Raw genomic sequence first — 57,671 nt, forward strand, 5'->3', positions numbered from 1 at the left:
TGTGGCGGCCCGGTTGAAGGTGAGCAGGGTAGGGGACTCCGAGCTGGCCATTGCTCACGTTGGTGAGCGCAACCTCTAGTTGGGGGTTCTCCGTTGCTGGTCTTAACTAGCCTTGGATCTGTTCGCTTGTGGTGCCGTTGGCCTGCATTCTGTGACCTGCGATCCGGCTCAGCCTGCGTTGCTCACAGAGAGCGGATGCTGCGCAGCTTTTCCGAGCCGTCGGTGCGAGTGGTCGAACCTGCCGCTTGGAGGTGTCGCTCTTAAGGGCCCCGGCTTGCGGCATCGACAAGGGCTGAATTCGGGGACTTTTGGTTGGTTCTGTCCGCCCTGGGGGCTGTGTGTCGGTGTCGCACCGTAGCGTTACAGCATGGCTATACGATCCCTGACGGACGCTGAAGCGCGGTGGGTGTTAGAGGTGGTGCAGTCCGGCCAGATGACTCAAACCGAGGCCGCAGCGGCGCTTGGGGCCACGTTGTCTCGAATCAATCAGTTGGTCAACGGGAGAACCTATAAGCACCTCTACGGCGCAGCCGGAGTACGTGTAACTGATGGTGGCGAGCGGTACGGGATCACCGAGACGTCTGAGCGCCGTAAGTGTCGAGAAGCGAGTTTCTGGGCCCGTGTCGACTGCTCAGCTGGCGTGAACGCGTGCTGGCCCTTCAAGGGCGTCAAGGGAAACAGGTACGGACACACCGCTGCCGGCCAAGCCATGACCGGCTCGGCGAGCGCACATGTCGTGGCCTTCACCCTTGCCAGCGGGCTACAACAAGCCCTGCCAGGCAGCACGTTGCTCAGACACCTGTGCGACTTTAAGCCCTGTTGTAATCCCGCCCACCTGCTCCCCGGGACAAGGAGCGAGAACAACCGAGACACTTGGGCCGCCCGCAAAGAAGGCCGCATGGGGGCGAAGAAGGTGACCGAGCCGGTCATGCCTCCACAGGGAGGGTGGAGGATCTCGACCGGAGACCTCGTCGAACTGGACCGCGCGGCCCGAGTATCGGAATTCTGGGCTCGGATCGATCGGAGGGGCGGGGACGACGCTTGTTGGCCCTGGACAGCGAAGACGCGCAACTACTTCGGATACGGACAGCTCAGGTGGGAGGGTGTCCAGGCAGCCCTGACACATCGCATCGCGTACGCGCTCTCCCAAGGGGTCACGTACAACAAACTCGGGTCCGCAGTCATCCGCCACACGTGCCCTGAGAGTACTTACAGGAACAACTGCAACAACCCTCGGCATCTCAGAGCCGGCACACAGGCCGAGAACATTGCCGACAAGGCCCTCCACGGCACCAATCCCAGAGGCGAGCGCCACCCGATGGGGCGTAGGTTCCCAGACACCCTCATTCGCGAGATGCGCATCCGCTTCTGGAGTGTCCCCACAGAGCAGAGGCCGACGATCACTGCACTGGCGAAGGAAGCCGGAACGTCGGTCACCGTTATGAGTCGATGGCTCCGCGGCGAGCAGCGAGCCGATGCCGGCGGGCCGATCGCCGCCACGCCTGGCGGCTTTCCGCAAGGTTGAGATCCGCTGGCCCAAACAGTGTGCAGGGCGTGCGTCGTCCTGGTGGCGGCCAGTCAGAGCCACGATGCTGGCGATGGCCGCGGCGTTAGACCACCGGACCTCCGCGTTGCAGCTCACCAACGCGCCAGCCCGCTCGCTCCTGTCCGTTCAGCGGCCGCTGATTACGGTGCCGCTCCTTGCACTGCTCCCGCTGGTGCTGGCGATACTTCGCCACGTGGGCAGCTGAGTGCGTGAACTTCTCCAGGGCGGGGGCATCCTCACCCGTTCAGCTCGCTCGCCGCCGTCCACGAAAGCGCCGGGCCCTTCAAGCCCAGATCAGTACCCTGCTGGAGGCTCACCCTCTTCCCCAGGTCCTGACCTCGATGCCAGGAGTCGGCGTCAGGACCGCCGCCGTGCTGCTGACCACCGTCGGCGACGGCAGCCGCTTCCCCGCCGTCCACCTCGCCTCCTACGCCGGCCAGGCCCCCACGACGAGGTCGTCGGGAACCTCGATCCACGGCGAACAAGCATTCCGCGGTGGAAACCGGCAGCTCAAGCGCGGCATGTTCCTGTCCGCCTCCGCCTGCATGAGCGCCGACCCCTGCCTCCCGCACCTACTACGACAAACAGCGCGCCCGCGTAAACCGCCACGCCCGCCAGCGCATCAGCGTCCGGTTCGCCATGCTCGGCGACGGAACCTTCTACGAGTCTCGAAGCCACGCCATCTCCCTCGCCACCTGAACGGAACCGACACGACCCAAAAACTGACAGCGTGGGATTGACGAACCGCATAAAGGCACCTCTCGGCCTGGCCGTGGTGCAGGAAGCTCCCGCACGCGGTGAGCGATCGGGTACCGTGCAGGATCCGGGGGAGGGGGCAGCACCATGGGTGATCCTGTGCACAGCGCCGCGCCCAGCGCGCTGGGCTACCAGCACCAGACATGGTGGGCACTGCTGGAACTGCTGAGGGCCGATCATGCTCGTCCCGACGCGGCGATCTGCCTGGAACTCCATGACGACATCGCCTGGGAGCAAGCCGGTTCGGCGACGGAACTCCTGCAGATCAAGCACCATCAGAGAAGCGACCGGCAGCTCACGGATGCCTCTCCCGACGTGTGGCTGACCCTGAAGAACTGGATGGACACGGCGGTGGCCTGCGATGTCGAAGGGCCGGCGCTGGTGCTTGTCTCCACCCAGCAGGCCAGTCCCGGCAGCGCGATGGCCGCGCTCCGTCCCCATGCACGCGACGAACGGGTGGCTCTGAGTGGGCTGGAGCGTGCCGCATTACACCAGGCGTCCGGGCGTATCCAGCAGGCCCGTGAGCAGTTCCTCGCGCTGGGGCCGGCGGACCGGGCCGCGTTCGTCGCGCGGATCACCGTCATGGACTCCTCACCGCGCATCGAGGACGTTCCCGCCCTTGTCCGCGCGGAGCTGCGCTGGTGCCTGCCGGTCGGGCATGAGGGTCTCTTCCTGGCCATGGTGTGGCAGTGGTGGGATGAACGGGCACTGGAGCTGCTGCAGAGGCGCCGACATGCCGTGGACGTCGGAATGGCCCGAGCGGCCATCGCCGACCTGCGCGACCAGTTCACCCGCGGCCGGCTCCCCACCGTCGCCGCCCGCGAAGAGACGGGCGACGATGCTCTCACCACGGCCTACGGCGACAGCCCTTTCGTGCAACAGATGAGATGGGTGGCCTACCCTCCTGTGAACCTGCGGCTCTCGGTCATCGACTACCACCGCGCACAGACCCAGGCCATCCGCTGGATCGCCGAAGACCTTGTCGCGGCGGACGAACTCACCGTTCTCAACCGTGACCTCGTCGACGAGTGGGAGACCGAGTTCGAGTGGATGCAAGTCGAACTCGCCGCCACGACGGACGAAGCGGATAGACAGCAAGCAGGGGCCAGACTCCTCAAAGACCTCTCCCAGCGCAACGGCCCCTGCCTGCAGGACAGATACCACGAGGCGTTCTTCGTCCGGGGCCAGCGCCATGGGCTCGCGGACACGGGATGTGTGGGATGGCACCCCGACTTCCGTGACCGCATGCGCACGCTGCAGGCGCGATCATGACCACCCCACCGACCGGGCAGATCCGTGCCCCCGCAGCAGAAACCGCCTGGAACGAACCGGCAGCTCTCGTCGCCGCCATGCTCAACCCGGCGCTGATTGCCAATCTCCTGTTTGTCGCCGCCGACGCCTACACCCGACGGCAGACACCAGGCATGCCGTGGGCGCTGTCCTTCATCATCGCCCCCATGGCACTGCACCAGGCCACACGAGAAGCACTGCCCGCCGGTACCCGTACCCACCTGTCCGCCTGGATAGGCCACCACCCCGTGCTGCGGGCCGGCTTCCCCCGCCGCGCCAAGGTCCTGGTGGCACCGGTGCGGGCAGGACTGCGATTCGCGCTCGGCCACGACATGCTCGAACTGCATCGCGACTGCCTCAGGGCATCCACCCGGCCGTACACCCCGCCACCCCAGGACACCGAGATGCACGACATCCTGCGCAGCGCACGCCTGATCGGCCGCTGGTTGGCCGAGAACGAGACAGCCGCTGTCTTCGCCGGCCTCGGCGTGGGACCCTGACCGCGTGCAACTGCTCGCCCTCATCCTCTATAACGCCGACGGCGGCCGCCGCGTCGTCCCCTTCAGACCGGGCGCACTCAACATCGTCACCGGCCAGTCCGCAACGGGGAAAAGCACCTTGCTCGACATCTTCGAGTACTGCACCGGCCGCAACACGGTCACCTTCCCCATCGGCCCCATGACCGACACCGTCTCCTGGTACGCGGCCCTGTTCCAGCTGGACACCACGCGCGCCTTCGTCGCCCGTCCCGCCCCTGGCCCCGGCAAGAAGACCACCGAGCGAGTCATGCTGAGGTTCGGTCCCGACCTCGAGCCGCCGCCTCACACCGCCCTTGCAGCGAATACCGACCGCCGCGCACTGCGCCAGCGGCTTGGCCGGTTCATCGGCATCAAGGAGAACCACAGCACCACCCCCGGCGGCCGCGGCTCCACTTTCACCGACGCCCACCTCGGCCACGCAACGCTGCTGTGCCTGCAGGGTCAGAGCGAGATCGCCGACAAGAACCACCTATTCCACCGGCAAAGCGACCGGTACGTTGCCGCCGCCCTCAAACAGACACTGCCCTACTTCATCGGCGCATCCCCCCATGACCAGGCACGCAAGCATGCACAGCTCAACGCCGCACGCAGCCGGCTCAAGCAAGCGGAGACCGACTTCCATCGGGCTCAGGACCCAAACGACACCAACCACATCACCCTCGCCACCCTCTGGCATGAAGCCCATGCCCTGAACCTGGTACAAGAGCCGGCTCCGCCCGACGACCACGTTCAGGCCATACAGGTCTTGCAGGACGCCGTCCTGTCACCCACCATCGGGCTACCCCGCGCGCACGAGGAGGACCAGCGCAGACTTGACCTCGAACGCACCTGTGCCGTCCTGCGCGAGCAGCTCAGGGCCCTTGCAGCGGACCGCCGCCTGCTCCTGGCCGAAACCGCAGCAGCAGACGACTATGCCGAATCCGCGCACATTCCGCGAGGCAGGCTGGCGAGCCTCGACCTCATTCCCGCACCCCAGGATCACGACGCGGGGACCTGTGTCCTGTGCGGTTCTGTCCTATCCGAGCCCGACCCGACGATCACCACGCTCAGGAACAGCCTCGAGGGCCTCCAGCAGCAGCTGAACGGCATCGACGCAATACGCCCGGCACGACGTGCCGCTCTCGAAGCCCTCCACCAACAGACCACCCGGCTACGCAGTCAGCTCCACGCGACGCAACACGCCCTGCAGGCTCTCGCGCAGACGGACCAAAGCAGCGGTCACCTTCCGCTCGCGGACCGCATCAGCTTCGCACGCGGCCGCATCCACGGGACACTCACCACTCTCCAGCGCACCATGGGCGCTGGCCTGGAACGGCTCAGCCAGGCACGCGACACGGCGCGGTCCGCTGTAGAGGCCCTCGAAGCCGAACTCGATCCCGACACAGCAGGCGAGCAACTCCTCGACCGGCTGGTTCCCGTCAACCAGGACATCACCCTGTGGGCCCATCAGCTACGGCTGGAGCACGCTCACCAGGGCGTGCACCTCAACCCGAACCGACTGACGATCGAGTTCGCTACCCACACCGGCAGCCTCCCGCTTTCGAGACTGGGCAGCGGAAGGAACTGGGTCGGCTACCACATCCTGGCCCACCTGGCCCTGCACCGTTACTTCGTACGCCAACGCAGACCGGTTCCGCGCATCCTCTTCCTGGACCAGCCCTCACAGGTCTGGTTTCCCCCCACCGCCCACGACGGCGACGACCACATCGAGGAAGACAGCCTCGCGGCAGAGCGGCTATTCAAACTGATCCATGAGGTGGTTGAGGAACTGGCACCCGACCTGCAGGTTGTCATCTGCGACCACGTGGACTTCCCCGCACCGTGGTTCCAGGAAGCCGTCGTACACCGATGGCGCCACAGTGAGAAGCTCGTCCCCGCGCGCTGGGTCTCGCGGCTCGGTTGAAGTGAGCAGTGCGAAGTTCTCTGAGCTGGGCATTGCTCACGTCGGGTGAGCTCATCCCATTGCCGGGCTTGACGAAGACAGGCTTTTGCTGACCATGGAATGGCTCGCTTGTGGAGCAACTGGCCGTGATTCCGCACCCATCAGTAGGAGAGAGCTGTGCTGCTCACATGGAGCGTATGCTGAGCAGTTTTGCCGAGCCGCCGGTGTGAGCGGTCGAGTCCCTGTGCTCCGGGGCAGCTGTTCCTTGAGGTAGGTTCGCGAGCGTTCGGGGGACGCGGTGACGAAGTCCGGTCCGAGTTCCTCCTGTCTCGGCGCCTATGGCGCCAGGTTCTCCCGCCTTGAGGCTCGCTCCTTGGGTCGGCACATGGAATCGATGCGTTGCTTGGAGTGGGTTGCGAAGGCGGACGTCGGGGCGACGTGACCAGCGGCCGTCGACTCTGCAGGGCCGTCGCACAAGTTCCGGCCCAGCGTTCGCCGTGCCCGCGCGGGAGTACTGCGGTCGTCTCCCGCGCGTGGCCCTGGGCTATGCCTTGAAGTCGTAGCCGAGTACGCCACGGCCGCCGACGAACAGGACTCGGCTGTCGGGATGCCAGACCACGGATTCGAGGTCACTGTCGGCCCGCATGCTGGTGAGGTGCTCGGCTGTCGTGGAGTCCCATACGGAAATGGTGTCGCTGGCCGTGGTGGCGAAGTACTTGCTGTCGGGGCTGAAGGCCGCTGCTCTGACCCTGATGCCGCGGAATCGGTGCGTGACTGCCTCTGTCGCAATGTCCACGACCCGAAAGTCGACAGCACGGTCAGTGAGGGCCAACTGGCTGTTGTCCGGGCTGAACGCCAGCGCGCGCGCTGAGCGGCGCGCCAGATGTGCGACCTGCACGCCAGATGCAGTGTCCCAAACGCGGGTTCCATCGCTGCGATCGTATGTGGCGAGGCGGGATCCATCTGAGCTGAACACGAGTCTGTGAGCTCCATGATGAGGCAGCTCATGCGTCAGCGTGCCGCTGGCGGTCTCCCAGATGCTGACGGTATCCCGATGGCCAACGGTGGCGAGAAGATCTCCAGTTGGGCTGAGTTCCAGCTCCTGCAGTCTTCCGTTGGAAGGAAATTGTGCAAGTAGATTCCCACTGGCGTCCCACACGCCGGCCGTCTGCGGATCGGTGGCTGCGGCGAAGCAGACACCGGTTGCCGTGAAGGCCGCCGAGAGCAGGTCGCCATGGGGCCCTGGGGCGCGATTGAAGAATCGAAGTTCCTGCCCAGTGGCTCCGCCGCCTCTCGTGAAGTGCTGGATCTGTGCTCCGCTCGCAGCATCCCAAACGGAGACTCCTTCGCGGCTCACGGTGGCGACGAGAGATCCATCAGCGGAGACCGCTGCGGCAGTGACAGGAACACCCTGTTGCTGCGGAGAGGTGGGGGCGAGGTCCCAGATTCGGACTGTCTTATCCATACTGCCGCTTGTGAGTCTCGAACTGTCCGGGCTGAAGCGCAGCGAGGAGCACAGCGATCCATGATGGAAGCGGTGGACCTGTGTCTTCGTCCTGAGGTCCCAGACCTCCACGACCCCCTCACGGTTTCCAACAGCAAGACTCGTGCCCTCGGCATTGAATGCCGCCACGGTAATGCTGGGACAACCGCGAAGTACGTACAGTCGCATGCCGGTCGACGTACTCCAGACCTCAACACCTCGTCCGTGCGTTGTGGCAACGTAAGTACCGTCCGCTGTCACGGCCACAGGGCGGCCCTGCAAAGACTGCAAGCCGCTGCCCGTTCCGGCGTCGCTGACGTGACAGCGCAAGCTCCCACGTTCGGAGAGGACCAGCGTCGTGCCGTCCTGGCTCACCAAAAGCCGCACCGAGTTAAGCCTGTGAGCCTGAAACGCATTGATCTTGGACCCGGTGGACGTGTCCCAGGTTGCGACCGTGCCGTCCCCCAGCACGGTGAAGAGGCGCGAACCATCGGCACTGAAGGCTACGGCATGCCCGCCGCCTGCGAAGAACCGATGCAGCTCCGATCCGGTGGCGAGATCCCACCCGTAGACGATGCCGTCTCGATCGATGGTGAATAGATGTCCCCCGCCGTTACTGAAAGTCACTTCCTCCATTCGGCTGGAACCTGGCAGGTCCCATATCTGCACCCCGCTTGAGGCGTCCCAGACCCGGACTCGGCCGCTGATCTCAATGGTGGCGAGGCGGGCCCCGTCGGGGCTGAGGACCATCTCGCCCACCGGCGCCTGATGTGTAAGGGTCCGCAGGAGCGCAGAGCTAGGCAGGTCGGGCGGGGTCCACCGGTCTACCAGCGTCGGCCCAGACAAGACCGTGTCGGCGGCTGCCCGCCATGCCGCGCCTCCCGGAACACGGCTGCGGAGCACGGCATCAAGGGCCTGGGCCGGTTCGGTGGGGGTGAGAAGGTGCGCGGCACGCTCCAGATGGGCCGCTAGAGCGGCTGCCTCGACATGAGGGACCAGGGAGAGGTCTCGAAGAGGAGCCGTGGGGCCGTGCTGGTGCAGACGCATGCGTATCCAGCGGAAGTCCGTGGCCACGGCAGCCGCATCCGTGGCGCGCTCCGCGTCCACCAAGTGCGCGATGAGAAAGTCCCGCAGGTATTCGTGAGGCGTGGTCCACCACTCGGGCCCGCCTTCGGCGGCAGCTGTGACGGTGTCGAGGAACGTGGCGTTCACCACGGGCAGGTGAGCTGACAGTTCGGCCCGGAGATGGTCGCGGATCACGTCGTGCAGGACCACGGTCCCGCCAGGGACGGTCGAGTCGAGACTGAGCAGGGACAGATCTGCCATGTGCCTGCAAAGGCTGCGCGTGATGGTCTCGTCAAGACCAGCGGCTCCCTCCCACAGGCGGGCCACTAGGGCAATGGCGACGGCCTCGTCCTCAGCGAAGACTCCCAGTTCAGTGAACCGCTGCTCCCCATTGGGAGGAAGGAGCTCGGTGGCTGCTGCGAGACTGGCTCGCACAGCCCTGTTCCGCTCGTCCGTGTCGTCGAGATCAATATTCGTCTGAGGATCGCCCGCCGCCGGTCCGCGCACACGAAGCCGCTCCAGCAGACGCTCACCGACAGCGTTAGCATCCGCCCCAGTCGACAGCTGCTCCCTCATGACACGGTTGACGATCCGCAGCAAGAGCACCCATCGCCCAGTCGCCTCGACAAGGGCGTCGACCATCGCTTGCGCCGGCCGTTGCGGCAACCCCCTGGTCAGGACCAGGCACGCCTGCCCGTAGGTCATACGGTCGACAGTGATCCGTGCAGCGTAAGCGGGAAGTACTTTGGGACTACGAGTGGTGATTAGGCGCACGCACCGCCGCTCTGCGCCGATGAGGAACGGTCGCAACTGTTCCTCCTCCCACACGTCGTCGATCACCAGCAGAGTTCGCGGCATCGAGGCAAGAAGCTTGCCCAGTTGAACGCCGGCCTGCTCCGGATCGTCGCCAGCCGTGGACTCGACCCCTGTGATGCGTACCATCTCCGTGGCGACCTTGGCCGCGACCGAGGCCCTGCCTCTCACATCACGGCCGATCGTGATGAACCAGATCCCGCCGGGGAATCTCTTGCGGACCTTCGGCTGGCCGACGGCAAACCGGGCAAGCGTCGTCTTGCCGAAACCGCCTGCCCCATGCAGACCGGCAGTGATGGCCACCGTGTCACCCCCGCGCCAGCGCTGGCGGGTGCGTGCAAGGACGGCGTCGACCACCTGGCCAGCCTCCGCCCGGTCCACCCACCCGTCCGGGACGACCATCGGGCCAGGCGCGGCAGGCAAAGCCGCCGCTGCCGCTGGGCTGAGCTTGGGCCACATCATCGAGATCAGAAGGATCACGACCCCCACGACACTGGCGACCGGGTCCGCCTCGCCCCATCCCTTACCCAGGACTGTCCATACGAGGAGGGCCAGCGCACCTAGAAGGAGCGGACCGCGCACAATCCACTTCGATATAAAACGCCTCAAACCTCACCCCTTGTGATCAGCGCGAAGCTGCACCCCCTACATCCTCGCGACCCGGCCGGGATCTCAGCCAGACGTGCTCGCTGGCTTCAACCGAGCGACCGAGGGAGGGCGCGCTACGCCAAGTCTCCCGCAAACCGGGAGGCGAGGGCCGTCACACAGCGGACCGACAGAATCTGACCGCCCTGGGCTACACCCAGGACCGCGTGGTCGTGGTGATCGCCGGCCGCGCGGTCCTGCGGTCGTCGTGGAGCCCGTGTGCGGCGAGGGTGACGGCCGAGACAACTGGTGGAGGTGAATCTCTCGCGGGGGAGCGGGTGACCTTTAGAGGCGGAACCTGCGGCCTTGTCCATCAGTGCCCGTAGGCGACGGGGTGGGCGGTGAGGCAGGCGTGCCTGTATCGCAGTCGCCATCCGCTGGAGTCCTTTTCGCCGATGGCGCCGACAAGTCCGATCACCGGGTCAGTGAGGGAGGCGAAGAGGTCGTCGGGATGGGGGTCGGAGTCCCAGTGAAGGGTGCACTGGTCTGCTGCGGCAGCCAGCCGACGCTGGTGGTGGTGTGCGCGGCTGGGCCGGCCGGCGAGGCTGCTGAACCAGGTGCCGACGTCCCAGCTTTCGTCCGGGGCGTGAGCGCACAACCGCACGGTCAGCGCGGCGAGGAGAGTTTCGGTGTCGGCACGCAGAGGCGGTAGCGCGTTCAGGGCCGCGTGTTCCTCGGCGGTGAGGGGAACGCCGGTGGTCCACAGTTGGGCGTAGTTGCTGCCTGCTGTCGCAGGTCCCCGCAAGCGGCCATTCCGGTCGCTGGTCACGGTCAGGGCAGCGCCGGTGGGCAGATGCCGCAGGCGCCATCCTTCCTCGTACGAGGTCTCTACCCGCAGTCCCGGTAGCCCGATCTGCGGGAGCCTGTTACGGCCGACCAGCCAGCAGGCCACGTTGTAGGGGGCTCGGGTGGTGAGCACCAGATTGTCGTGGCGGGCAGATACGACAAGGGTGTAGCGAGTGACGTCGGCCAGGCTGACGTTCCGCGGCCACGTACTGGTCGGGCCATGGTTGAGCAGACCCAGAGCGAGGAGGGCGCGCAGCCGACGCTGCGACGTCGTGCATGCATCGAGGCCGAGGCCGCTGCCGGCTGAGGACGCACGGGCATCGTGCCGATCGATGCCGGCGGACGCGAGGGCATGTGTCTCGCGCGTATAGGCGGCACGGAGGTGGGCGGTACGACGGCGCAGTGAGGAGGGCACGGTGAGTCCTTCGGAGCTGCCCGGTCAGCTGGATCACCACATGATGTGTGTCAAGACGAATCAGAAGGCGCGAAGTGGGTGCCCTACACCCTCTATCGGCGCCAGGGGAGGATCCGGGATGCCGCCGGCGCGCGGTCCAGTCCGTCGCAGACCGGTGCGTTGAAGCTACCGCCGCGCGGTGCGCACCCATGCCTGCGACACGCATCATCTGCTATTCCCAGGTTCGGAGAAGGGTTTCACGACAGGCTCGTGGCCCCTTGCAGCGCAGGAGCGGGGGTGTCCTGACGCGGCCGGTGTATTACCAGCCGCATCTCGTCCGGCTACCATGCGGCTCTCGCCGCCGGACCATGCCGCACTGCTGCCTCAGGGCGCGCGGGTGAAGGCTATGAACTCACTGCGATGCGATGTTGTCGATGAGGTAGAAGTCGAAGTAGAACAGGGTGGCACTCATGTCGCCCTGGTGTCCGAGGATGTCGTTGTAGAACTGCACCTCAGAGATATTCGGGCTGGCGAACTTGCGGTAGGCGACGGCGGCGTACGCCTCGCGCAGTTCTCGCGGAGTAATTGGCTGTCCCTCGGTATCGGTGAAGGTGCGCTTGGAGACTGTGCCGACCTCTTTGCCGAAGCGCTGGGAGTAGGTTGTGTTGTCCAGGGCGGGATCGACGTTTTCGCGGATGCGAGCGACAGTCTCAAGGACGAGGTCCCGCTCTGCTAACACGGGGATGGAGTAGGGGGTGTCGACGCGCTCGGTCTCACGGGTCTTGGTCTGCCCTCTGAACATGACCCGCACTACGTCAGCGGAGTCAGGTTCGAAACCGCCCACGCAGCCGACCTCGTAAGGGCGGCGGCCGGTCAGAGCCACGACGCCAGCGATGGCCGTGGCGTTGGACCACCGGACCTTCGCGTTGTAGCTCAGCAACGCCACAGCCCGCTCAATGTGCTCCTGTCCGTTCAACGGCCGCTGATTGCGGTGCCGCTCCTCGCGCCGCTTTTGCTGGTGCTGGCGGTACTCCACCACGTGGTCAGCTGAGTGCTTGAACTTTTCCAGGACGGGCGCATCCTCGCCCAGTTCGGATTTGAGCACGTTTCGGTAGCTGGTGATCAGGCTGCGGTTCGTGGTCATGGCATAGGGCTTGCCGGTCTTCGGATTGACCCGCTGGTGGATGTCCGACAGTTCGGCGAGCACGGCCGTATGCACCCTTTGGCCGTCTGAGCCGGAGTCACGGATCTTTGCCACGAAGCGGTCGATCCGCTCCCTGTCAGCCGGAGTGAGCATGTAAGGTCCCTCAGATTGTGGTCTCTTGGGGACAACCCTGAACGGTGTGCCTCGAACTGACACCAGGCAAGGCGCCCTCGCGTTGGAAGACATCCTTGCTGGTACAAGCGTGGGGAACCCACCGGACCGCAGCGGCGCAGCCACTGACCGTCGACGCGGCCATTCGCGGCACCGCTGCGGATGCGGGCGCGGCTCTGGCCGGCGGACATGGGTTCGACGTGCTATGCGGATCGGAGTCTGTGTGAGCGACAGCCATACGAGGGAACGGCTTCTGTGCCAGCGGCGATGCCGACTACGGCGTGTCCGACTCCGTGCAAGGAGACCGCGGTTCGAGCGGGCATGACCTCGCCACCCGCAGGGGGCAGCAGATCACCCGGGGACTCCTGGACTGGGCGGACAGCATCCTGACGGTGGACCGCCATTCTCGGCATCCTCGGTGCGGTGTGCGGCGAGAAGCATGCGCACAAGCTGCCGCTCTACCTCGGTGACCGTGACGTGCACGACCTGATCGGGCAGGACGAAGGGTTGTTGAACGACGTGGCTGTCCTCATCGAGGCCATGGCCACTGAGTACATGGGGCCGCGCCGCCAGTCTCTGCCTGGCCGGGTCAGGCAGCTGCGGTGGACAGGAGCACGCGAGTTACGTCGTCTGTCCCAGGCGAAGCACCCCATCCGGGGGGCTCACGGAACCCGGGCGCCGGCCGCGGGGACCCGTCAGAACGTCGCCGGCAGAACAGCAGGACAGCAATGATGGCCATCCAGATCACCGCGGTACGCCTGACAGCCGGCGGCACCACGCACGAACACATCACTCACCTGTGGTGGACCAACCAGGCCTCCGGCAACAGCGGTAACAACACCCGGGCTCAGCTTGTCGACTGGATCGACAACCAGTCCGGCGAGGCCTACACCGACGCAGCCGGACACCGCACGAAGGTCGCCGTCGTGACGCCCACTCGGGGCGAGAAATACCTGCGGACCCACGCCGACGGCGTGTGGACCAACAACCTCCTCGCCCTCCCCAGGCGCTGACCCGACACGCTCACCCGGCCGTCGAACGCGCCGCCCCTCCGGCGGCGCGCCAGGCCTCCAGTCCGAACCCATGATCCCCCACTACCGACCGAGGTGTTGCGTGTGGGTAAGCCGGTGTCGCACCAGTGGGATGGGAAGGAAGAAACGGACGGAGGAGGCGGTGTCAGTGCCGCTTCCTACGATCTGGGCATGGCCTACGAATCTGCTCGTGATCTTCCTTCCTATCTGGAGCTCGAACGGCAACTGAAGGTGGTGAGGTTCCTCGGGAGAAGCAATCGGAAGCTGGCCGGGGCGATCCGGCTTCAGCTGCGAGAGTTCGGCGATACGGTCGACGCCTTCTATGACTTGTTCGGGGGAAAGCACTGGATCTTCCACGACCAGTTGCCCCTAGAACCGGTGCGGACCATAGTCGCCAACGCAGGAGAGGACGTGGACGGGGCGGAGCGGAAGCTCATCGAGCTCTACCACGACGCCGAGAGTCTGCCGTTCATGATCCTTCCGCTGCGGAAACTGCCGGCCATGCGCCGCAGGCTCACCCTGGTGGAGCGGGCCCGGCAGGACTACTTCGCAGGCCGCTACTACGCCACTGTCCAGGTGCTGCTGAGCGTCATGGACGGCTTCGTCAACGAGTTCGAGAGCGTGCGCCGTGGGTTGCACGCACGCGCTCCCGAGGAACTGCAAGCCTGGGACAGCGTCGTCGGCCACCATCGCGGCCTCCAGCATGCCCACAAGACGTTCACCAAAGGGCGCACGGCCACACTGGAAGAACCCGTCTACGAGCTCTACCGCAACGGCATCGTGCACGGCAGCATTCTCAACTACGACAACCTCACCGTCGCGACCAAAGCCTGGAACCGGCTGTTCGCCGTTGCTGACTGGGCCGCCGCGCGCCTGAAGGAACAGGAACACCAGTCCAAAGAACCAGCCACACTCTCCAGCGTCGGACGCCAGCTCAAAGAACTCACCAGCACAGGCCTGCGACAGGCCGAGATCAACCGCGTCAACGAGAAGTGGAAGCCCTGCAGGCATCTCCCCGGAAGCGACACCTTCAACGTTCACCCCGCCCACACTCAGACCCGCGAACTGCTGAATTGCTGGATGCGCCGCAACTACGGCTCCCTGAGCGACCTGCTTACCCACGACCTGCACATCCGGCACGGCAAGTCGGCACGCAGCGAGGTCCGGCGGGCCTACGACCCCTTCAGGCTCTCCGCATTCGAGATCCTCTCCATCCATCACGACATGGCAGCAGCCTGCACGGTCACCGCAACGCTTGATCATGGAAGTAGCGCCACGACTGAGGTTGAGCTGCGATGGGTCAGAGAGGACGACCAGTCCTATCCCACGCCTGAACCCTGGCCAGGGAAGTGGCGGCTGGTGACCTGGGATCCGCGCTGCTACCTGGGCCGGATCACCCCTCCTCGTCCCGGCAAAGCCCCTCACTAGCGGTTTTCCGCTCACGACTTCCCAGGCCGACCCGCTCTCCGCTTCGCTCTCACTTGCACCCCTGGAACCGACCCCGTACCGAGGCGGCTGGCGGCGCAGATACCCGCACCTTCTGCGGGCCGTCACCGTGAGGGCCGATTCCTCCTGGCCCTGCCCAGTCGTTTCACGCCTGACTGGTCCAAGGAATCACCCATCCCGGTGCGGGCTGTGTTGCCCCGGGCCGAGGTGGAGTCTCGTGCCTGGCAGGTTGCCATGCCCGCAATGCCATCCAATAGTTCTGTTCCGGTGTGCCGGTGCTGTTCTGTCTGGTTTCTTGGTCATCCCAGTACTCCAAGGGTGTGGAGGCCGCATTGGGCAGTACCCGTAAACACCGACCCGCCACCCGTAAGTCCACTCTGCACCGGCTGAAGGTCCCCGACGACAGTGCCCTGGAACTGTCCGGGTTCGTGCGGGACAGATACCTCGACAGCGACGACTACCAGGCCAGAGAGTTCACCCGCCGCGGGATCACGGGTCTGCTGATCACAGGCGGTGTTCCTCGCGACCGTGCCGATTGGTGCGACGTGGTCGAATCCATCACCGGCCTTGAGGTCAACGAACGCAGCCGGGCGGCAGCCGGCCTCGTCCTCATGAAGACCGGACGTGGCACCTACGCACTGAGCTACGGCGTGGGACAGCACATGCTGGACCCCTACTACCGTGACGACGAGTTCGGGCTGGAGTTCGCGACCCGCTGCCTCGATGATGAGGGAGTCATCAAGATCCGCAACCAGATCATGGACGGCCGAGGCAGGGTCGACGAGTACTCGGTCTCCAGAGGCGAACGCATCGACGACTTCGGGCTGGAACGGTTCGCCGCGGTCGTGCGCCGCATCTGCGGCACCGTCAGCGGACTGCCACTGACCTCCCTGCAGTCCGGCAAAGTGCGCCAGGTCCGTGTGGAGTGCTCACAGGCAGCCATCAAGCTCCCGCTGGCAACCAGCCTGGAACAGTTCCTGAGCGACCTCGACACCATTGAGGACGTATGCGCGCGGCCTGACCCTCTGCCGCAGCTGCGGTTCGTCAGCCGAGTCCATACCCTCGACAACCGCAGTCGCAAAGCAGTCGAGGCCCAGAAGGCACTGGAAGCCCAGCTTACGGATCCGGACAGCCCTCGCCTGACCATTGGGGTTCCGGACTCGTGCCAGGAAGGCTACAGCTCGGCCCAGGCGTTTCGCGTGAGACGAGGCGCCCAGACGATCGAGGTGGGCGAGCTCGAACTTCGGCACTTGCTGCAGTTTGTCAAGGACAAGCCGCCAGGGGAACGACTCCAAGGCCTGGGGGACTTGCGGGTCACCATGTTCAGCGATGACGACTTCCAGACCCCGGCCGGTGTTACCACCAGCGGCAAGGAATGGCTCATCGCCGATGTCCCACTCGGCACCGACCGGCTGTTCTACGGCAACGGCAAATGGTTCGAGGTGGGTGCCGGTTTTATCGAGACGCTGGAGGAGGAGCTCACCAACCTCTTTGCCCAGCCCCAGACGGTGACCTTGCCCCGCTGGACCAAAGGACCGCAGAACTCCGACGGACAGGACACCCACGACGAGGACTGGTTCAACAGGAAGGCAGCCGAGCAGGACGGGTACCTGCTGTTCGACAAGGACACCGTCCGTACGGTCAAGTTCAGGGGGGGAGGCCTGGAAATCTGCGACGTCCTGGGGCCGGACAACCAGCTGATCTGCGTCAAGAAGGCACCGGCCACCACGGCGCCTCTCAACCATCTCTTCGCGCAGGGTGTAGTCGCCGTCGAAACGCTCCGCAGCGATACCGTGGTACGCGGCAAGTTCCTTACGCAAGTGGCTGCGCACACGCCCGACCACCGTATGCTCAAGGACTTCGGGTCTCTCCGGGTGGTGTTCGGAATTCTACTGAAAGACGGCAGGGACATTGCGGTCAACTCCCTCTTCGCTTTTGCACAGGTTTCCCTGCTCCAAGCTGTCCGGCGGCTGCGAGCGATGAACGCTGAGGTCGAGGTCATCGCCATCCGAAGGTGAATCAAAAGGGGAAGCCGACGGCTCACTGCCGGGCGCCGTCGTCACAGGGGCGGCCCTGTTCGTCCTCAGTGAGAGTGCTTATGCGCGGTGGTCGCCGGTTAACACCGGCCGAGAGGCCGGTGCGCGCCTCACGTCCCGGCGGTGGAACTCCTGCCGCCGAGAGGTGGATGTCACCCTGACGCGGACGCAGGCCAGCTGCTGGGCTTCCCCTTCCCTGTTGTCCTGCTGGTCCAGGCAAGAAGCATGGCGTCGCCGGTCCAGTGAGGCTGGCTGGGCTGCCGCCGTCCGGTCGAGTGTCAGTGCCGGGTGGTAGAGCTGATAGCGAGAGAAGAGCCAGCAGTTCACTGGGCGGGGCGTCCGCGCGGTCCGCAGTGGCGAAGCGGTCCGCACTCGGGTCCGGCCCCAGCGCACCACACCCCGACCGACTCCGCCCGGACCCCAACGGCACTATCGCCCGCATGACAGGAAGATCCGATGGACCCTACACCTGACCTGGTCAGGGAGATAGCAGCGATAAGAAGGATGCTCGCTGACAGCGAGCCGGCCCCCGTGCGCTCAAACTACCTTGCCGACCCCTCACAAGGCCGCCCTGTCCATCAAGGCTCAACAGCACCAGCTCTCGTTCCGGAATGGCACCAACACCCCAGCGGTTTGCTGGTTCCCGCATCGTCGGCGCAGGGCCCCGCCCCCATCGACCTGATGGCCGTCTACCTCACCGCAGAAGAGATCTTCGGGTTCGTACCGCCCAGCGACTACACAGAGCGACAGCTGGAACGAATCCCTCTGGAGGACGTGCTCCGGTTCTGCGCCTGGACACTCACCGCTCTCGCGATGCCCGATGCCTCAGCGCGAGACGTAGAGAAATCATTCGTGAACACGCTGATGCAGGGGCCATTGCGCGATCGTGTGCTGAACCTCCTCAGAGACGACCGCCGCAGGCTCCTCGTCCCCCAAGCCGTCATGCTTCTGGCCCGCACGGCAGTGCACGTATCGCCAGACACCGTGCCGCAGGGCGCCCCGAGGGGCGACTTGACCGTCGCCCTGTTGTGCAACAGCCAGAGCATGGGGCACCACTCCGAATCAGGCCCGACCGTCATCGCGGACCAGCCCGGCCCTCTGGGCCGGGAAATCATTGCCAACCAGCACTTCAACCACACCTGGTCTGTCTCCGGCGTCCTGGCCCGCTATGCACGCCGGTGGCTCGAGCTACCCATGGAGCACCTCTCAGAGCCTGGAGCCATCGACCTCAGCCAGGCCTATGAGGACTGCACCGGTGTTCGGCTCGACGACCTGGCCGCCGTCGCCGGCTACCTGTGGGCCCGTACCACACAAGGACACTTCGTCCTGGAGCATGCCGAATACTCGGCACTGACCCTGCCCGCCGAGCGACTCCACCGCGTGCTCTCGCTGATCAGCAACGATCTGCCTGGCATGAGAGAAGCAGTCCGGCAGGAACGGCCGGAACACCGCACCGAATGGTCCTTCGACCCCTTCCAGCGCTGGCCCGTCATCCGCCTGCCCGAACGCCGACTGCTGGTCCTGGACCCCCGTCATCTCGTGAGCCGTGCCTTCGGGTGGCTGCCGATCATGGACATCCGGTTCCCACCGCCCCACCACCCCAGGCCGTCCGGCCACAAGACCCTCGCCACCCGCGCCGAACAGACCCTGCGCCGCATCACCGAGGTGTACGTCAGCGAGGTTCTCCACCGGATCACCGAGGACGCATCCACCGCCCGGCGCGTCTATGACGACGCGCAGCTCAAAGCCGCCTACACGGCCAAAGGCCAGCGCATCGCCGACGCCGCGGTCGACTATCCGGGAACCTGGATTGTCATCGAGGTCACCACGACCCAGCTACGCCGTGAAGCGGCCACTGCCGTGCCCGACGAGTCACAGATCAAGGACATCGACAAGCTCATCGAGGAAGTCGACCAGATCAACGCCACCATCGATGCCCTGCGCCAGGACGAGACAGCCCTCACCGGCATATCACCCACACACCCGCGACGTTTCCTGCCCTTGCTCGTCCTGCCCGAAGGCTTTCCCGTCAACCCTGTGACTCTGACCGTGATCCGCGAGCGCGCACGATCCCGAGGCCTCCTCCAAGCGCCGGACACCGACCCCCTCGAAATCGCTGACATCGAAGAACTGGAGATGATCGAAGGCATGCAGGAAGACGGCGGACCCAGCCTCCTGGAGATCCTGCAGAGCAAGAACGCCGGCACGCTGCGCAACACTGGCCTGCGCGAGCACATCTTCTACGGCCTGAACCTCAGTCCTTCCAAGCCCGCCCGGCACGCCGAACTCTTCGCTACCGCCCTGCAACCCCTCTTCGAAGCCATGCCCAGACCGGAGCCTGGGCCGCCTGCGTGAGACAGGTCGGCCCAGGCAAACGTAGATCAACGAACCCTGTGAGCTGGCCTGAGGAACCAGATCTTTGCCGGCCTTGACAAGCCTTCCGGCCGACGAGCGGCCGCCGCCCCGCCCGAAAAAGGGATCACCTTCTGCTGGGCCCTGACCCGTCCACCTTTCCGATCTCGCTCTGCTGACCGACCTCGCGACCCAGCCCGGGCATCCTCCTCCGCCTGCCGCGCGCTGCATGGCGGGGGCGCCAGATGACCCCGTTCCCACGCGCTAGGCCCGTGAGGGCCAGCAGTCAGCCTGGCGGCCTCACGCTTCGGCCGCCACGAGTTGACTCAGCCTGCGGGCACATCCATGGCGCAGCCGTGGGACTACGGGCAGGAAGCCCGCAGTGATTTGCGAGCCAAGCCGGCCTCAACGAGAGGCGACAGAACGGGTCAAGGCCAGCCGGCGGACCAGCACTGCCAGCCGCCACGCCAACTGGTCACACAGATCACGGACGGCGATTCTCTTGGGGCTGACGGTGATGGCTGGGTGGGTGCTACGTTGTGGCCCAGGGGAGTGGCACGGCGCATCGCACCAGACCGAGCAGCCTAGAGCTGCATTCCTGGTGCGGCCGGTCGCAGGGGTGGGACTTGCGCCGCTCAGGCAAGCACGATCAGTAGTGGGGAACGTGGCGCGAGCAGGGTCGCATTCGGCGGCAGGGCAGATGACCGGATATCTCTATCAGGGCGAGCTCGCCCTGCTCGAGCTCGCCCGCCGCAGCTGGCAGGACCCCACCGTCGAGGTGCGCATGGAACTTCTCGACGACATCGAGTTCCTCGACCCGGACAAGACGCCACGCGAACTGCTGCAGGCCAAGCACCGTGAAGCGGCCGGCCCGCTGAGCGAGACCGGCAAGGACTTCTGGCGCTCCGTCGCGTCCTGGATCGATGCCCTGAAGAAACTCTCCGACCCCGCAGATGCCGCCATGCCCATCCTGCGCCTGGTCTCGACCCAGACCGCACCGCCGGGCACTTTCTTCCAGTACCTCAGCGACGGCCCGAACCGGGACGAGACCAAGGCGCTGGAGCGTATGGAGCAGACCGCCGACGACGCGGACGGACCGGTCACCACCGCCGAAGACCGAGAGCTGTTCATGCAGCTCGCTCCGGCCCGGCGCCAGCAGCTCGTCCGCGCCATCACCGTCAATGACGCGGCCCCCCTGATGTCAGACCTGGACTCTAGTCTCGCCAAGGAACTGGGGATCACGCCGAGCGACCACGCTCAGGCCGCCCTCGACGAGATCAAGGGGTGGTGGTACGGCATGGCGGTCAAACTGCTGGAACGTAAGAACCCCCAACGCATGCGAGCCTCCGTCAGCGCCCAGGAACTTATGTGCCGACGGGACGAAGTCACCGGCCGCTACATCGGCAAGAGCTTGCCGATCACCGAGGCACTGCGCCACCTCACCCAGGCAGAGATCGCCGGCTACAACGACCGCTTGGTCGTCACCCAGATGCGGTGGATCGGCCTGCCCGACGACGAAGTGGCGATGCACCTGCGTGACTACCACTACGCACGGGCACAGCGATCCGAATGGCTGCGCACCTTCAAGATCACCCCCGAACGGCTCGACGAATACGAAGGTGAACTCCACTACGAGTGGGAGACAGCCTTCCGCCGCCGTACGCGCCGCATCCGAGACGACATGAGTGAAGAGCAACGCCAGGACATCGGTCAGGAAATTCTGGACGCCACCATGGACCGGGTTGCTGACACCCAACTGCGACCCGGCAGCGTCACCGCCCCCTGGATCGGCACCGGAAGCGCCCACTGCCTGTCCGACCAGGCCGACACGGCGGAGCCCGACCGGCAACTCGGCTGGCACCCCGACTACAAAGACCGCTGTCAGAGCCCCGACGAATCGCAGGAACAGTGACGACCGACTCCCACCGCAACGTGTCGGAGGTACAGGCGCTGTTCAACCCCGCCTTCGGCGCCTACCTCCTGGCCAGCGCCGTCAACACCGCCACGAAGAAAGCGGACCGGCCACTGCCCTGGCCCAGCGCGTTCCTGATCCTTCCTCTCGTGCTGCCCGCAGATACCCGCCTCTCTCTCCCCGGCAAGTCCACCGTCACGCTCACAGCCTGGGCACACGAACACCCGCGCCTGCAGGCCGCATTCGCCGAACGCGCCGCAGCACTGACCGACTACACCCGCACCAGCCTGCGCACCGCCATGCGCCACCAGGCCATAGACGTCACCCCCGGCGGACTCGTATGCCCCCGCACTCCCAAGCCAGCCTCCGCCGCCCCCGGCGAAGAAGTCGCCGCCTGTGCCCGCGCAGCCGCACTGGTCGGCCGCTGGCTCGCCGTTACCGACCCCACTCGCGCCTTCACCACCCTCGGCGTCCGGCCCTGATCCGCCCCCATCAAGGAGTTCCAGAACCGTCATGCAACTGCTCGCCCTGGCCCTCTACCACCGAGACGGCAGGAAGCCCCCAAGGATCCTGCGGTTTCGCCCCGGGGCGCTCAACATCCTCACCGGCGAGTCAGAGACCGGCAAGTCCGAGGTCCTCACCATCGTCGACTACTGCCTCGGGCGCCGCGCACCCAACCTGCCTGACGACCTGATCGACCAGACCGTCGGCTGGTACGCCCTCCTGGTCACCTTCGCCGACAACTCACGCATGGTCCTGGCCCGGCCCCGGCCGGCAGGAGCCTCCACCCAGCACGCATACACCCGCACCGGCGGCGCCGGCCTGGACATCCCACGACCCGACGAACTCGTCAGCAACTCCAACGTCGCAGCGCTGCGCAGCGAGCTCAGCGCCCGCCTCGGCATCGAGGACTTCCACTTCCAGCCACCCACCGGCGCTGCCCGCAACGCCTTCGATGTCTCCATCGGCCAGGCCGCTCTGCTCTGCTTCCAGAGCCAGAACGAGATCGCCGACCAGACAGCCCTGTTCCACCGACAAACCGAATCCGGCATGGCCCAGGCGCTCAAGGACACCCTGCCGTACTTTCTCGGCGCGGCCGGGCCCGAGCAGGCGCTGCGCCGGCACCGGCTCGGCGAATCTCAGCGCGCCCAGCGCGCGGCACAACGCAAGCTCGACGACGCCCTGCGCCATCAGCAGGCCATGGATGCCAACGGTCTCGCCCTCGTTCGCCTGGCGGAAGCCGAAGGCCTCCTGACCGAGGTGCCCGCAGCACCCGACACCACCCAGGTCCTCGACCTACTCCACCAGGCACTGGCCGCAGCCCCGGAAACCGCCGCACCACTCGAACTGCGTGACAGGCGCCAGGAACTCAGCGACGAACGCCGCGCCCTGCGCGAACAACTGCAGGAATTCGACGACGCCCTGGCCGCGGTCGACCGCTGGCAGCAGCAGGGACGAGCCTTCACCGGCGAACTCCACCTCCAGCTCGACCGCCTCAAAACCCTCGACCTCCTCGGCCCTGAGCGCCGGCACGACACCAGCGTGTGCCCCATGTGCACCCAGCCCCTGGAACACCCGGACCCCAGCGCACACGACATCACCGAACTGACCGGTCACCTCTCACGTGAACTCGCTAAGGCACAGACACTTCAGCCCGTCCGCGAGGAACACCGACGAGCCCTGCAGACCGGACGCACCGACGTTACCGAGCGCCTCAGGCTCAATGGCGCCCAGCTCAAAGAACTCCTGGCAAGCGACGAGCGCCTGCGCAACCTGCAGGAACAGAACCTACGAGTCGCCCACATCCAGGGCCGGATCTCCGAAGCGCTCACCCGCACAGGCACAGACAGCGACATCGCCCGGCTGCGCCAGAACCTCGTCCTTGCCCAGGACCAAGCAGCCACACTGGAACAACTCGTCGACGAAGACGACGTCGCGGCCGAGACGGAGCGCCGTCTCGCCGACATCGCCATCGGTATGACGGCCTGGGCCAAGCGACTCAACCTCGGAGGAGCAGCCGATGCCACCGAAGTAGCCATCAGCCTCAAGCTCCTCAACGTCGTCCTCAGGCGACCCTCCGGACGACTGCCCCTGACCCGCATCGGCAGTGCCAAGAACCACATCGGCTACCACTTGGTCGCCCACCTCGCCCTGCACACCTACCTGCGACGAAACAACCGGCCCGTCCCAGGCTTCTTGATGCTTGACCAGCCCACTCAGGCCTTCTTCCCAGAAAGGCCCCGCGACGCATCCACCATCCAAGACGCCGACTGGGCCACCGTCACCGCCTACTTCCAACTCCTCAACGACGTGGTACAGCTCAACCAGGGAGCTTTCCAGATCATCGTCTGCGACCACGCGAACTTGCCCGAGGGCTGGTTCCAGGACGCCGTGATCGGCAACTGGCGTCCCGATGCTGACGGCAGGCGCAACGCTCTGATTCCTCTGGACTGGCTCGGCTAACGACACCGCAGTGGCCAGCGCGCCGGGGCCAACCAGGCACTGCCGACTCCGTGAGAGCGTCCAACCGTGTAACACAGGCGGGGTCGACGAGTGCCCGCCCCAGCACTCTGCCGGCAGAAGAGAGAGGCGCTGGACCCTGTGTCTGGCACAGCGCCAGCCCTTGCGGCCGGAGTGTTGGCGGCCGGCAGGGGCTGGCGACGATGCCGCCCCCGGACCCTCGGTGCAGTGGGTCGCGCAGTCTCCGCAGGCTCTCGCGGCCTCAGCGGTCACGGCGATCCGCGCCTTCGGCCGATGGATCGAGGCCTGATGCTCGCGGTGGAGCCGAGGGCCTTCCGGAACGTGGCTTCCCACTCCTGCTCCTTCACTCCGTTGCGATCGTCCGTGATCAGCAGGAGTCCGTTGGGGCCGCCTGCGTCGCCGGGCAGGATGCCTTGCGCGGCGTACCAGGCCTTCTTCCTCTCCCAGGTCTCTCGGTACCGGGGGTTGTCGAGCATGCCGAGGTGCTCCCAGTAGATGGGCTTATCGGGATCGTCGGTCGTGATGGTGAAGTCGGGGAACTTCGTCTTTCCGTCCCTGCCGGTCAGCGGCTGCTCGTACTCGAATCGTCCGCGCGCCAGGCGGTGCAACAGGTCGGCGATGATGACTTCGTTTTTGCTGCTCACCGGGAGACCGAAGTGGGTGATGTGGATCAGGTTGGCATCGAAGCAGCCGATGCGGCGTCCCTGGCGGTCGTGCACTACAACGGGCTCAGGCGGCCTGGTGAGGTCGGTCAGCCGACGTGCGGTGTCGGATGCGGTGGGCTGGGCCAGCTCACACAAGTCTTCCAAGGGCCCTTCGTGGCAGATGATCACCTTCCGGGTCTGGCGGGTCAGAGCGGTGTAGAGCAGTTCACGGGAGATGCCCGACACGTGGGCGGGAAGCATGAGGACGACGGTGCCGAACTCGCTGCCCTGGCTCTTGTGCACGGTCAACGCCCAGGCGAGCTCGAGGCCCGGGTCGTCGTCCAGACCCTGCTGGGCAGTGAAACGCCGATCGGGCTGGGAGGAGAACTCCACCTGGGTTTTCCACGGGGCGCCGGTCATCTTCTGAGACTTCAGCTGACCTGTGACCACACCCAGTTCACCATTGGCGACGTAACTTCTGTCCTCGGGTTTCCCGGTGGACGGCCGGAAGGAACGCAAGTACTGGTTGCGGGTGTTGACGACTTTGTCGCCCACGACGATCTGCTCGGGGCCCAGGGGCTGGGGGACGCGTCGCCGGGACTTGAAGAGCTGAGCGTTGGCAAGGGCCCTACGCCGGTAGGTCTGCTTGAGATATCGATTGAGTTCGACGGTGCCATGCGTCTGGCTACGGGTGGGGGACAGTGCCTGCCAGCGGTCGCAGGAGCCAGGCGCCTGAGTGTAGTTCGGGTACTCGTTGCCCTTGGAATCTGTCCTGGTGGCGGCTCCGTAGGAGTGGGCGAAAGACAGTTCGTCCGTGACGTTGAACTCTTCCCGAAGGACGTCGTCCAGGACACGGGCAGCAGGGCGACCTCTCCAGTGAACGGCCTTCAGGGTTGACATAGGGACCTGGGCGCGCATCTTTTCCCACACCTCCTCGGCGTCCTCTGAGCGTTTGTCTCCGCTGTACCAGTGGGCGAGGGCGAGGTCATCCCGCGTATGGCCTTGCTGCCGGTGCAGCACGGTCAGTTCGGCCCAGCCCGGCGCCACTCTGGGCCAGTTGCTGTTGTCGGGGCGCCGACGGCGTTCGAGATCGACGAATGGCCGCCCGGCGCCGATCGGGGGCAGCTGTCGCGGATCACCGACCAGGATGAGCCGTTCGGTGATCTCCACAGCGTCGAGGAGTGCGGCGAGCATGTCCTCGGTGAGCATGGATGCCTCGTCGACGACCACAGTGCCCGCAGAAATGCGGCCCCCGTCCGGGAGAGTGAGGTAGCGGCCGTACACGTCGTCGTATCGATGGGAGTGACGCAGGAACTGAGCGAGCGTGAAGGCCTGGTAGCCGACCTTCTGTTCCAGTTGCACCCGCGCCTTGCCCGTGGGGGCGAGCAGGAGCAGCCCTCGGCGTGTGACTTCGGAACGCTTGGCCAAAGCCTGGATCAGCGTCGTTTTCCCCGTACCGGCCGGCCCGTTGACGATGGTCACGCGCCGGTGAAACATCTCCCTGAACGCCGCGGCCTTCTCCGCGCGGGCCCGGGTCTCGCTGTCCGAGTCCGCCGCAGCGGCCAGTCCTGAAAGAGCCGCGTCTAGGGTTTTGGCCAGGTCCGCTGGGACGCGGTGAGGCTTGCCGTCCCGTAGCTGGTTGAGACGCTCCCGGATGAAATCACGGCGCAAGGCAGCGGAAGCAAGCTTGTAGGCGGCCTCGCCGCTGGCAAGGTCCACGCGCCGCAGCTGGCTCCATACCTCGGGTTCATCGTGGCTGTCGGAGTCAAGCAGGGCTTCGGGGGCCAGCCCCAGAGGCCTGAGGATCGTCTCATCGGTGGCCAGCGGAACGGCGACGGTCAGTTGATCCAGCCGCTCTGTCATCTGCTCGACGGGGAGAAGAGTGTGTCCCTCTTCCTGGGCACGAAGCAGCACGGTCGTCATCGCCGCATCGATACGGCGCCGGTCATTGGCGTCGTCGAAGGGCTGCGTCAGCGGCAGGGGGTGATGCTCGGTGAGCTGAAGATCGGGGAAGCACCCACGATCCACGGTCTCGAAGGCGATCGGCTCACCGTCGTCGACGGTGCAGGTCACCAGATCGTAGGGGTTGGCCAGCAGCTCATCGTGTCCGACAGGGACACTTGTAGCGCCGCTCAGCACACGCGAAACCGCCTCGGGCGTCAGATCGAACCGGCTCAATACGCGCAAGGCCTGCCGCTCCTGCGGGCCCGTCCCGGCCCAGATCCGGCGGCGCGTCTGGGTGGCGAGCGCAGAGAGCTCGGCGGAAGCGGTCTCGCCCTCGAGAATGTTTTCCAGCACTGGCCAGGGGTCGGCTCTCTCTCCCGCAGCAGAGATGATCTCGTGCGCGGCGAAGGTGGGGTGGCGGAAGCCGAGCCGGGCCAGGACGGCCGGGAGGCCGGGGCAAGGGCCCCGGCGCTTCCACGCCCGGTGCAGTTGGTCGTCCAACCACTGCAGCGACGCCTCCGGGATCCCGATCGCAGGGTCGCCCAGGGCCGTGGCTGCTTGCGCGGCACGGCGCAGCTCCATGAGGGAGGCCACCGCACTGTCGGATGAGACATGCTCGGTGGTGTAGGAAAAGTTCCGGCCGACCTCGGGGGCCCGGGCCAGCGCCGACGTCACGTCCGTGCCACGGGCCGCGGCCACCGCCAGCGCCTGCATCGGAAGAAGAATGCCGCCCGCGCCATTGGGCCGCAGACTATGCCGCAGCGTGGTCTCCCACATGTGACTGGGGAAGGTGCTATCGGCCGACCCGGGCCACGGCGGTGGCGGTTCCTGTCCCGAGACGCAAGCGGCCCCCACCAGCATGCGCCGCGGCTGGTTCTCGAAAGGGGAGTGCTTGAGATAGAAGAAGACCAGCGACTGCTCCGGCACGACGTTACGGAAGAACGTCTTCATGATCGCTTGCTGGTTGTCGCCATGCATCACCCACGGCAGCCTGCCGTCGAGCATCGCCGCGATCCGGTCCTCGGCCTCGGGGCTGTACCCGGAGACCGGCCGTTCCTGGAGAACTACTTCCTCAGCGTTGCTCCGATTCATCCAGAAGTAGGGGATGGCGTGGACTGAGAACGCCGGAACCGCAAGCTGCGCTGGCCGCAGGCCCCTGAGGAACCAACCATAAGGATGCGTTCTTCGAACCGTGTGATCCGAGCTGCTCATGAACCCGCCGCGTTCAACAACGCACGGCGGCAGCACCTGACCGAGCTTGCTCCACGGCGCACCCGCGTGAGCGGCTTCCTGCCGCACATCACGATCCTTGGCGATGTTGCCCAACATCACGCATGCGTGATTGGCCCCTGGGTCGGCGCAGACGGTCCCGGTCCACCCCGTGTCGTGCCATGGGATCCGCACCGACAGGTGCTGTACATAAACCATCGCTCGTCTCCCCGATAACGCGCGTTCATCTGTGAGGATGCTCAGCCTAGACATCAGCACAGACAAGTCACCGCACAGGAGCGAGAGGCGGCATACGTTCACGCCTGACTGTGTGCCCGAAGCAGACGCGCACGAACTGACGTATGGCGATCCGAAAAGGGGCACTCGATGGATCGAGAACGTGACCTGTACTGCCCGCTCGGGCGCTCGGAACGAGCGCCTCTGCCTCCGAGGACAGAAGATCCGCCTTATCACGCTGTGTCTGCGGGACCGGGGAAGGGCGCACACCCTTGCCCGCTCCCTTATGCCGCGGTGGTCGGCTTGTCCGCGGAGTCCTCCGCTGAAGAGCGAGGGCTGTTGTGTCCGGCCGCTCGGTACCCGGCCTCGTCCGGATGGAGCTGGGGCCCGGACTGAGCGCCAAGCGGCATCGAACGACACGGTGCCGTCGCTGGTCCGGGCGAGGCGCCAGGCCTGCCAGCTGGTCCGCGTTGCCAGCACGGCTCGTAAGACGGTTAGCTTCACAAGCTCTGTCTCCGTATGTCTCAAGAGTCGGCGTTCTGCGAGGGCGGTGTCGCCGGAGCAGGGACCTGGGCAGCCAGATCCGGTTCTCCGAAGTCGGGGTGCCGGTAGGAATGCTGTCACCAGCCGCAAACGGCGCTGATCAGTCCTCGGACCTGGTGGGTTGGGGCAGTTCCGGTGTGCTCGTCGCTTCAGCGAGTGCGAGGCGACCGCCCTTCAGCTCGGGCACGTAGTTGTAGATCGTGTTCCTGGAGACGCCGAGGAGCTTCGCGATCGAGGTGACGGTGTTCCCCGGCCGGGCGAGCAGGTCGCGGGCGTGACGTACCTGCTCCTCCGTCATCGCCGGCGGGCGGCCGAGCCGGGCGCCGCGGGCACGAGCGGCGTCCAGGCCTTCGTTGGTGCCCTGCACGATGAGTTCGCGGATGAACTCCGCCAGCGCCGCGAACACGTGGAAGACCAGGCGCCCGCCGGGCGTGGTCGTGTCGAGCGCCTCGTGCAGCGAGGTGAAGCCGACGCCACGCTTGCGCAGGCCGGACACGATCGCGATGAGGTCCTGGATGGAACGGCCGAGCCGGTCCAGCGACGGGACGACGAGGGTGTCGCCCTCGCGCAGGTAGGCGAGGGCCTTCCACAGTTCCTCGCGTTCGGCATTCTTGCCGGACTTCTTGTCGGAGAAGATCCGGATGCAGCCCGCTGTGTTGAGTGCGTGGATCTACCTGTCGAGCAACTGCCCCTTGGTGGACACGCGTGCGTATCCCACGAGGCTGCCGGTCCGTACGGCCGGAACGGGCGCGAGGAGATCGGCGGTGTCGTCGTCTTGGAGTGGTTGCACCCGCCAGATCGTACAGAAAACGGTGCTCCTCAAGTTCTCGAGCACATCGACTTTCTGACACCGTTTTATGGGCATGATCCGGCGCCGATCCGGCTGGGCGCCGCCGCTCATTGATCTTGCTCATCAATCGGTCGATAGATGAGCAGTGCCACCTTGCAGGTGGTTGAACCGCAAAGACTTCTTCGCGAACACCTCTTTGCGAAGGACTCTTTGCGGTCTACGGTGTGCGCATGGCTGATGCAGTGGAGAGGCCGGACGGCCTGAACGTTGATGAGGACTCGGTTGTCCTGGATGCCAAGGGGCTGCGTGCCCTGGCGCATCCGGTGCGCGTGCAGTTGGTCGGGCTACTGCGGAAGTACGGCCCGTCGACGGCCACCCGCCTCGCGGAGCGGCTGGGTGTGAATTCCGGTACGGCCAGCTACCACCTCCGGCAGCTCGGCGCGGCCGGTTTCGTCGAGGAGGACACCGAACGCGGCAACGCGCGAGAGCGCTGGTGGCGTTCGGTGCACCGGACGACCTGGTTCAACGATCCGGAGCTGGCCGAGCGAGAGCCCGAGGCCGCGCTGGCCTACCAGCAGTCCGTCGCCGCCATCTACACCCTGCGCACGCAGCAGACCCTGAACGAGCTTCAGACGATGCCCCGCGCATGGCGGAACACCTTTGACATGAGCGACTGGGCCTTGCGGCTCACACCCGAGGAAGCCGCCGCCCTGTACCGGGAGCTGGCGGAAGTCGTCGCGCGCTACCGGCGGGACGCGCCGGAGACGGCGGCAAGTGCCCCCGAGGGAGCCGAACGGGTCGCCGTGATCACGCAGATCCTGCCCGAACTGGACGCGCCTGCCGCGTCGTCGCCGCCTTCCGGCCCTCAGGACAAGGAAGGAAACCCGACGTCATGACCGACGACGCCTCGGAGGCCCTCGGCATACCCAGCAAGAGGTCCTTACGGCCGCTGGGCGGGGTGCTGGCGGCCATGGCCGTGTCGCTGACCGGCACGCGCATCTCCGTTGTGGCACTGCCCTGGTTCGTCCTCGTCACGACCGGCAGCGCCACCCAGACCGGACTCGTGGCCTTCTGCGAGATGACTCCCTACGTGGTGGTCAAGGCGTTCACCGGACCGCTGGTGGACCGGATCGGCCCCCGAGCCGTTTCCTGGACCACCGATCTGGCCAGCGCGACCGCCGCCGCTGCGGTGCCCCTGCTCCACGCCCTGGACCTGCTCTCCTTTCCCCTTCTTCTGGTTCTGGTTGCACTGATCGGCGCGGCCCGAGGCCCCGGCGACCTGGCCAAGGAGGTGATGGTCCCGGAGGCGGCTGAGCGCGGCCGAGTACCGCTGGAGCGCGCCACCGGTCTGTCCGGCGTGATCGAGCGGCTCGCCTCTACCGTCGGCCTGGCGATCGGTGGATCCCTGGTGGCGCTGCTCGGCCCCCTGACCGCACTCGCCGTCAACGCGGGCTGCTTCGCCCTCGGATCGGTGATCATCAAACTCGCGCTGCCGCGCGGCATGGGGCACACGGCCGAGGAAGCCCCCTCGGCGGCCGGGAAGACGGAACCGGGCTACTGGCGGCGGTTCGGCGAGGGCTTCACCTTCCTGCGCGGCGAGCCGCTGCTGCTCACCGTCATCGTCATGGTCGGCATCACCAACCTGCTGGACGCGGCGATCACCTCGGTGCTCGTACCCGTCTGGGCCAGGGAGTCCGGCTACGGGCCAGCCGCGATCGGCCTGATGGGCAGCGTGATGGGGGCCGCGGGAGTCGGCGGGAGCCTGATCGCAGCGATGGTTGCGCACCGGCTGAGGCGGCGGATGGTGGTTCTCACCGGGTTCCTGCTGGCCGGGGCACCGAGGTTCCTGATCCTCGCCTTCGATGCCCCGCTGGGGGTGGTACTCGCCGTTTTCGCGGTCAGCGGGTTCGGCGCCGGCTTCGTCAACCCAGTGCTGGGGGCCGTCCTCGTCGAGCGGGTGCCACGCCGGATGCTGGGCCGGGTCAACGCGCTCGGTGACTCGCTGGCCTGGGCAGGTATCCCTCTCGGCGGGCTGATCGCCGGGGCGGCGGTGACCGCTGTCGGACTCGTGCCGGTGCTGCTCACCTGCGGCGCCGTGTACTTCCTCACCACCCATCTGGCTGGACTGCGGCCGGAGTGGCGCGAGATTGACCGAACGCGGCGGCGAGGCGTCCTGAAGCCGCATTCCAAGGAAGACGCCTCACAAGACAGTGCGAATGCAGCCATATAACCGTTACGGGAGGAGGCGGACCATCTGGTTTTCTTCTCCCTCCCATCGCTCCTTCCGACCTCGCCCACGCTTCACGCGCGCTCAGATGACTGCTGGTCCGGGGCGCCCGTCGGAACTCGCGGGCCCGGAAGTTTGACCGCAGCAAGGTCGAGGCGAGTGTCCATGTCGAGGTTGACCTCCCCGTACGGACGCACGTGCGACCAGAACAGCGGGGTCAGGCCGCGCCGATCGGCAGGCGTGAGAAGCTCGGCCCACTCCGGTTCGCTGAGGATGTCCTGAAGCATCGGGGTGTTCACGTACACCAGCGCGGATTGCAGAATCCGCAGGCACAGCACGAACATCTCCTGCTCGTCGCGCCGGTTCGAGGCGATCTCCCCGCCCTTCCCGTAGGCGATCACGGAGTTCGCGCCGTTGGAGGACTCCATCACGTTCAGGCCCTCCTCGACCTCCCGCTGAAGGTCCCGAAGCCGCAGGTAGCGGGCCACGAAGATGGTCTTCTGCGCGCGGCCGACCTCCAGCATCGCCGCGTAGGTGGGGTGGGAGGCGTTGCGGGTGAAGCGCCGCAGGATCGCCTCGGTCGACGCGGTGCGGGTACGGATCGCGGTGGCGTACTTGATCATCTGGTCGTACTGCTGGGCGATCAGTTCCCAGCGGATCGGGCGGGTCAGCGCCCGGGTCAGCTGCGGGTAGGCGTCCGGCTCGCCGGCCACCGGCCGGTACAGCTTCACCTTGTTGATCCGCTTGATCCTCGGCAGCAGGTCGAAGTTCAGCAGCCTCGTGATGCCGAACCCGGATTCCGACTGGCCATGCGAGTCCGTGTAGTTGGCCTCGACGTCCATGGTGGTGCCGTGCCGCATGGCGCCCTCGATCATCGCGGCGACCTCGGAGGCCGTGCAGTTGATCAGCTGGGAGTGGATGGCCAGGGACTTCTTCTCCACGTGCCAGTAGATGAGCACCCCACGGCCGGAAGCGCGCGGGTTCGCGGATTCTGTGAGCAGATCAGAGCTGAACCCACCTCGCTTCTGACCATCATGGCAGAACTGACGGGTGGGTTCGGGGCGTCATCTTGGAGCTGGCCGTCCGGCCGCGTCGCAGGTCAAGGCCCGGGCGGCTTACGACGCAGGCAGCGCGGTCAGATAGGCGGTGAGTTCTGTGAGCTTCGCGAAGACGGTTGTACCGAGGCGTCGGTCCAGACGTGTGCGGTTCCGCAGCAGGTCGGCATAGTGTTTGTCGGCCACTACCACGTCCGCGTAGGGCATGGCGACTGCCAGCGTGTTGATGTCGAAGATGTCGTTCGACGTCCAGGGGCGCTTCATCTGGTGGTTGAGCACCTTGAGGTCGACTGTCGCGTTCATGCTGGGCATGGAGCGGATCACCTGTAGACATACGACCGGATCATTGGCGAGCGCGTCGATGTCCATCCCCCGGTCGCGCATCTGTTCATCGAAGAAGGTCATGCCGTGGATGAATTCGCGGACCGGGACCAGGACCTCAATCCGCCGCCGCAGCGACGGCAAGAGATCGAGCGAGTCCATGAGATCGCGCTCGCTCTGGGCTTGCTCCTCTGCGATCTTCTCCGCGAGTTTCCGGTCCCACCCCTTCGCCTCCAGGCTCGCTGATAGCTCAGGTGTGAGGCCCTCCAATGCGAGCCGCTCGAATGACACCCGCGCCCCCTCCAGCAGGGCGTCGAACTTCTCTTCATTCTCATGGCCGATCCGCTGAAGCAGCTCTTCGCGGTTCGGACCATCAGGGCCGAAGGGAGTGAGCTCAATGTGCTGACCGATGGCCCAGCCGACTCCCGGGCCGACCAAGTCGACCGTTGGGAACGGGTGCGGAGGCGGTCCATAAAGGCTGGTCACCGCGGCGTCGAACTCCAGCTTCAGGACGGTGAACCGCGATGGCAGGGTGGAAAACCCGGTGAGTTCTTCCATGACGGCCGCAACATCAGCCCGCTTGGTGTAGGTGTCCTTCTTCTGCAGTTCGAACCGATTGGAGTCGGTGAGAACGAAGGTGGCCGTGCCACGTTGTCGGGCGTCGCGGCACGCCTTCAGCGCGGCCTGATGCTTTACGCCCTGCTCATGTCCTGTGTGGGCCTGTGCCAGCCCAATCCAGTGGTTCAGGTCAAGGAAGACGATCTTTGCCGTGGCCCGCGGCCGCTGCAAGGTCTCCGGCCAGATCAGCACATCGCGATCACCCATAAGCGGATTGTAGTGACCGAATGGATGGGGATGTCGGTGGTAGCCGGAGTGCCCTCGGCTATCGCCAGAGGGTGGACCGGCGTTCGGGGTGGGCGGGGTAGATGTACTTCATCGCGATCTCGGCGGCGATGCCGAAGACGCGCATGAGGTGGACCGGGTCTTCGGTCTGGCGGGCTTCGTCGAGGATGCGGTCCTGGCGGAGCTTGGACAGGCTCAGGCCGAGCGGCCGGAAGATGTCGTTCATGACCATGGTGGAGACGGGCGGCAGCCGGTCGTCGGCCACACTCTGCTGGCTGACCAGCAGGTGGGGGTTGGTCGTCAGCGGCCAGCGCCGGTAGCGGTCGCTGAGCCAGTCTGTGGCAAGGGCGTGAGTGACTTCGTCGAGGTAGACGGTGTGCTTGAGGTCCCGTCGGACTGTCAGGCGCCCGTGGTCGAGGTCGAGGTCGGTGAGGAGGAGGTGGCGGGTCTCGCGCCGGCCGAGGCCGTGGACGGCGGCGATCGCGACGACGAGCTTCGCCATCGGAGTGGCAGCGCGGTCGATCAGACCGCGGAGCCGGTCGGTGGGGATGGGACGGGCAGGCGCTCGACGGTCGACAGCGAGACGGTGCGGGTGGGATCACGGAAGATGAGTCGTTCCTGCTTGAGAGCCCTGGAAGAGACTCCGTAGTGCGCTGCGGAGGTCCCGGCCGGTCGATCCGGGCCGTTGGGCAAGGGCGTCCTGGATGTCGTCTTTGGTGATTTCGCGCAGGCTGGTGACGCGGGCGGCCCAGTCGGTCAGGACCGGGTAGAAGTAGCCGAGGTACTTGCGGATCGTCTCGAACGGCATCGCCGGGTGTTCCCTCCGTCCTTCGCCGCGCACGACCAGGACCCAGCGGCGGAGCTCGTCCGCGATCTGTCCGGGGAACGTCTGGATGCGCTGGTCGACGGCTCGCTGATGGATGTCGACCTGCCGGGCGGGGGCGAGGATGACCATGCCGCGGCGGGTGAGGAACTGCTGGATCCTCCGTGCGCTGGTGCCGGGCCGGTCGGCGGGCAGGGACCGGATGTCGGCTTCGTGGATGGGGGCTTCGGCGCCGAGCCGGGCGAGGAGGATGCGCAGGCTGCGGGCGGCGAGTCGCTGTACCTGTTCGTCCCATCCCTGCTGCCTCGCGTGCTGCCGGAAGTCGTCGAGCAGGGACTGGGCGGCAGGAGTGAAGGAGGGCAGGCGGTCCAGCTCTCCGACCGTGATGCAGGTCCAGTCGCGCCGGGCATCGAACAGCGTGGTCTGTGCCGGGTTGATCATGTGCGGGGAGACCGGCGGTGCAGGCGTGCGTGCGAGGGCCGTCCGGTGTCGGACCTTGTTCGCGGGCGCGGGGTAGGCGAGCGTCCCGGGCCGGATCGCAAGCCGCGGCGCCAGGTCGCCGCCGAACCACAGCTGCGTCCACGTCTGTTCTCGGGTTTCGGGGCCGTGGTGGTCGATGTGCAGGCAGCAGGCCCGGCAGATTCCGTCCGACAGCGGGACGCCTCGGCGTCCCCAGCGGCGGCAGTCGCCGACCGGATGTCGACCTGGCCAGGTGCTCCAGCTGTTGCGGCCAGAGCAGACGGAGCGGAAGCCCCAGCAGTCGCAGTGGCGGCAACTGCGGCACGGTTTGGGCGGGATGACTGGGCGGCGACGCTGGCGCGGACGGAGGAGGCCGGCCTCACGCAGGACGTCGGCGGCGGCACTCTGGCTGCGAGGCAGGTCGTCGAGGATCTCCTCGGCGACCAGGTCCTCGCCGTCGGTGTCCCGGACGGCCAGGGCCAGCCGGAGCATCCAGCAGGCGGCCCGCCACCATGCCTTGCTGACCCCTGCTCGGTGGCCTTGGCGTTAGCGAGCGACTGGAGTCGGTCGTAGTCGGCGAGGTGCCGGTCGCGGATGCGCCGGACATGCTCCTGCGCCAGGTGCCGGCGCGGGCGGAACAGCAGGAGCTGACCGCGTACGGCCGGCGGACACACGCGCGGGTCATCGCTCGGCTCGGCCGCCGCGATGCGCTGGCGGTCCAGCCAGGACCGCGGGCGGCGTGCATCACGCGGCCGTCCCTTGACCGGGCGGTCGATCGGCTGTGACCTAGGCAGAGGGACGCCAAGCAGGATCAAGGCAAGCTGGCACGGCCGTTCGCCGACGGGATCGGCGATCCAGCCGGGATCGAAGGTCCGGATGACCTGCAGACACAGCCGACACAGACCGTCGGTGTTGAGATAACTCTCATACCCGCACCGACGGCACGGACCCGTATCCGGGTGGAGCCGGTTGCGCCAGGAAGCGCATCCGATGCAGTCGGCGTACTGGGGCTTCCCGCCCCAGCTCAGACAGACCCGACACTGCCCGACGGGACCCGCTTTGCGTCGCGCCACGGCGTCAGTTCGGCGGCAGCGACCGGTGTGAACGGCCGCTCTGGCGCGGCATCGGCCGCGCGGGACGGTCCGCCGTGTCCTCGGCCCCGACCGCCTGGTGGCCGGTCTCCCGCTCGCCGCCGTCTGCGGCGGCCAGAGGCTCGGCCTCCAGCACATCGGCGACCGTGCCGCCCAGGGCAGCGCCGACTGCGAGCTGGTCACCTGGTCCTCGAACCGCTCCGGCTGCTGGTCGCGAAGCCCCCATCTGAGCCAGCTCATGGCGTCGGTCCACCACGGTCCACGCGCACGGGCCGGTACAGGGCCACTGATCGGCTGCGGTCGTGATCCAGGAGGTCGACCAGTTCGTGACGCAGCCGAACCCGCTCTAGATCGGCATCGACAGCGGGGACGGGCTGCCACAGGTACAGAAGGTCACGCAGCCGGTGGCGGGGATGACTGCCGCCAGCCCGCCCCGCGGTGTCCACCACGCCGCGCAGCACCTTGAACACGACCGGCCGCTGATCCGGATACTCCACCGCTGCGTCCATCCACAGACCGACCGCCCGCGCGCTGTCGCCGGCCACCGAGCCATAGTCCAGCAAGGTGCGCCACCCGGAGATCAAATCCGTCGTCGGGAAGTCCGGCTGGTCCTCTCCGGAGCTCAACAGCACCGGCAGGCCAGGGTCCTCCTGCGAGAGCAGAGTCGCCAGAGCCAGAAATGAACGACGGCCGGCCTCGGCCCGTGACGGGTCCGCCGAGCATGTGGACGTCGTGGTCCGGGAAATCGCCTAACAGCAGTTCTTCCTACACGAGTTGCCGCCAGACCTGTACGGCTGGCCTGTATGCCCGGCAGAAGGCCGCGTCTGCGCTGCGCTCTGCCGGGCGCCCGGCCCATGGGCGGTCTCGGGGAAAAGGTTCAGAAACAGAAGCGGTGAGGCGACGGGACCTCAGGCGGATTCCTGGCCGGGGCCGTCGGCATCCGTCTCCAGGGCCTTGTCGACGAACTCCCGTACCAGCTGCCTGACCTGTGCGGCTGGCACGACCTGTTCCCACTCGAGGGCAGATGTGCGCTGCCAGCAGCGCACACGGAAACGGATCGATCCGTCTTCCTGAGTCGCACCCCACGCGGAGTGCGACTGCTTCGCACACGGGCCGTGAGGGTCGGGCACGAACGTATGCAGCACGATGTCGGGCTGGTGGCGCGGAGGCACGGCCCTGTCGCGGCGGCAGCCGTCGCACAGTAGGAGGTGGCGGACCGCACCCGGCCGGTGGATGAACCTGTAGCCGCCACCTTCGTAGGTGTTGCAGCTGGCACACACAGGCCCTCGCACGAATCCGTGCGCGTGGCAGTGGTCCCAGTACATGGCCTGCCGAGGACTGGGGCACAACCGGCACAAGAACGCCTCCGGCTGCGAGTTCTTCAGCAGCGACGCATACAGCCGACCGCGCAGGTGGTCCTTGTAAGGGCGGGCGACCGAGGCGGCGCACGCGGGGCACAGGGTGGTGTAGCCGCTGTTGCTGGACGTGCGCCACGTCCAGACGTCACCGGTGGCGTTGCAGCGGCTGCATCGGGTGGCCTGTTCGACGCACTCGGCGGCGATCTGGTCCGCGCGGTCGAGGAGGGCAGCGTAGGCGCGGGGGACCATCCAGGTGGTGCCGGACCACGACAGCAGCGGTAGCGGGCTGGTACAAGCGATGGGTGAACGGCCGTAGCGTTCCTTGACCTGCTCAAGGGTCGCTCCGCACCCCAGCCCGTAGCGGTTGGGCCGGGTGCCGCTGCACGGCTGCTGTCCTTCGCAGCGGCAGCCGTTCGCGCCCTGGTCCTGGTAGGAGATGTGGTCGAACCAGCGGTGGATCTGTGAGCGCCACGTTTGGTTGTGCTCGGCGGACGAGAGACGGGCGTCGACCAGGTCATCGGGATCGAAAGGCAGCGAGGCGAGCCGGTCGCCGGCCGCGCGGATGTCCCGATCGTCCAGCCGCCACCGGCCCTTGTACTTGTAGCCGCGCACGGCGGTGTCTCCGATGAGGACGTGGTTGCTGATCTGGAAGGTGTAGCGGGACAGCGCGGCGGGCGCCGCGGGGACGGGGCAGCCCTCGGTGAGTTCCGCCAGTAACTGGTTGGCGTACTCCGGACTGATCGATGCCATGGGTATGTCTCTCCTTCGTGTGCGAGGGGGTGTGTGGCGGCCTGCGGACGCCGACGAGATATGGCCGGGGCGGAGTGGCTGGTGAGGGAGCCAGGGACTGGGCCGGCAGATGTCACGGGCACGGCGCCGGCCCGGGCCGCGGCGAGGGCACCGGTTCCCGGCCACCGGTCAGGAGACGCTGCGGAGACAGCGGTCGGTGAGGAAGCCGATCCAGTCGCTGTACTCGGTGGGCCGTACGGCCGCCCGGCGCACCGTCCACAAGCCGTTGCTTTTGAGGCGGTCCGCAGCGGTGAGCTGGTGCAGCCACCGATCGAGGGGATCGGTTTGTGCGGCCGTCCTGGGTCTGGTGCAGGTGTAGGCGATCAGCCAGTCCGCGAGCCACAGCCTGCCGGCCCGGCGGCTGATTTCCCCGAGCAGTAATTCCAACTTCACCGACAATTGGAACGAGTACCCTCAGCGGCAACAGGCTTGCATGACGTGGTTCCGCGCGCTCACTGACACCATGGACAACCCGTCCCTGATGCACTCCGATGGCTTGGACGCCCTCTAGACGGCGTCCAAGTAGGCGGGCACTGCGGCACTCTGTGTGATCTCGGCAAGCCTATGGCGTGCTCTGTCCGGTGACATCCACATGATTCGGTGCTCCTCAAGGGCCGCTGCGCGACCGGGGGTAGGTGATGGGCGGTATCAGCTGGGCCGCAGGGCGTGACAGCGCAGGGTTGGCCTCGGGCCGGGCGAGGCAGTTGCGGAAGACATGGGCGGGCGGGGCCCGCGACCGGATACCAGCGCCTTCGTGAGGGCAGGACCGGGGCGAGACGCCGACCCGGCGTGTGCGTGTCACCGGCACGAAGCCACCTCACCCGGGCCCGTAACGACCGTGGGCTCCCAGCCTCCGGTCAGGAAAGCGGCCCTGGCGTCGTCGATGACCGGGCGGACGGGGGAGCCGCCACCCAGAGCAACCCGGTCGCCGAACTGGCTAGGGCGGGACAACAAAGCAGGCATCCGCCACAGCTCCTCCTCAGGAGCGTCCCCGGACGCGAGGAGCCGTTCGAGCCACCACAGCAGAGGGTCGTGCTCCGCTGCGCTGCCACGCTGGGTGCGGGTGCGGGTGCGGGTGCGGGCGATCATCCAGTCCGAGAGCCACGGTCTGCCCGTCCGGCGGCCGAACTCCTCCAGGAGAAGGCTGTGGGCGGCACGGAATCCTTGTCCGGCCGCGGCCGCGCGAACACGCTGGTGCCAATGCCGGTCACCGAGCACACGGGCGACGGCGATCGTCTCCGGATAGGGCACCAGCGCATGCGCCGCTGCACTCGCGGCCGAGCACCCGGTGAACGAGGCCAGAGTGACCGCCCGCCGCCGCCAGATCGGGTCCCCGTGCCATCCCTGAACCTGCCACGACCACACCACCGCCGAAGCCAGCGCCACGACCTCAGCGGCTTGCGGGCGGGCACGCAGGAGAGAAGTGTGGTGCCGGTGAGCCGCCAGGACCTCGGGCAGCGCCTGCAACGGAGCGGACACCGAGGTGCGCGCGTCGGCAAGCAGCCAGCGCCGGTGCCTCCGACAGACGTGACCAGCCGCTCCCGGGTAGACCAGCACCGGCTGCCGCGGCGACCAGGAACGCCTGGTGCACGGCAAGCAGGCCGTGACCCACGCGCTGCGAGGGGAGAACCAGCCTGCCTGCGGGCCGATGTCATCGGTGAGCCGCTCATGTGTGGGCCCGAAGGAAGGAAGCAGCTCGTGCAACCGGGCTGGTGGCGTGCGGGTGAGGCGGCCAAGGGCCGCCCGGGCGGGTTCGTTGAGGAACACCTCCGGGGCGGTCCCAAATGCTCCGGTGACCTTGACGGGGCGGGGACCACTGCAAGCGCCCCGCAGCAGATCCTGCACCGGCAGGCCGTAGGCCTGCGCAAGCCGGCCGACCCAGGAGCCGGTCAGCTCCTGACTCACAGGAGGCACGCGCACAAGAGCGTGCACGGCAACAAGATCTTCCACAGACGCAGTCCTAAGCAACGGAAAAGGAAACGGCGGCCCCGGGCCGGAGCCAGGCGAACGAGGCAAGTGCAGTACAGAAGCCCGGCCCCACCGGGTGGGGAAAGACCTGCGGGTGGGAGGCGTGCCCCCTGTCCGGCCGGACTTTCCGACAGCAGTGCTTCAAGCAGATCTGTCGGGGCGACGCCGGGCGCGTGCAGCGTTCACGGCCTGCGTGTCCAGAACGACCTGCGAGAGCAGCTTTTTGGTGATGGCATGGCTCTCCTCCACGATGGAGCAGATCGCCGCTTCCCGGATGAAGGCGAACAGGCTGGCCATCACACCCCCGGTTCGCAGATGGATGTAGTCGGCGTGACGCACCAGCGTGTGAGGCCGGTGGTTCACCAGCCGCAGTGCCGACTCCATGTCCCCCAGCAAGATGCGCCACTGAGTCTTCTGCTCGGGGGTGCCGTTGAGCAGAGGGGGAGTGCGCAGCAGTTTGAAGCGGGCAGCGAGCTGCGCGCCGCGGGGACCGGTGAGCAGCGCGGACGTCTCCACATTCACGCCCGCCAGGACGAAAGTGGCCGGTACACGCTCAGCGAGTGCCTTGACCTGATCGGAGCTGTCGGCGCCAGGACGCGTCCGTGTGTTGAGCAGATGCACGTCATCGAGAAACACCAGCCGGGTCCGCCGCGCCACCATGACATCGCAGACCGCATCGGTGATGACCGTCTCCGTCATCCGGTCGTGCACGGGGATGCCCAGAAAACGCGCGAACTCCTTGACCAGCCCCTTGGGAGTGCAGGTGGGCGGGATCGCCGCGAACACCACCGGAAGGCAGCCGGCGTGCCCAGGCTTCCGGGCCCTCTCGCTGCGCTCGAAGGCGCGGCCCAACTCCATGAGCGTCGTGGACTTTCCCGCCCCAGGCGGCCCGGACACGATCAGCCCGCGCCTGGCCGTGCCCCGGTGCCGGTTGTTGACGAGCAGCGTCAACTGCAGCTGACGCAAAGCCCCGTCCAAGCTGCGGGTCTTCAGCGTCACGAACTCGGAGTGGTACTCCAGCAGCCTCTTGCGGCTCCAGAGAGAGTTGCCTACCGGAGGTGCGGGCACACGAGGACGCGCAACATACTCCTGCCACAGACCGGCCCCGCTCATCGGGCTGGGGGAAGGCTCCTCGTCGAAGAAGTCGCCACTGGGACACAGCGTTACGGCAGCCATAGATCACCCTCCGGGGTGGTGTCGTCGAGAATGGAAGAGCCATCGGCCGATTCAGCAGGCAGCTGACAGACCCCGTCCAGGAAGCCGTCGTCCTCGTCCGGGATGGTCTCGTCGTCGATTTCCGGCGCCGCGTACACGCCCGCCAGACCAAACGACAGCGTCGGAACGCCCAGGACGTCGAGTCCGCCCGAAGGAACCGGGACAAGTTCCGCACCTGAGGCACGTGACCGGGCCACGACCCGCCGCTCTGTGCGGGTCAGCTTCGCCTTTCCTGCTGCCCTTTTGAGGAAGTCATCCAACTCCAAAGCGAGCTGAGCCTCGTGCTCGGTGCGTGAGCCTGTCCGCTCGGTGACTTTGCAGACGTGCTCCCAGACGTGGTGGGTGAAGGGAAGACTCACCGACGTTGCGTGAATCCACGGCACCTCGACGAAGCCCTCTGCCAGCCGCACCCAGACCCGTACCGGGTCATAAGGGTTGTAGTGCACCTCCCACAACCCGTCCTTTGACCGCACCCCGGGGTCCTTGGCGTGCTCCTGGTGCAGGCACGCGTGGTCGTAGGTGCGGTAGTCAAACCGGATGCCCGCGTCGGTGATGGCCTGCCATCTCACCGGCAGCAGTTCGACGTAGTCGTCCGAACCGAGGGGGACCGGCACATAGCCCGCCACAGGCAGAAGCGACGCCCACATCTCGTTCGGTGTGAGGGCCTTCTTCGGCATCAGGGGATGGCGCAGACCCGAATGGGGCCGATGATGCCAGTGGACCAAGAACTCATCCAGAAGGCCCTGTAGTTCACGCATGGTCCGCAGCGGTTCCCGCTCGACCTTCGAGCCGCGTTCAGACACACTTGCCCCCGTGTGGCCTGCCAAGTACTGGCAGAACTGGGAGTTCACGGAGCCGAACTGCCGCTCCACATGACCTTTGGCCGGTCCATTGGCCGGCGGAACGGGCTGCAGGGAAATCCCCAGGCTCTCGCACGCGGCCCGTGTCGAGGGCGAGACGAACACCTTGCCGTGGTCGACCACGATCGTTTCGGGCACGATCACCGGGCGTGCCGCAGCATCCCTCAGCCGCTCGTCCATACCCAGCAGACGCTGATGGGGGATCACCGACGCGGCCATCGACAACGAATCCGGCCATTCAGGACGCATCATCATGGGGGTCATCATCTGCGCCAGGAGCACAGCCACGTCGGTCAGCTTGCTGCCCGACGCACGCACAATCGCCCACACACTGCGAGTCGCCACATCCAGCGCAATGGTCAACTCCGGCCGCCCCACCACACCGTCATCGAGGACGATCAGCACATCCAGAGGTGTGCTGTCGAGCATCACCAACTCACCCGGACGCAACACCACCGTCGGCGTGAACGGAGGCGCAGGCCGAGAAGCCCTGGCCCGCCGCTGGCCGACGGTGCCCTCCAGCCCGAGCACCGCTTCCACACAGGTGAGAAGGCTGTTGAACGTGGACTGCGGCGGGACTTCCACCACGCCGGCCCCGTACTCGATGTCCAACCACCACTGCGCCTCACGGCGCATCCGCTTCTTCCACCCACGCGACCGGGAACGCAGGGCCTCCTGAACCAGCAAGGCCCGCAACGCCTCGACCACCCGGGAATCGGCCCGTTTCAACCGCGACGAGCCACCCCGCTTCGAAACGAGGCCCCACACACCCCCCTCGTGGTAGCGCTTGCGCCACCTGCGGACCGTCGCCCGGCTCACAGCGGTCCAGCCCTGCTCAGCCAGCTCATCCGCTTTGGCCTGCTCCCGCTGCGCCAGTGTCGTGAGCGCAGGGTCGTACTGGGGCTTGACCGGCCCCACCCTGCCCAGGGCAGGCGTGGGAAAGCCCGTCTCGACCTCACGGACGTGCTGCTCAAGAGCGAAAGCACGGACTCGCTGGTCCTCGGAGACCGTCGACAACAGCCCCATCTGCGGCACACGCAACCGCGGAGGTCCCTTCAGCAACTCGAAACCGAGATCACTCAGCGCAGACAGACCGAACACCGCCAGCCCACCCGAACGGCCCCGTTCAACCAACCAGATCCGCGGCCCCTCAGCACCATGGGCTTCCACCCCCGCCACGGACCACTCCCGGCCGTCACCGCGCACCGGATCCCCGATCTTCCAGACCGGCCGGCTCACTGCGCTACCCCGGCCAGAGAGGGGGCGGAAGCGACAGCCAGGGTTCCCGCATGCAGCGGAGTGTCCAGAGGAGCGGTCAACAGCCCCCGCCACAAGCCATGGAACACCGCAGGCCACACAGCGATTGGATCACCCATCGCAGCTACGCCGTCCAGCAGAGCCGTGGCAGTGCGGAACGACCGAGAGACGCCCAGCATCAGACCCTGTGCGCACCGCGGGTGACGGTACCCGGCGAGCCAGCGGACATTCGCCTCGACCACCTGCGGCGGCCGCCCGACTAGCCGGTAGTGCCAGCCCGCGGCCGTCGCAGCGGCATCGACATGCGCCGCCCGCTGCACCAGCCGCCGCCCTGCCCCCAGCCGACCTGCACAGTCGATCAGCAGTCCGCTGCCGTCTGCTAGCCGCGCCATCAGATGAGGCGCGTGCCCAATGGTCCTTCCGCCTCTGCCCCGCCACCGCAGCTCCACCGGACGGCATGCCACAGCAACCACCTGCGGATCGAAGTCCAGCATCATCAACTGCGTGCGCATCGACCCGAATCCGTAGCGCACCATGCCGCCGTTCGTTGCCGTCCACCACCAACCTGGACCCACCCGGCGGCCCTTGAGGATCGGGAACTCCCACACTGGGGCGCAGCCCTCCAAGCGCATCTCGCTCGCAGCCTGCAACCACGGCATCTGCACGGACTCACCAGCCTCACCGATGAAGTGCGCTTCGACGAGATCCGGGTCCACGCACCGAAGCACGCGACCACTCGCAGACCGGTCATCTGGCTGTGATTTTTCATTGATTGTGATGATATTTTGCATACAGGGCAGCATCTTCCAGGAAGAGGGAACGGAGCCGCTGACAGCCACCGGAACAGAGGGCACACCGGTGCGCACACGTACGCCGTTGATTGCCCGAGCGGCGCAGCGGAGGCAGCCTGGGGCCACGAGAGAGCCTCGTAGCCGACAGGAGGTAAACACTGCCGTCGCGTGACGTGCGCCGAGGGCAGACATCGCCGGAACGTGGGTACGCGGCACTGACGCCGATGAAGCGTCACGGGGGGTCCCGTGACGCGGAGCGGCAGTTCAAGAAGCAGTCGCGTCTTAGCGAGCGGAGCAGCGTGGAGCTTCGCCCCACGCGGCGTCAGACGGGATCGAGATCGTACAGAGCGGGCACCTGCTTGAGCAGGGCGACGTAGTGCTCGGGAGGCAGGCTCCTCAACTCCGCAAAGGTCAGGCCCATCAGCAGACCAGACGATTCCTCGGCAGCCACCTCAACCGTGGGTGGGGCGGACGGCAGGGCGATGGTGCACGCCGCCGACGGCGAGATCCGCATCGCTGGATCCTGGCGAAGAACCAGCGCCAGCATCAACCACTCGACGAGGTACTGAGCCCTGCGGGCGGCGATGCCGGTGGCTCCCCGGAGGCGGCTCACCAATACCGTCTGCTCGACCGGCGCGTCAAGAAGCATGCCGTATACGAGCGGCACGGACCAGTGCTTCAGAAAGAGAGGCAGAAGCAGCAGGCGCCCCTGGGTCTCGTCCTTCCTGCAAGCCGTCGCGATCTCCCAGCCCGCCACCGTTGCGGCGCACTCTTGCCGTGTGCCTTCGACAAGACCGACCGTCCCCAGGAACGCCATGATCTCCGCGACTGTGTCCTGCCCCAGCCCCGAACGGCCGGCGAGTTCGCGGGAGCTGACCGAACGCCTTTCCGGTCCGCTCAGCGTTGCCAGATCGAGGGAGACCGCCCACTGAATCGGAGTGCTCGCGCGGCTGGTAGGAAACAGCTGACGGGTCTGGTGCGTGCTGGTCACTGCTCTACCTCCCGCACAGCCTGACGGCCGGCGAAACAGAGGGAGCGGCCGATGCCGTCACCGGTCATAAAGATCATCACGTGGGGCCTCTTTCGTAAGTACAGACACGTTGGTATGAAGCACCGCGCCTTCCGACACCAGGTCTCGCTATAGTGACGGTGCGCGTGGGGCCTAAACATGCGCAGCCGGGGCCGCCGAACCTCACTTCGGCGGCATCCCGTGCTTATACGCGCACGCCAGGGCATGATCTTTCAAGAACGCACTGGCTCGGACTCCTTGACAGCAAGCCGGTATGAACCGGTCCGGGGACGCGTGAGAATGCCGCGCTTTACCATGCGGTTCAGGTCTCGGGCGCAGTTCTCCGCTTTGACGTCGGGACGCATCTTCCCGACCTCATCCTTGATCTCCGCGTACGTTGCCTCGACTTGCATCCGCAGAAAGTCCTGGATGACGGCAGCGACGGAGACCCGCGGCTGTGAGCACGGCACCGCTTCCGCGACGGGATCAGCGACACCGGTCTCGCCCTCGGCCAGCGGCTCGTCCAGTGCCGACAGCCAGGCCTCAGCCTTCGACAGAGCAGTGCCGGAAGCCGTAGCCATCAAGGCCACCAAATCCTCCCGCTCCTTCGCCGACCGCAGCGCTTCCTCGGCAGCCTGACGCTCAGCCGTCGCCCTGCGGAGCAGTTCTCTGTCCTCTGCGGCATGCCGCGCCAGCTGGGTAGCCCACAGCTTCCGCCTGGTCACGTTCACTGGGCATCTCCTTCCGGCACAGTCGTAAAAGACCTTCCCTGCGCAGCAGACCATATAGCGGTCCCGCCACCTACCTAGCAACTTCCTGATGGGATGGAACCTCTCTCCCATCCCGCCAGCACTGAACTACCCCCGTATTCCTGGGCGCGCCTACCGTCGGACACCTTCCCTATTGCCATCACCCGCATGGGTGAATGCCCGGAGGGTCAAGGTTGACTCCCTCTTTCCATCAGCTGTGACGGTAGCTCGCGGCATCCCTGGACGGTGCCGGGTGAACTGTGCTGTCTGGCCTCGCGGTGTATCGAGCGGGCCATGGCCTACCCTTCGGAATCGGTCCCGCAGCGGCGCAGGGAGCCGCCAGGGCGCCTGTTTGAAACCTGCCTCGTTACGATAAATCCGACCGCCTGGCACCTTCAGGAATCGGCAATGAACAGGACGGACGAGAAGATGCTGGTTTGCTCTGTGTGTAGGTAGCGTTACGATACTCAATCGAACGGAACGTGTTATCTATGTTCGAAACGATTTACTAATCGCCCGAAGCGCAGAAGCAGTTGAGAGAGAAAACAATGGCTAGACGCGAGCGATCGGTTCCCACGGGCGAAGATGCGCCGGTACAAAGACTGGAGTGCCGCCACTGCGGCATGTCCTGGAACCGCCCTCCCAAGCCAGGTCGGCTACCCCGGTTCTGCTCGGATGCCTGCAAGCAGGCTTCCTGGCGCCGACAGGCCCGGGATCAGCACGCCGAGAGGGCGTCTGCGCGGCCGCGGCAGGGGCAACGCGAGCGATTCCACGCCGAACTGGCGGCCCTTTCAAGCAAGAAACCCCTGCCCACCCCAAGAATTCTTCCCCTGCTGAGGGAACTCGCGCAAACGACGGCCTCGGACGAACGCACAGCCCAGCAGCTCTACAAGGCTGCGGTACGGAAGTGGCACCCGGACGCTGGGGGAGACGCAGGAACATTCACGCTGCTCCAACTGGCATACCGCCGGGCGCAACAGGAGGGGTTCTGAGGGCGGCAGAACCTGCACGCAGGCACCGGCCGATACAGTGGCTTCCTGTTCCTTCTGTCCGGCCGGCCTACCGGCTGCTCGTGCGGTAGGCGTGCAGGCCGCGACCGGTGGTGCTCGTTCACCGTGCCACCCGCTCTATGACCTTCCGGCGGTGTGAAGCCGTTCCACCGATGGCACCTCTCGCCTGCCAACCGGGCCCGGCGCGAGCGCACTTCTTTACCGGCGTGAACGCCGCTGCACCGGGGCCGACGAAGCCGAAGGGGCGGCGGCGCTTTCAGCTCGAAGAAGGCGTAAGCACTCCTGGCTCTCCCGCACTTGCTGCTACCTTTACCTTGACGACGATGCTGTCACTAACTGCCGTTGTCTCTCGGCCGCATGGCGGCTCATCGCGATACGTCAGACATCTCGATCAACAGCTCGGGGGCCTTGTTCATTGCGCTGCGCAGGCCGTTACCCGATCGGTGGCCATCTCGAAGAATCTCAATGAAGAGAGCCTTGGCCGAGCCGGGGTGAAGCTGCAGCGCGGAGGCCGTGCGGTGCCGGGCTTGCGTCCCCGCACCACCCCTGCCAACTCCCCTTCACCGGAAGCTGCGCACCGAGCGGTTCGCGGCTTCGGGCCGGGGACGGCGGGCCACAGGCCGGTTGCCGATCGGTTTTGCCTATTCCCGAACCAGATACAAGCCAGATCAGATAATTGAGTGGGCTTGCCTGGGGAGAGGGTTGGCGGTACGTTCGCAAGGACAGAGCCTCGATCGGTGAGGAGCCAGGCAATGCTGCTTACGACGGGGCAGGCTGCTGAGGAACTCGGCTGCGCCATCACTACTTTCCGCCGCCTCATCACTGCAGAGGTCCTGCCCGGTCTCTCCCGCCGAGGTGTGCGGGTGATGACTCCTCTGCAGGTCGTACAGGCTCTGCGGGAGCGTCCTTTCGCTCCCGTGGATCACCTGGATGTGAAGGAGATCGGTGTGCTGCGTGTTGACGCTGCCCGCCAGGCCGGTGGTCCTGACGGGCAGCGGACCGGCTTCTCGTCCAGGCTTGCCCCCGAGGATCTCCTGGAGAGCTTGAGGGGCGGATGGCGCTGCGATGCCACCAGTGTGGCCGCCGGGGGAGTACTCCCAGTGACCCTGTCCGGCTACGTGGTGGCCGTCCTGACTGGCCTGGGGACGTGGGAGAAGAGGGAGGACGGGCGGCACGTCTTCCCGGACGCTGTCCTGGCCGGGTACGTCACCGATCTGGCCACCCCGGTCAAGCACCTGACCGCACCGCGGCAGGCTGACCGGGACGTCGCTGACCTCCTTCTGGGCACCCGTCTGCCTTCCCACTCGGGCGGCACTGTCGCCTACGTCTCCACCGGAAGTCTTTCCGCCAACTGACCTGCAGGTACAAGGAATCGTGATGGACGCAAAGACCTACAACGCGGAGCTGGCCGAGCTGCGCGTCCTGCGGGACGGCATCAGGAAAGCGCAGGCCGCGCTGGAGAAACTGGAGACGGACCGCGCCCGCAAGATCACCGCACTCGCGGGATACGAGAAGGCGAAGGCGGAGCGCATTGCTCCCGCCGCGGGGCTCAGCCTGGCCGACATCGTGGCGATCGCCCCTATCCTCGCCCCCGACCGGCTCACCGCCACAGCACAGGAAAACCCCGCTCCGACGCCCCCGTCACCCGGACCCGCCCATGCCACAGCCCTGGAAGGCACTGAGGACCGGCCGGCGCCGACAGGCCCGAGCGCTCCAGCGATGACCCGCCCGACCCCCCAACCTGCCGTGATCCCTGAACGGCCCGCACCGACCTCTGCCACTTCACCGGCAGAGCTGGCAGCCCCGCCAGCCGCACCATCCGTGCCCACCGCAGCACTACGGACCTTGCCCGACATCCCCGAAGGCCACGATGGCGACCGTTGGTTCGCCCACACCGCGAACCTCGCCTCCACGCACCCGAACTTCACCCAGCAGGCCCGCAGCACCGTCTTCCTCGACACGCACACCGGTGTGCTGGTTTACCGCGACCAGACGTTCCGCATCGACCTGCCTACTGCCAGCGCCGCAGAAATCCTCAATACCGTTTTCCACGTCCTGCCCGGCGGCGTCGAGCGGATCTACATCACCGCGGGCGCCCCCTGGCACCGGCAGGCCGACCAGCACCCCTTCCTCAAGGACACCGTCGCCGCCTGGCTGAACGCCCCCACACCCGGCTGGCGCACGGACACCGGGCGCGGTCGGGACCGGATGGCCGGCCACTTCGTCCACCCCCGCAACCCCGTCGGCCGCTACCAGCGCGAACACGGCGAGCAGCATGTCGAGATCCGGTCGGCGGGGGAGTGGTTCGACGCCGACGGGGCGGAGCCCGCCGTCATCCGTGACGCGTTCGTCCTGCTGTGGAAGGCCCTGCGCCGCCACTGGCCCGACGCCGTCCTGATGGGCTCACCGTCCCAGACCGGCCGTGACCTGTGGACCCGCACGATCCCGACCAAGGGCCAGTACGCGGACGGCTACCCCGTTCTGTCCGAAGAGCTCCGCAGCCTCTTCCACGCTACCGCGGGGCAGGGCCGCACCGAACTCATCACCCCGCCCCGCGTTCCCGCCCAGCTCCCCGCCCTGGTCGAGTACGACCGCACCTTCGCCTACGCCAAACACACTTGGAAAGCCGGAGTCGGTACCCCCCGCCGTATCACCGCCACCAGGTTCGCCGCCTGGTCGGAAAGGGAACAAACGAAGGCACTGTTCGCCTGCGGGCACTGGCACGTTCGCGTCACCGTCCCCGAGACCTGGGACCACGTCGGAATGCTCCCCGCGCCCGCTCCCGGAGACCGGGCCTGGCACTACCCGGCCACCCCCGGCACCACGTTCACCACTTGGGCGGGCGGACCCGAAATCCACACCGCCTTGTCCAACCCGCGCAGCCCGTGGAAGATCGAAATTCTCGACGGCATCCTCTTCGACGACGGCAAACCCCTGGACGACTGGTCCAAGAAGCTCAAGGAAGCCTGGTCTTCCCTCACTGCCCAGGCCGACCTCAACGGCGACCCCGACCAGCGCACCGCAGCCCACCTCGCCGCCCGCGCCGTCCGCGCCGTCCTCCTCTACGGCATCGGCGCCTTCGCCCAACGCCCCCGCACCGTCACCGGCACCACCCCCCGCACCGCAGAACGTGACGTCCCCACCGACGCCGAGATCATCGGCTTCGACGACCAGACCATCACCTGGCAACGCCCCACCGGCTTCACCCGCGACCCCAACGCCCACCCCGAATGGGCCGCCCACATCTGGTCCTCCGCGCGAGCCGCCCTGCTCTCCCAGCGCCACCGCGACGACAACACCTACGCAGGCGCCCTCCACGCCCCGCCCGGCAGCGTCGTCGCCTTCCGCACCGACGCCGTCTACCTCACCCAGCCCCAGGCCTGGCCCTACCACGGCCAGCCCGGCGACTACCTGAACAAGGGCCACCTCACCGGCCCCCTCACCGCCCCCACCACAGAGGACGAACTCCTGACCCTGCGCGACAAGGGCCGCACCACATTGCAGACCACGAGTAACAACGAGGGGTCCTGATGCCGCCCCGCCGCCGACGCGCCCCCGCACCACAACTCAACGACGCAGCCCAGCTCGCCGACCAGCTCCAGGCAGCCGGCTACACCAAACGCGACATCGCCCGCATCATCAACCGAGACCCCTCCCTCGTCTCCCAGTTCTACACAAAGAACAAAGGCGCAGCCTTCGTCCCGGCCCTCACCCAGGTCCTCGCCGCTGTCCAGAGCGCAGGCATCACCGAACTGACCGAGCTCGCGGCCATCGCAGCCGGGCACATCACCCGCCGCACCACCGCCGCCGGCACCAAAGCCCGCGTCCGCACCAAAGCACTCCTCATCACCCCCACCGGCACCGGCACCGGACGCGCCGGAGCACAGGCCATCGCTTCCGGATCCGCCCGCCTACGCCCCCTCATCGCTGAAGCCGCCCGCCAGGGCCTGCGCTTGGCCTTCACCGTGCGCCTCGCAAAGACCGGCTACGTCCACGCCTCCGGAAGCCGCACCGACTCACCCGGTATCCGCCGCGATGTCATCCAGCGCACCGACCACACCGAAGAGCGCTCCTACGGATCCGCCGCCACCGGCGGCTTCGAAGCGGGGGACTTCGCCCGCCGCGTCGACCAGTCCGGCGGAGACGTCACGTCCGCCATTCACCAGTGGCTCGTCGAAACCGGCCGCATCCACCCCGACGCCCACATCACCCACCTGGAAATCCGCACCTGGCGCTCACGCTGACCCTCAAACCACCCGCAGGCCGCTGCCCCCGCGTCATAACCGGGACAAAACGAGGGCAACCCCAGGTCTGACTTGACCTTCGAGATCACATCGAGGAGCAATTCGTAATCATGACCGGATCGATCACCACGCATTTCGGCACTGACGGAGTCCGCCGATTCCACCCCGTATCCCTCCACGGCGCCCCGGTGCCTGAGGACGTTGTCCGCACGCTGCGAGACCAGGGTGTTCCGGTCGCTGTCGCGCCCTACTTCCGCGCGGCGGCCACCAATGACGCCGCCCAACTCGCAGCGTTCGCCTCCCAGCAAAAGCGTCCGTCCCCGCCCGGCACGCTCAGCCGCTGGCTGCGTCTGGGCACGGATGGAGGCGCCGAGCTGTGCGTCAGGCCGGACGGTGCCGTCCAAGCCGTCTTCCTGTCCGAGGTGATTCCGGACATGTACGTCAGCGCAAGCGTGGATCTGTTCAACGAAGCGCTGGTGCTGCTCGACCGCGGCCTGCCGCGCCTCGCCGCTGCAGACGGCCTTCAAGACGCGCTCCCCATCCTTCACAGCCTCATGACAGGACTCAAGGACCTCGACCCCCTGGCCTTCGCCGAACGGGAAAGCTGGTGGCCCCGAGTCCTGGACGACGTCCGGCACACCCTGAACTTCCCGTTCTCGGCCTCCTTCGAGTTCAAGCTGCCCGAAGGCCGCAAGGAAGTCGTCACCGACAGCACGGGCCCCGGCCAGCTCCACCCCGAGGAGCGCATCTGGCAGCGCCTGTCAGCATCGGGGGTCCGCCCACAAGACGTCACCCGCGTCTACTGCGAACTGCAACCCTGCCTCATGCCCGGCCACTACTGCGCACAATGGATGCAACAGCTCTTTCCCTCAGCCCAGTTCACCCACAGCTTCGACTACGGCGTGACAGCACAATCACGCGAGGAAGGGCTGAAGCAGACGATCTTGTACGCTGCTCAGCAGGCTGGCCAACAGCAGTAGCCGACCGGGGGAGTGCAGTGTCCGACAGGACTGGTCTTCGCCTGCGCAAGCCGGGCGCCGGCAGGGAACCCGCAGCCTCAGCGCTGCTCACATGGCTCACCGACCCTCATTCCCCACAGCTCTGCATCCTCACGGGACCCACAGGCGCAGGCAAGTCCCACCTGCTGGCATGGCTCCTCGAGCACGGCGGCACAACCTCCCCAGACCCCAGCAACCGCCGCATCCACGCGGTAGCCCCGCTCACCGGCGTCGGCCTCCGCGGGGCCGCCTGGCTCCTGGCGGACCACCTGAGACTGCCAGCACGTGCACCCGGCGAACTTGTCGCAGCCGTCACCAGAGACAAGCGGCACACCGTTCTCATCCTGTGCGACCTGCACCTCTCCCACGCACCGGAAGCCATCCTCGAGCAGCTGATCCAGCCGCTCCTGCAGATCACCCACGTGAAACTGATCATCGAGTCCCGCACCGGAGCACCCTGCACCGAACAACTCCTCGGGCACACCCTGCAACCGGCGGTCATGGACCTCACCCACCCCCGATGGACCGACCCGGACGGCTTCCGCCGCTGGGCCCAGACAGCCAATTCCGCTGCCGACACAGAACACTGCTACCCGCTGCCCGGCCTGGCCGTACAGACCGAGCGGAAGACTGAACCCCAGTCCGGCCAGGCGCCCTTCGCCTTCACCGCCCAGTCCCTCGTGCAAGCGGACCCCCATACTGTCACCGCCTGGCTCGACCAACAGCCCGCCATCGCAGAACGAGCAAGCGACCTCGGCCGCGCCTGGCTACGCGCAGGCCAGTCCCTCTGCGCCTGCGACACCCCCTCGACCCGCGCGTTGACGCTGCTCGCCGCGCTCGACAGCACCACAGCAGCCGACACCCGCCGCGTCCTGCACGACCTGGCCCGACCCGAGCCGTGGCGCGTCGCACATACCTCCACACGGAAGAACACGAACTCGTACTGGCCCGGCCCCACAACCGCGCTCTGCACGGGAGCTGCCCGCTACGCACAGCGGGTGCTGTGCGCCGACCACCTCGGCGACGTACGCGTGCTCGACCACGCCGACGGCGCGGCCACAGGCCGGCTGACATCCAGCCACAACCGCCCCACCGCAGCAGTCCTTTGTCTTCCCGACGGAACAGTCGTCGCGGTAGACGACTTCGGTGGCGTCAGCCTCGTCGGTGAGGCTCCACCCAGCAGACCGGGCCTGCAAGCCCTGCTGGAACCCGAAGCAGAACCCTGGACACAACTACGCCGAGTCGCACTGACTTTCCCAACACGGATTCCAGGAGCGACGCTGACGGCTGCCGCGTCCCTGCCGGACGGCGCAGTTTTCGGAGACAGCAGCGGCCACGTCCACGCCCTTCGCCTGAAAGAAGACGTCGTCGACGTGACCTCCCACGTGCTGCACGACGGCCCCGTTACCGCCCTGGCCGGACTCGCACTTGAAGGAACGGGCCCCACGCTCGTCTACTCCGGGGGGGCCGACGGCCGGATCCGGGCGTGGAGTCCAGGCACACCACCGATGCCCGAACCTCTGCTCCATCGGCCGGACCGTGTCGTCGACCTCGGTGCCAGCAGCGACGAAGGGCATCCCGCAGAGCTTGCAGCCGCTTGGGCCGACGGCCTGGTCCAATACATCAACCTCGACAGCGGAGTCATCCTGCCCTTCCGCCCGGGACCACCCGTCCGGGCGGTCTGCTGCCTCCGCACCAGTGCAGGGGAGCCTCGCGTCATGATCGGCATGGACGACTGCATGACCACACTCGTTCCACATCCTCAACCCGCCCACAACGACTAATAACAGCAGCTCACCACAGGCGTGCGCCCTCTACAGTGGATCACAGCGAAAGACCGGAGCGACCTGAACACGGGGGTGTGACAGGTGGGCATACAACTGCCCGAAGACCTGCGCGACATCATGGAGATGGTCGGCGTCGACTGGCCTGACATCGACGAAGACCAACTCACGGACACGGCCCGGGAGTACCGCGAGTTCGCCGAAGAGCTGCGGGACACCATCCGAGACGCCAACAGAGCCTGCAGCAACGTCCTTGCCGGACGCAGCAAGGGCCTGGCCGTGGACGCGTTCAGGCAGCGCTGGGGCAAGGTCTCCGGCCAGGACATGAAGCACCTCGCCGACGCCATGGACCTGCTGGCCGGCGCCATGGACACCGGCGCCGGGTACGTCACCACCTGCAAGATCGCGGTAATCGCCGACCTCAGCGCGGCCGCCGCCGCTGTTGCCGGGGGGCTCATCGGCGCCATCTTCACCGGCGGTCTATCCGCTCTGCTGGGAGCCGGAGCAGCCCTGGCCCTGAAGATGGCGGTCAGAGAAGCCATCGACCTCCTCGTCTCCCAGCTCATAGACCTCGCAGTCGAAAAGATCGAAGGCGAGATCCTGACGAAACTGGAAGGCCTGTTCGACGACACGACCTCCTCTCAAGGCCACGACAAGAACGGAGCCCTCCTCCCGGAAGGGCTCGACTCGGTCGGCCAGGACCTCTGGATCGAGTTCGCCGAGTTCGCCGACGCCATCGACCAACTCGGCAAGGAACAGGGAAAGCTCCACGACAAGAAGAAAAACTTCAAGGACAATCGGTCGAAGCGCAGCCTCGTTACGAAGAAGGACGACCGCTTCGCTAAATTTGGAGCCGCCATCGACAAGGCCGAGGACAAAGTCGAGGCCACCGCGCACTCCATGCACAAGGAGATCGAGAAGAACGTCACCGGCCTCGACAAGACCAAACGCAGCAACGACGAAACCGACAAACACGTCAAAGGTGAGGTCGATGCCTGCAGTCCCGGCAAGAAGGACGACGACGGCAAAGACGTACCCATGTACCTCCTCTCCAAGGACGGAACGGTTCAACAACTGCTCCCCGACGGTACGTTGAAGGATGTCGACAAGAAAGACACATCAGGAATCCATGACCTTCTTGAGTCCGACGGAAAGGCATGGCGACCGGAGAGCAGAGCTGAGAAGAGGGAAGTCGGCGTCCAGGACGACGAAACCAAAGTCGTCACATCAAGCCGCGTCGACCCGTACAAGGATCCACTGGGGCAGGCGACGCAACTCGCCCGCTACGCCAACAATGACTACGAGACGAAGCATAATTACGCCGCAGGAAGATATATTGACCCCTCGGACAAGAACAAAGAACTCATCCTCATCGGCCGAAGCGACCGCGGCATGCACTCCGAACGCGTCATCGGATATTCTCTCATCCGTAGAGGAAAACAAGACGGGCTCGACGAAGTATTCACCGAACGGGCGCCATGCCAAAAACGCAACAGCCGCTGCGACGCATGGCTCGCCAAACACTTCGGGGCAGACACCAAAGTAACTGACGCAGTCCCCTACGACCAGCTCAACGGAAACAGAGAAGAAGGGAACGCGCTACACAAGGCCTACGTAGACAAGTTGAAGACGGCGCACGGCCGGTAACGCCAAGCACAAGTAAGGTCAACCCATGAGCTACTCCGTCAGTTCAGACGAGATCATCCGCCTGTTCGGACTCAAGGGAATCGTCATGTTCCCCCGAGAGGAACAACAGGATCCTGCCGAGCTGTCCCGCTCGATGCGCATCCTGCACGAGGTGGGCCTCCCGCACGACGACCTCTTCCTTTCACGTATGGACGTGAAGAATCCCAGCCAAGAATCCGTGTATCTCGGTGAGTTCCTCGAAACTACAGGGCGGCCCTACCCTGCCGAGGCGCAAAGATGGCTCGTCCTGGGCTACTTCAACGACTCCATCCTGGCCCTGGACCCCGACACCGAACACATCTATGCCTTCCCAGAAGGAAATTCACGGCACCTCCTCATCCACCGTGATGTCGAGTCCCTGATCTACAGCCTCTGCGCGTTGCAGACCTATCATGCAGAGCGCGACGAAGCCGACGACGAGGAAGCCCTCGCGCAGCAGACACACGCCAAGATCAAACAGTTCGACGACACCCCCTTTGAGGACCCCATCTCAGAGTGGAACATCATCTTCGAAGAAATTTTCGAAGGCTCCTGGTGAGCGGCCCTCAACCGGTGCTCCTCCAGCAGCAACACCGCATCGAGTCCGTGAGTGATAGATGACCATCTGATCCGTCCGACAAGGCCTACGGCCGACAGGGCTGGCGAGGTGTAGCAGCCCACTTGAGGCCGTTTCGCCGCCATCGAATCGGCCGCCGCCCGGCTGGCCCGACATCTCTGATGGTGGAAGGGTCCTTTCGTGTGCTCAGTGCGTAGGTCGACCTGCCCGCCCTGGTGCACCTCGCCCTGCCTGGCTTTCCGAAAGCCGTCATGGCGACCGCTGGTGTACCCGCACGAGGAGTATCACCGCCACTCACCCGAGCCTTCACCCCGGGGACGCGCTCAGTTGGACCATTCCAGATCTCCTGTGTGCGGGTCGCAGGACCAGGATGACAGGAAACCTGTACAGAGCAGCAGATCCAGGACGCGGCTGTGATCGGTGGCGTCCAGCGCGCACGTCCGGGTGAGTGCCTCGGCCTCGATGCAGGTGCGGGGGTTCTCGCCCTCTGCGTAGGCGGTGAGGGTCAGGCCTAGCAGTCTTGGCGTTACCTCGAGGCCACGGAGCTGCGGTGTGCTGCAGACCCGCAGGGCCCAGTCCGCCGCCCGGGCCCGGGCTAGTCGGCCGGGAGCCTGGGACCACACGGTGGCGTCCAGCAGCTGAGCGGTGAGGCCCTGTTGTCGGGCCTGCGGCCAGCGTGGAAACACGTGCAGCCAGCCGGCGTCTTCCAGATCCTGGCGTGCATAAGCCGCGTCGTCCAGTCGCATGCCGCGCAGGAGGCCGCCAGGGATGCGCACGTACCCCTGCGGGGTAGACCTCAGCGTGCACTGGAGAGCGATCAGGCGGGCTGTAGCGCCGATGTGTACGGGAAGAGCGACACCGAGGTAGCTGAGCATCTCCCGTACCCGCAATTGCTTGGACGGGCCGTCGGCGGGCTGTTGCCTCCGAGCCTGTCCATAGTTGGGCGGCAGAAGGCCGTTCTCCCGGGAGGCGAGAGCGGTGTCGGGAACCACAGCTGCGTGTCTCGTGGCGGCGGCGCAGGCAGCACATACATCGGCAAGTCGCCAAAGACGGCCGCCGTCCTCCCGGGCCAGGACGAGCAGGACCGGCCCGTCGCAGCCGCGGTGACGATGGTGCCAGCGGCGGCCGCGCGCATGGCACTGGCAGGTACGCAGGTGGGCCGGCAGCGTGTCACGGCGGGCGTGCTGGGCCAGGTGGGCCAGCACGCCGGGTACTGCCACCCGCGCGGCCGACGTCGAGGACAGACACTGGGGGCAGTGGAGTACTGGGCCGCCGAGCTCCGGGCGAAGCTGCACGGTCCAGGTCCGCCGCACTGCGAGATGCGTCGTGGACGGCCTCATGAGGCTCTCTCTCTTCCCCTGACTTCACTATGTGGGCCTGCCCAGGCGGTGCCGCTGCACAGGCAGTGGCCGCACAGTAGTGCAGACGTCTGCCCTCAC

General features: G+C 66.5%; 40 protein-coding genes and 1 pseudogene. 21 read left to right on the top strand and 20 right to left on the bottom strand.

All coding sequences use genetic code 11. From position 1 onward, the window contains the following. Nucleotides 1-367: 367 nt before the first annotated feature. The 5 genes and pseudogenes from OO67_RS37405 to OO67_RS33560 all read left to right on the top strand — a co-directional run bounded on the left by OO67_RS37405 (nucleotide 368) and on the right by OO67_RS33560 (nucleotide 6,034). Nucleotides 368-1,525 carry an HNH endonuclease family protein gene (locus OO67_RS37405; RefSeq protein WP_078598448.1) on the top strand — a complete coding sequence of 386 codons (1,158 nt, stop codon included), beginning with the start codon at nucleotides 368-370 and terminating at the stop codon, nucleotides 1,523-1,525. 255 nt (nucleotides 1,526-1,780) lie between these two features. Further along, a pseudogene (locus OO67_RS37410) lies at nucleotides 1,781-2,245 on the top strand (transposase); the annotation flags it as partial. 144 nt (nucleotides 2,246-2,389) lie between these two features. After that, a complete protein-coding gene (locus OO67_RS33550) occupies nucleotides 2,390-3,574 on the top strand; it encodes an ABC-three component system protein (RefSeq protein WP_033305613.1) in 1,185 nt (394 codons plus the stop codon). Then, nucleotides 3,571-4,092, top strand: coding sequence for a three component ABC system middle component (locus tag OO67_RS33555; RefSeq protein WP_244300418.1), 522 nt, complete (start codon nucleotides 3,571-3,573; stop codon nucleotides 4,090-4,092). Before OO67_RS33550 ends, OO67_RS33555 begins: the two co-directional genes overlap by 4 nt. Nucleotides 4,093-4,096: 4 nt before the next feature. Then, a complete protein-coding gene (locus tag OO67_RS33560) occupies nucleotides 4,097-6,034 on the top strand; it encodes a DUF3732 domain-containing protein (RefSeq protein ID WP_033305614.1) in 1,938 nt (645 codons plus the stop codon). A 523-nt stretch (nucleotides 6,035-6,557) separates the two neighbouring features. Here OO67_RS33560 and OO67_RS33565 read toward each other — a convergent pair. From OO67_RS33565 to OO67_RS33575, 3 genes are all read right to left on the bottom strand, one after another. After that, nucleotides 6,558-9,854 carry an NB-ARC domain-containing protein gene (locus OO67_RS33565; protein ID WP_157841761.1) on the bottom strand — a complete coding sequence of 1,099 codons (3,297 nt, stop codon included), beginning with the start codon at nucleotides 9,852-9,854 and terminating at the stop codon, nucleotides 6,558-6,560. Nucleotides 9,855-10,332: 478 nt separating this feature from the next. Then, nucleotides 10,333-11,220 (bottom strand): hypothetical protein, encoded by an 888-nt coding sequence (locus OO67_RS33570; protein WP_051710144.1) that lies wholly within the window; start codon nucleotides 11,218-11,220, stop codon nucleotides 10,333-10,335. A 391-nt stretch (nucleotides 11,221-11,611) separates the two neighbouring features. Then, complete coding sequence (locus OO67_RS33575) at nucleotides 11,612-12,496, bottom strand: protelomerase family protein (protein WP_033305615.1); 885 nt, start codon at nucleotides 12,494-12,496, stop codon at nucleotides 11,612-11,614. 749 nt (nucleotides 12,497-13,245) lie between these two features. On the opposite strand from OO67_RS33575, the gene OO67_RS33585 reads away from it, so the two are divergent. The 7 genes from OO67_RS33585 to OO67_RS33615 all read left to right on the top strand — a co-directional run bounded on the left by OO67_RS33585 (nucleotide 13,246) and on the right by OO67_RS33615 (nucleotide 23,754). Next, nucleotides 13,246-13,527 carry a DUF3892 domain-containing protein gene (locus OO67_RS33585; RefSeq protein ID WP_033305617.1) on the top strand — a complete coding sequence of 94 codons (282 nt, stop codon included), beginning with the start codon at nucleotides 13,246-13,248 and terminating at the stop codon, nucleotides 13,525-13,527. Nucleotides 13,528-13,629: 102 nt separating this feature from the next. After that, nucleotides 13,630-14,973, top strand: a complete 1,344-nt coding sequence (locus OO67_RS33590) for a hypothetical protein (RefSeq protein WP_244300425.1) — start codon at nucleotides 13,630-13,632, stop codon at nucleotides 14,971-14,973. Nucleotides 14,974-15,260: 287 nt separating this feature from the next. After that, nucleotides 15,261-17,009 (top strand): DUF6119 family protein, encoded by a 1,749-nt coding sequence (locus OO67_RS33595; protein ID WP_167748689.1) that lies wholly within the window; start codon nucleotides 15,261-15,263, stop codon nucleotides 17,007-17,009. Nucleotides 17,010-17,708: 699 nt separating this feature from the next. Further along, a complete protein-coding gene (locus OO67_RS33600) occupies nucleotides 17,709-19,382 on the top strand; it encodes a hypothetical protein (protein WP_244300427.1) in 1,674 nt (557 codons plus the stop codon). A gap of 697 nt (nucleotides 19,383-20,079) precedes the next feature. Beyond that, entirely contained in the window at nucleotides 20,080-21,291 is a 1,212-nt protein-coding gene (locus OO67_RS33605) for an ABC-three component system protein (RefSeq protein ID WP_033305619.1), read from the top strand. Further along, nucleotides 21,288-21,773: a three component ABC system middle component gene (locus OO67_RS33610; RefSeq protein ID WP_033305620.1), complete on the top strand. Its 486-nt coding sequence runs from the start codon at nucleotides 21,288-21,290 to the stop codon at nucleotides 21,771-21,773. The genes OO67_RS33605 and OO67_RS33610 overlap by 4 nt, the downstream gene beginning before the upstream one ends. A 31-nt stretch (nucleotides 21,774-21,804) precedes the next feature. Beyond that, nucleotides 21,805-23,754 carry a DUF3732 domain-containing protein gene (locus OO67_RS33615; RefSeq protein WP_033305621.1) on the top strand — a complete coding sequence of 650 codons (1,950 nt, stop codon included), beginning with the start codon at nucleotides 21,805-21,807 and terminating at the stop codon, nucleotides 23,752-23,754. Nucleotides 23,755-24,020: 266 nt separating this feature from the next. Here OO67_RS33615 and OO67_RS33620 read toward each other — a convergent pair whose 3' ends face one another. After that, nucleotides 24,021-27,788, bottom strand: coding sequence for an AAA family ATPase (locus OO67_RS33620; RefSeq protein WP_033305622.1), 3,768 nt, complete (start codon nucleotides 27,786-27,788; stop codon nucleotides 24,021-24,023). Between the two features lie 661 nt (nucleotides 27,789-28,449). Then, entirely contained in the window at nucleotides 28,450-29,019 is a 570-nt protein-coding gene (locus tag OO67_RS33625; protein ID WP_244300431.1) for a recombinase family protein, read from the bottom strand. Nucleotides 29,020-29,369: 350 nt separating this feature from the next. On the opposite strand from OO67_RS33625, the gene OO67_RS33630 reads away from it, so the two are divergent. Both OO67_RS33630 and OO67_RS33635 read left to right on the top strand, forming a co-directional pair. Continuing rightward, a complete protein-coding gene (locus OO67_RS33630; protein ID WP_033305623.1) occupies nucleotides 29,370-30,035 on the top strand; it encodes an ArsR/SmtB family transcription factor in 666 nt (221 codons plus the stop codon). Then, nucleotides 30,032-31,369: an MFS transporter gene (locus OO67_RS33635; RefSeq protein WP_033305624.1), complete on the top strand. Its 1,338-nt coding sequence runs from the start codon at nucleotides 30,032-30,034 to the stop codon at nucleotides 31,367-31,369. Before OO67_RS33630 ends, OO67_RS33635 begins: the two co-directional genes overlap by 4 nt. Before the next feature lie 71 nt (nucleotides 31,370-31,440). Here the strand turns inward: OO67_RS33635 and OO67_RS33640 are convergent, their stop codons facing one another. The 14 genes from OO67_RS33640 to OO67_RS33710 all read right to left on the bottom strand — a co-directional run bounded on the left by OO67_RS33640 (nucleotide 31,441) and on the right by OO67_RS33710 (nucleotide 45,936). Continuing rightward, a complete protein-coding gene (locus tag OO67_RS33640) occupies nucleotides 31,441-32,367 on the bottom strand; it encodes a Tn3 family transposase (RefSeq protein WP_208861125.1) in 927 nt (308 codons plus the stop codon). A 114-nt stretch (nucleotides 32,368-32,481) separates the two neighbouring features. Further along, nucleotides 32,482-33,567, bottom strand: coding sequence for a hypothetical protein (locus tag OO67_RS33645; RefSeq protein WP_157841762.1), 1,086 nt, complete (start codon nucleotides 33,565-33,567; stop codon nucleotides 32,482-32,484). A 58-nt stretch (nucleotides 33,568-33,625) separates the two neighbouring features. Then, a complete protein-coding gene (locus tag OO67_RS33650; protein ID WP_033305626.1) occupies nucleotides 33,626-34,087 on the bottom strand; it encodes a hypothetical protein in 462 nt (153 codons plus the stop codon). Nucleotides 34,088-34,183: 96 nt separating this feature from the next. Next, nucleotides 34,184-35,359: a hypothetical protein gene (locus OO67_RS38805; protein ID WP_033305627.1), complete on the bottom strand. Its 1,176-nt coding sequence runs from the start codon at nucleotides 35,357-35,359 to the stop codon at nucleotides 34,184-34,186. Between the two features lie 585 nt (nucleotides 35,360-35,944). Further along, nucleotides 35,945-36,184, bottom strand: a complete 240-nt coding sequence (locus OO67_RS38810) for a hypothetical protein (RefSeq protein ID WP_157841763.1) — start codon at nucleotides 36,182-36,184, stop codon at nucleotides 35,945-35,947. A 10-nt stretch (nucleotides 36,185-36,194) separates the two neighbouring features. Further along, nucleotides 36,195-36,590: a hypothetical protein gene (locus OO67_RS33670; protein WP_033305629.1), complete on the bottom strand. Its 396-nt coding sequence runs from the start codon at nucleotides 36,588-36,590 to the stop codon at nucleotides 36,195-36,197. Nucleotides 36,591-36,866: 276 nt separating this feature from the next. Further along, nucleotides 36,867-38,066, bottom strand: a complete 1,200-nt coding sequence (locus OO67_RS33675; RefSeq protein ID WP_051710149.1) for an endonuclease domain-containing protein — start codon at nucleotides 38,064-38,066, stop codon at nucleotides 36,867-36,869. A 168-nt stretch (nucleotides 38,067-38,234) separates the two neighbouring features. After that, nucleotides 38,235-38,498, bottom strand: a complete 264-nt coding sequence (locus tag OO67_RS33680; RefSeq protein WP_033305630.1) for a hypothetical protein — start codon at nucleotides 38,496-38,498, stop codon at nucleotides 38,235-38,237. A 405-nt stretch (nucleotides 38,499-38,903) separates the two neighbouring features. Further along, on the bottom strand, nucleotides 38,904-40,019 hold the full coding sequence (locus OO67_RS33685) for a TniQ family protein (RefSeq protein ID WP_157841764.1): 1,116 nt from the start codon (nucleotides 40,017-40,019) through the stop codon (nucleotides 38,904-38,906). Nucleotides 40,020-40,214: 195 nt separating this feature from the next. Beyond that, nucleotides 40,215-41,072 carry a TniB family NTP-binding protein gene (locus OO67_RS33690; RefSeq protein ID WP_244300429.1) on the bottom strand — a complete coding sequence of 286 codons (858 nt, stop codon included), beginning with the start codon at nucleotides 41,070-41,072 and terminating at the stop codon, nucleotides 40,215-40,217. A 164-nt stretch (nucleotides 41,073-41,236) separates the two neighbouring features. Further along, nucleotides 41,237-43,387, bottom strand: a complete 2,151-nt coding sequence (locus OO67_RS33695; protein ID WP_033305633.1) for a helix-turn-helix domain-containing protein — start codon at nucleotides 43,385-43,387, stop codon at nucleotides 41,237-41,239. Further along, nucleotides 43,384-44,196, bottom strand: coding sequence for a TnsA-like heteromeric transposase endonuclease subunit (locus OO67_RS33700; RefSeq protein WP_078598462.1), 813 nt, complete (start codon nucleotides 44,194-44,196; stop codon nucleotides 43,384-43,386). Before OO67_RS33700 ends, OO67_RS33695 begins: the two co-directional genes overlap by 4 nt. 322 nt (nucleotides 44,197-44,518) lie before the next feature. After that, entirely contained in the window at nucleotides 44,519-45,187 is a 669-nt protein-coding gene (locus tag OO67_RS33705) for a hypothetical protein (protein WP_033305634.1), read from the bottom strand. Between the two features lie 251 nt (nucleotides 45,188-45,438). Then, entirely contained in the window at nucleotides 45,439-45,936 is a 498-nt protein-coding gene (locus OO67_RS33710) for a hypothetical protein (protein ID WP_033305635.1), read from the bottom strand. A gap of 1,780 nt (nucleotides 45,937-47,716) precedes the next feature. Here OO67_RS33710 and OO67_RS33715 point away from each other — a divergent pair. From OO67_RS33715 to OO67_RS33745, 7 genes are all read left to right on the top strand, one after another. Continuing rightward, a complete protein-coding gene (locus OO67_RS33715; RefSeq protein ID WP_033305636.1) occupies nucleotides 47,717-48,319 on the top strand; it encodes a hypothetical protein in 603 nt (200 codons plus the stop codon). Between the two features lie 22 nt (nucleotides 48,320-48,341). Further along, nucleotides 48,342-50,495, top strand: coding sequence for a hypothetical protein (locus tag OO67_RS33720; RefSeq protein ID WP_033305637.1), 2,154 nt, complete (start codon nucleotides 48,342-48,344; stop codon nucleotides 50,493-50,495). Further along, the gene (locus tag OO67_RS33725) at nucleotides 50,495-51,208 is read left to right on the top strand and encodes a hypothetical protein (RefSeq protein ID WP_033305638.1); all 714 of its coding nucleotides are present in this window, start codon (nucleotides 50,495-50,497) and stop codon (nucleotides 51,206-51,208) included. The genes OO67_RS33720 and OO67_RS33725 overlap by 1 nt, the downstream gene beginning before the upstream one ends. A gap of 110 nt (nucleotides 51,209-51,318) precedes the next feature. Beyond that, the gene (locus OO67_RS33730) at nucleotides 51,319-52,188 is read left to right on the top strand and encodes an SUKH-4 family immunity protein (protein WP_033305639.1); all 870 of its coding nucleotides are present in this window, start codon (nucleotides 51,319-51,321) and stop codon (nucleotides 52,186-52,188) included. Nucleotides 52,189-52,205: 17 nt separating this feature from the next. Continuing rightward, complete coding sequence (locus tag OO67_RS33735; RefSeq protein WP_033305640.1) at nucleotides 52,206-53,990, top strand: ATP-binding protein; 1,785 nt, start codon at nucleotides 52,206-52,208, stop codon at nucleotides 53,988-53,990. Nucleotides 53,991-54,074: 84 nt separating this feature from the next. Further along, a complete protein-coding gene (locus OO67_RS33740; RefSeq protein WP_033305641.1) occupies nucleotides 54,075-55,637 on the top strand; it encodes a WXG100-like domain-containing protein in 1,563 nt (520 codons plus the stop codon). A gap of 25 nt (nucleotides 55,638-55,662) precedes the next feature. Then, a complete protein-coding gene (locus OO67_RS33745) occupies nucleotides 55,663-56,214 on the top strand; it encodes an SUKH-4 family immunity protein (RefSeq protein WP_033305642.1) in 552 nt (183 codons plus the stop codon). 341 nt (nucleotides 56,215-56,555) lie between these two features. Here the strand turns inward: OO67_RS33745 and OO67_RS38380 are convergent, their stop codons facing one another. After that, nucleotides 56,556-57,224: a hypothetical protein gene (locus tag OO67_RS38380; RefSeq protein WP_157841765.1), complete on the bottom strand. Its 669-nt coding sequence runs from the start codon at nucleotides 57,222-57,224 to the stop codon at nucleotides 56,556-56,558. Nucleotides 57,225-57,671: the final 447 nt, after the last annotated feature.

The sequence above is a fragment of the Streptomyces atroolivaceus genome, assembly GCF_000717025.1.
Lineage (GTDB): Bacteria > Actinomycetota > Actinomycetes > Streptomycetales > Streptomycetaceae > Streptomyces > Streptomyces atroolivaceus.

Excerpts from the sequence above, each read along its gene's own strand:
- OO67_RS33630 (WP_033305623.1), top strand. The coding sequence starts at position 29,370 with ATGGCTGATGCAGTGGAGAGGCCGGACGGCCTGAACGTTGATGAGGAC.
- OO67_RS33615 (WP_033305621.1), top strand. The coding sequence starts at position 21,805 with ATGCAACTGCTCGCCCTGGCCCTCTACCACCGAGACGGCAGGAAGCCC.
- OO67_RS33550 (WP_033305613.1), top strand. The coding sequence starts at position 2,390 with ATGGGTGATCCTGTGCACAGCGCCGCGCCCAGCGCGCTGGGCTACCAG.
- OO67_RS33635 (WP_033305624.1), top strand. The coding sequence starts at position 30,032 with ATGACCGACGACGCCTCGGAGGCCCTCGGCATACCCAGCAAGAGGTCC.
- OO67_RS33725 (WP_033305638.1), top strand. The coding sequence starts at position 50,495 with ATGCCGCCCCGCCGCCGACGCGCCCCCGCACCACAACTCAACGACGCA.
- OO67_RS33575 (WP_033305615.1), bottom strand. The coding sequence starts at position 12,496 with ATGCTCACTCCGGCTGACAGGGAGCGGATCGACCGCTTCGTGGCAAAG.
- OO67_RS33730 (WP_033305639.1), top strand. The coding sequence starts at position 51,319 with ATGACCGGATCGATCACCACGCATTTCGGCACTGACGGAGTCCGCCGA.
- OO67_RS33605 (WP_033305619.1), top strand. The coding sequence starts at position 20,080 with ATGACCGGATATCTCTATCAGGGCGAGCTCGCCCTGCTCGAGCTCGCC.
- OO67_RS33645 (WP_157841762.1), bottom strand. The coding sequence starts at position 33,567 with ATGGGTGATCGCGATGTGCTGATCTGGCCGGAGACCTTGCAGCGGCCG.
- OO67_RS33620 (WP_033305622.1), bottom strand. The coding sequence starts at position 27,788 with ATGGTTTATGTACAGCACCTGTCGGTGCGGATCCCATGGCACGACACG.
- OO67_RS38805 (WP_033305627.1), bottom strand. The coding sequence starts at position 35,359 with ATGCTCCGGCTGGCCCTGGCCGTCCGGGACACCGACGGCGAGGACCTG.
- OO67_RS33745 (WP_033305642.1), top strand. The coding sequence starts at position 55,663 with ATGAGCTACTCCGTCAGTTCAGACGAGATCATCCGCCTGTTCGGACTC.
- OO67_RS33700 (WP_078598462.1), bottom strand. The coding sequence starts at position 44,196 with ATGCAAAATATCATCACAATCAATGAAAAATCACAGCCAGATGACCGG.
- OO67_RS33720 (WP_033305637.1), top strand. The coding sequence starts at position 48,342 with ATGGACGCAAAGACCTACAACGCGGAGCTGGCCGAGCTGCGCGTCCTG.
- OO67_RS33650 (WP_033305626.1), bottom strand. The coding sequence starts at position 34,087 with ATGGCGAAGCTCGTCGTCGCGATCGCCGCCGTCCACGGCCTCGGCCGG.
- OO67_RS33555 (WP_244300418.1), top strand. The coding sequence starts at position 3,571 with ATGACCACCCCACCGACCGGGCAGATCCGTGCCCCCGCAGCAGAAACC.
- OO67_RS37405 (WP_078598448.1), top strand. The coding sequence starts at position 368 with ATGGCTATACGATCCCTGACGGACGCTGAAGCGCGGTGGGTGTTAGAG.
- OO67_RS33585 (WP_033305617.1), top strand. The coding sequence starts at position 13,246 with ATGGCCATCCAGATCACCGCGGTACGCCTGACAGCCGGCGGCACCACG.
- OO67_RS33675 (WP_051710149.1), bottom strand. The coding sequence starts at position 38,066 with ATGGCATCGATCAGTCCGGAGTACGCCAACCAGTTACTGGCGGAACTC.
- OO67_RS38810 (WP_157841763.1), bottom strand. The coding sequence starts at position 36,184 with ATGGGGGCTTCGCGACCAGCAGCCGGAGCGGTTCGAGGACCAGGTGAC.
- OO67_RS33715 (WP_033305636.1), top strand. The coding sequence starts at position 47,717 with ATGCTGCTTACGACGGGGCAGGCTGCTGAGGAACTCGGCTGCGCCATC.
- OO67_RS33600 (WP_244300427.1), top strand. The coding sequence starts at position 17,709 with ATGGCCGTCTACCTCACCGCAGAAGAGATCTTCGGGTTCGTACCGCCC.